The sequence below is a fragment of the Phocaeicola sp. GP0067 genome (assembly GCF_031119655.1).
In the GTDB taxonomy this organism is placed as follows: Bacteria; Bacteroidota; Bacteroidia; order Bacteroidales; family Bacteroidaceae; genus Phocaeicola; species Phocaeicola vulgatus.
In genome coordinates this window covers 1-57,671 of record NZ_JAVHZY010000026.1, presented here as the reverse complement: position 1 = coordinate 57,671, position 57,671 = coordinate 1, and the positions used below count along the sequence as shown (strand labels likewise).

Annotated in this window: 42 protein-coding genes and 1 pseudogene (1 of these 43 running past the window's edge); 22 read left to right on the top strand and 21 right to left on the bottom strand. The window is 43.8% G+C overall.

From position 1 onward, the window contains the following. Nucleotides 1-1,777 carry the 5' portion of an alpha-1,3-galactosidase gene (gene glaB, locus RE317_RS16955; RefSeq protein WP_008671045.1) on the bottom strand. The gene continues 41 nt to the left of window position 1, outside the view, so only the first 1,777 of its 1,818 coding nucleotides appear in the window; it begins with the start codon at nt 1,775-1,777; the stop codon falls past the left edge of the window. 82 nt (nt 1,778-1,859) lie between these two features. On the opposite strand from glaB, the gene RE317_RS16950 reads away from it, so the two are divergent. The 4 genes from RE317_RS16950 to RE317_RS16935 all read left to right on the top strand — a co-directional run bounded on the left by RE317_RS16950 (nt 1,860) and on the right by RE317_RS16935 (nt 9,541). Next, nucleotides 1,860-4,730 carry a xanthan lyase gene (locus tag RE317_RS16950; RefSeq protein ID WP_008671044.1) on the top strand — a complete coding sequence of 957 codons (2,871 nt, stop codon included), beginning with the start codon at nt 1,860-1,862 and terminating at the stop codon, nt 4,728-4,730. A 90-nt stretch (nt 4,731-4,820) separates the two neighbouring features. Next, the gene (locus RE317_RS16945) at nt 4,821-5,138 is read left to right on the top strand and encodes a hypothetical protein (RefSeq protein ID WP_005846128.1); all 318 of its coding nucleotides are present in this window, start codon (nt 4,821-4,823) and stop codon (nt 5,136-5,138) included. A gap of 51 nt (nt 5,139-5,189) precedes the next feature. Next, a complete protein-coding gene (locus tag RE317_RS16940; RefSeq protein ID WP_303266257.1) occupies nt 5,190-7,079 on the top strand; it encodes a YgiQ family radical SAM protein in 1,890 nt (629 codons plus the stop codon). 257 nt (nt 7,080-7,336) lie between these two features. Then, the gene (locus tag RE317_RS16935; protein WP_005846125.1) at nt 7,337-9,541 is read left to right on the top strand and encodes a sodium-translocating pyrophosphatase; all 2,205 of its coding nucleotides are present in this window, start codon (nt 7,337-7,339) and stop codon (nt 9,539-9,541) included. A gap of 69 nt (nt 9,542-9,610) precedes the next feature. Here the strand turns inward: RE317_RS16935 and RE317_RS16930 are convergent, their stop codons facing one another. The 9 genes from RE317_RS16930 to mfd form a co-directional block, all read right to left on the bottom strand. Beyond that, the gene (locus RE317_RS16930) at nt 9,611-11,386 is read right to left on the bottom strand and encodes an SWIM zinc finger domain-containing protein (protein ID WP_008781941.1); all 1,776 of its coding nucleotides are present in this window, start codon (nt 11,384-11,386) and stop codon (nt 9,611-9,613) included. Nucleotides 11,387-11,627: 241 nt separating this feature from the next. Continuing rightward, the gene (locus tag RE317_RS16925; RefSeq protein WP_005846121.1) at nt 11,628-12,044 is read right to left on the bottom strand and encodes an ACT domain-containing protein; all 417 of its coding nucleotides are present in this window, start codon (nt 12,042-12,044) and stop codon (nt 11,628-11,630) included. 13 nt (nt 12,045-12,057) lie between these two features. Then, the gene (locus RE317_RS16920; protein WP_005846118.1) at nt 12,058-13,359 is read right to left on the bottom strand and encodes a phenylacetate--CoA ligase family protein; all 1,302 of its coding nucleotides are present in this window, start codon (nt 13,357-13,359) and stop codon (nt 12,058-12,060) included. A gap of 106 nt (nt 13,360-13,465) precedes the next feature. Next, complete coding sequence (locus RE317_RS16915) at nt 13,466-14,773, bottom strand: pyridoxal phosphate-dependent aminotransferase (protein ID WP_005848625.1); 1,308 nt, start codon at nt 14,771-14,773, stop codon at nt 13,466-13,468. A 4-nt stretch (nt 14,774-14,777) separates the two neighbouring features. Further along, a complete protein-coding gene (locus RE317_RS16910; RefSeq protein WP_005846114.1) occupies nt 14,778-15,359 on the bottom strand; it encodes an indolepyruvate oxidoreductase subunit beta in 582 nt (193 codons plus the stop codon). Then, nucleotides 15,356-16,972, bottom strand: coding sequence for a thiamine pyrophosphate-dependent enzyme (locus RE317_RS16905; protein ID WP_008671037.1), 1,617 nt, complete (start codon nt 16,970-16,972; stop codon nt 15,356-15,358). The genes RE317_RS16910 and RE317_RS16905 overlap by 4 nt, the downstream gene beginning before the upstream one ends. A 23-nt stretch (nt 16,973-16,995) precedes the next feature. Continuing rightward, nucleotides 16,996-17,757, bottom strand: coding sequence for an amidohydrolase (locus tag RE317_RS16900; RefSeq protein WP_008671034.1), 762 nt, complete (start codon nt 17,755-17,757; stop codon nt 16,996-16,998). 191 nt (nt 17,758-17,948) lie between these two features. Then, the gene (locus RE317_RS16895) at nt 17,949-18,635 is read right to left on the bottom strand and encodes a TonB family protein (RefSeq protein ID WP_005848631.1); all 687 of its coding nucleotides are present in this window, start codon (nt 18,633-18,635) and stop codon (nt 17,949-17,951) included. 264 nt (nt 18,636-18,899) lie between these two features. Next, entirely contained in the window at nt 18,900-22,265 is a 3,366-nt protein-coding gene (gene mfd, locus RE317_RS16890) for a transcription-repair coupling factor (RefSeq protein ID WP_005848633.1), read from the bottom strand. Nucleotides 22,266-22,372: 107 nt separating this feature from the next. Between mfd and RE317_RS16885 the strand changes: the two genes are divergently transcribed. Both RE317_RS16885 and RE317_RS16880 read left to right on the top strand, forming a co-directional pair. Beyond that, nucleotides 22,373-23,557, top strand: a complete 1,185-nt coding sequence (locus RE317_RS16885; protein ID WP_008671032.1) for a DUF418 domain-containing protein — start codon at nt 22,373-22,375, stop codon at nt 23,555-23,557. A gap of 61 nt (nt 23,558-23,618) precedes the next feature. Next, a complete protein-coding gene (locus RE317_RS16880; RefSeq protein ID WP_008671029.1) occupies nt 23,619-25,796 on the top strand; it encodes a tetratricopeptide repeat protein in 2,178 nt (725 codons plus the stop codon). Here the strand turns inward: RE317_RS16880 and RE317_RS16875 are convergent. Further along, a complete protein-coding gene (locus tag RE317_RS16875) occupies nt 25,788-26,612 on the bottom strand; it encodes a hypothetical protein (RefSeq protein WP_008671026.1) in 825 nt (274 codons plus the stop codon). The genes RE317_RS16880 and RE317_RS16875 overlap by 9 nt on opposite strands. A 125-nt stretch (nt 26,613-26,737) precedes the next feature. On the opposite strand from RE317_RS16875, the gene aspT reads away from it, so the two are divergent. The 11 genes from aspT to RE317_RS16820 all read left to right on the top strand — a co-directional run bounded on the left by aspT (nt 26,738) and on the right by RE317_RS16820 (nt 38,816). Then, nucleotides 26,738-28,438, top strand: coding sequence for an aspartate-alanine antiporter (gene aspT / locus RE317_RS16870; protein ID WP_008671024.1), 1,701 nt, complete (start codon nt 26,738-26,740; stop codon nt 28,436-28,438). 19 nt (nt 28,439-28,457) lie between these two features. Further along, a complete protein-coding gene (locus RE317_RS16865; RefSeq protein ID WP_008671022.1) occupies nt 28,458-30,098 on the top strand; it encodes a bifunctional aspartate transaminase/aspartate 4-decarboxylase in 1,641 nt (546 codons plus the stop codon). Nucleotides 30,099-30,246: 148 nt separating this feature from the next. Continuing rightward, a complete protein-coding gene (locus RE317_RS16860) occupies nt 30,247-31,644 on the top strand; it encodes a S41 family peptidase (protein WP_008781939.1) in 1,398 nt (465 codons plus the stop codon). A gap of 157 nt (nt 31,645-31,801) precedes the next feature. After that, nucleotides 31,802-32,290, top strand: a complete 489-nt coding sequence (locus RE317_RS16855; protein WP_008671019.1) for a copper resistance protein NlpE N-terminal domain-containing protein — start codon at nt 31,802-31,804, stop codon at nt 32,288-32,290. Between the two features lie 123 nt (nt 32,291-32,413). Next, entirely contained in the window at nt 32,414-33,052 is a 639-nt protein-coding gene (locus tag RE317_RS16850; protein WP_005846090.1) for a DUF4136 domain-containing protein, read from the top strand. A gap of 41 nt (nt 33,053-33,093) precedes the next feature. Then, nucleotides 33,094-33,720, top strand: coding sequence for an outer membrane beta-barrel protein (locus RE317_RS16845; RefSeq protein WP_008671018.1), 627 nt, complete (start codon nt 33,094-33,096; stop codon nt 33,718-33,720). Nucleotides 33,721-33,872: 152 nt separating this feature from the next. Then, the gene (locus RE317_RS16840) at nt 33,873-34,622 is read left to right on the top strand and encodes a polyprenol monophosphomannose synthase (RefSeq protein ID WP_005846085.1); all 750 of its coding nucleotides are present in this window, start codon (nt 33,873-33,875) and stop codon (nt 34,620-34,622) included. Then, nucleotides 34,619-35,959: a dihydroorotase gene (locus tag RE317_RS16835; RefSeq protein ID WP_008671017.1), complete on the top strand. Its 1,341-nt coding sequence runs from the start codon at nt 34,619-34,621 to the stop codon at nt 35,957-35,959. Before RE317_RS16840 ends, RE317_RS16835 begins: the two co-directional genes overlap by 4 nt. After that, nucleotides 35,956-36,843, top strand: coding sequence for a vitamin B12 dependent-methionine synthase activation domain-containing protein (locus RE317_RS16830; protein WP_005848651.1), 888 nt, complete (start codon nt 35,956-35,958; stop codon nt 36,841-36,843). Before RE317_RS16835 ends, RE317_RS16830 begins: the two co-directional genes overlap by 4 nt. Before the next feature lie 14 nt (nt 36,844-36,857). Continuing rightward, the gene (locus tag RE317_RS16825) at nt 36,858-38,018 is read left to right on the top strand and encodes a metallophosphoesterase (protein ID WP_008671014.1); all 1,161 of its coding nucleotides are present in this window, start codon (nt 36,858-36,860) and stop codon (nt 38,016-38,018) included. Nucleotides 38,019-38,057: 39 nt separating this feature from the next. Continuing rightward, a complete protein-coding gene (locus tag RE317_RS16820; protein ID WP_008671012.1) occupies nt 38,058-38,816 on the top strand; it encodes a 1-acyl-sn-glycerol-3-phosphate acyltransferase in 759 nt (252 codons plus the stop codon). 13 nt (nt 38,817-38,829) lie between these two features. Here the strand turns inward: RE317_RS16820 and RE317_RS16815 are convergent, their stop codons facing one another. After that, nucleotides 38,830-39,528 (bottom strand): DUF4369 domain-containing protein, encoded by a 699-nt coding sequence (locus tag RE317_RS16815; RefSeq protein WP_008781938.1) that lies wholly within the window; start codon nt 39,526-39,528, stop codon nt 38,830-38,832. A gap of 193 nt (nt 39,529-39,721) precedes the next feature. Here RE317_RS16815 and RE317_RS16810 point away from each other — a divergent pair, with 193 nt between their 5' ends. Then, a complete protein-coding gene (locus tag RE317_RS16810) occupies nt 39,722-41,887 on the top strand; it encodes a S46 family peptidase (protein WP_008671009.1) in 2,166 nt (721 codons plus the stop codon). After that, nucleotides 41,887-44,073 carry a S46 family peptidase gene (locus RE317_RS16805; RefSeq protein WP_008671008.1) on the top strand — a complete coding sequence of 729 codons (2,187 nt, stop codon included), beginning with the start codon at nt 41,887-41,889 and terminating at the stop codon, nt 44,071-44,073. The genes RE317_RS16810 and RE317_RS16805 overlap by 1 nt, the downstream gene beginning before the upstream one ends. A gap of 117 nt (nt 44,074-44,190) precedes the next feature. Here RE317_RS16805 and RE317_RS16800 read toward each other — a convergent pair whose 3' ends face one another. Next, on the bottom strand, nt 44,191-44,508 hold the full coding sequence (locus RE317_RS16800) for a hypothetical protein (RefSeq protein ID WP_005846069.1): 318 nt from the start codon (nt 44,506-44,508) through the stop codon (nt 44,191-44,193). A gap of 23 nt (nt 44,509-44,531) precedes the next feature. Then, nucleotides 44,532-44,828, bottom strand: coding sequence for a septum formation initiator family protein (locus RE317_RS16795; protein ID WP_005846067.1), 297 nt, complete (start codon nt 44,826-44,828; stop codon nt 44,532-44,534). 118 nt (nt 44,829-44,946) lie between these two features. Between RE317_RS16795 and RE317_RS16790 the strand changes: the two genes are divergently transcribed. From RE317_RS16790 to tnpB, 3 genes and pseudogenes are all read left to right on the top strand, one after another. Further along, nucleotides 44,947-46,758, top strand: coding sequence for a DNA polymerase III subunit gamma/tau (locus tag RE317_RS16790; RefSeq protein WP_008671006.1), 1,812 nt, complete (start codon nt 44,947-44,949; stop codon nt 46,756-46,758). 201 nt (nt 46,759-46,959) lie between these two features. Next, on the top strand, nt 46,960-47,364 hold the full coding sequence (locus RE317_RS16785) for a hypothetical protein (RefSeq protein ID WP_005848661.1): 405 nt from the start codon (nt 46,960-46,962) through the stop codon (nt 47,362-47,364). Then, a pseudogene (gene tnpB, locus RE317_RS16780) lies at nt 47,352-47,688 on the top strand (IS66 family insertion sequence element accessory protein TnpB). Before RE317_RS16785 ends, tnpB begins: the two are co-directional and overlap by 13 nt. 255 nt (nt 47,689-47,943) lie before the next feature. On the opposite strand, the gene RE317_RS16775 reads toward tnpB, so the two are convergent. From RE317_RS16775 to RE317_RS16745, 7 genes are all read right to left on the bottom strand, one after another. Beyond that, a complete protein-coding gene (locus RE317_RS16775; protein WP_005848666.1) occupies nt 47,944-49,080 on the bottom strand; it encodes an OmpA family protein in 1,137 nt (378 codons plus the stop codon). Between the two features lie 142 nt (nt 49,081-49,222). Further along, nucleotides 49,223-49,882 carry a hypothetical protein gene (locus RE317_RS16770; RefSeq protein WP_008781937.1) on the bottom strand — a complete coding sequence of 220 codons (660 nt, stop codon included), beginning with the start codon at nt 49,880-49,882 and terminating at the stop codon, nt 49,223-49,225. Nucleotides 49,883-49,917: 35 nt separating this feature from the next. After that, a complete protein-coding gene (locus RE317_RS16765) occupies nt 49,918-50,766 on the bottom strand; it encodes an AraC family transcriptional regulator (protein WP_008671003.1) in 849 nt (282 codons plus the stop codon). A 399-nt stretch (nt 50,767-51,165) separates the two neighbouring features. After that, nucleotides 51,166-54,288, bottom strand: coding sequence for a hypothetical protein (locus RE317_RS16760; protein ID WP_303266259.1), 3,123 nt, complete (start codon nt 54,286-54,288; stop codon nt 51,166-51,168). Between the two features lie 71 nt (nt 54,289-54,359). Further along, the gene (locus RE317_RS16755) at nt 54,360-55,613 is read right to left on the bottom strand and encodes a hypothetical protein (protein ID WP_008671001.1); all 1,254 of its coding nucleotides are present in this window, start codon (nt 55,611-55,613) and stop codon (nt 54,360-54,362) included. Between the two features lie 81 nt (nt 55,614-55,694). Then, nucleotides 55,695-56,663, bottom strand: a complete 969-nt coding sequence (locus RE317_RS16750; protein WP_008671000.1) for a FimB/Mfa2 family fimbrial subunit — start codon at nt 56,661-56,663, stop codon at nt 55,695-55,697. 145 nt (nt 56,664-56,808) lie between these two features. Continuing rightward, the coding region (locus tag RE317_RS16745) for an Mfa1 family fimbria major subunit (protein ID WP_303266260.1) at nt 56,809-57,671 on the bottom strand (863 nt) is incomplete at its 5' end.

Genomic DNA, 57,671 nt, shown 5'->3' with positions numbered 1-57,671 from the left:
TCTTCTCTATCTTCACATTCCGGGTGTGAAGCAAGCGGAAACGGGACTTGTTATGATGAAAAGCCGGATAATCCGTATTCTGGCGGATCACATTGTTTTTAAAGATCAATCCGTCAATGGATTTTGCAAAAAGGACAGGGCGGTCAAAGGTTTCAAAATAGTTATCTTCAATCACTACCCCTTTTTCTCCTTTTCCACCATGGAAATATTTTTTCTGATGCTCCAAATCGGGAATCTCCGGATAAATAGAGATAACAGCTTCCGTAAACTGGAACATATTAGTCAATGCGTTGATAAAACGATTGTTACGAATCAGCACATTCCGGCAAGCTCCCGTTTCAAACCAGCCGTTACAATCACCGCACAGCAATATGGCTGTTCCTGATGTATGATCAAACAGGTTACGCTCTACCACCGTTTTCAGGGGAGTGCTGAACAGCGTACCGCGTGCACGGTTGTTACGAATGACATTATCCGCAAAATAAACTTCCGGACACCAGGACAGGTTTTCAATGCCGAAACCTTCTTTATCCGTAATCTCCGCATCCAAAGGCTCGGCAAAAGTGATACGATATTCTTTTGCACCTTTCACCGTATCTTTGTCATTGGGCAGGATTTCCTTCACCCGGTTCTTTCCACCGGTCAGTTCCATGGTGGCGGAACGTACAAATTGTACTTCATCGCCATTCACGCCCCATTCGAATCCGTATGCTTGCGGATGCATGTATCGGGCAATCACCGTATGGTCATCAAGGCGTTGCTTGATTTTCAAATAAGTACCATGTACATTAATCGCATCATCCATCATTCCTTCATACAACCCGTTGCGAGAATCAATCTTCCCCCGGCAACTGGAGAAATGGGTAGCATCCGCCTGCGTGGTAAAGTAACGCGGATCCTTATCGCCACGAAGACAAACGCTGAATTCATCCAACGTGATATTTTCACATAACTGGGCCAGCAATCCCATACCTTCGGCATAATGCACTTTCACATTCTGCAAACGGGTGTCTTTATCATTGGACAAGAATATACCCGGAGCAGGACGATAATAAGTACGAAGAGCCACCACTGTCCCCGGTTTCAACCGGGCGTCTTTCCATTGAGGAGCATGGTAGACACGTGGAGAGATTTCCTTCAATCCTTCCATAGGACACCATAAGTCACTGGTGCGGTATACCAGACGCTTTGTCTTTTCTTCAAAAGCAATCCCTCCCTGGGGAGCACTGGACCAGCCTTCACCGTATGCTTCGAAAAAACCTTTCTCATTGATACGGCATTTCACCCATGCGGCAGGTTCAAAAGTAATTCCCTCCTCTCCGCTTTCCAATATCTTGACCTGAGCAATATGAGGAGTCTCAAAATCTATGCTGAAATTACGCAAAGTACAATTCTCTGAACGAAGCAGAGAAAGTGGAAGCATACGCCCATGAAAGATAAAATCAGCGCCCTGTCCGTCCACCGTCAGCCCCTTCCAATCCTCCAAAGGGAAACCTACCGTTTTCGGATTGTCCTGATCATGATTGGAAATATAATACTCACGGACAGCCGCCCCTTCAGGATGGAAATCGTAACGTCCGGATTCAAAAAGCAGGGTGACCTTATCACCCAAAGCAACTTGAGACTTGATGTCTTGTAACGCCTTCTGCAATTTGGGTGAAAGATTCTCGTGTGTGTCCGGTACCAGACCATAATTTCGCATTTCGACTACCTTACTTCCGGCAAAAGCGGAAACAGCCAGCCATACGAAGCAGAAATTAAAGATAATTCGTTTCATTTAGGTTCATTATAGATTAGTTAGAATGACAAAACTAACAAAAATTCCTAACTTCGCAACCATAAATAAAGAAGAAAACAACATGAAAAAGATATTTTTGTCCTTCCTGCTGGTAATGGCAGGAATATCACACACTTTGGCACAAGGGTTAGATGGTAATGTGGAACAACGTCTAAAAGACTTTTTCACCCGGTACGAAACATCTTATGCCAACATAGGTAAGTGTAAATTAGACCGTTATGAAGTAAATCATGACAAAAAAAGACTGAATGTATATGCCAGCCCCAGCTTCGGCTACCAACCGTTTACACCCGAAAAGACAGAAGCTATCTACCGGTTACTTAGACAAAGCCTACCCGGTCCTGTAAATTATTACGATATAACCATCTATGCCGATGGCAAATCAATCGAAGACCTGATTCCCAACTATCTGAGGAAGAAACAGGACAAAAGCCGCTTATGGCAACGGACAGATTATAAAGGTGAACCATGGGTAAAAAATATTTCCCGCCCCTTTACTGCCGGCAAAGGACTGGAAGGCAGACACATCGCCCTTTGGCAAAGCCACGGAAAATATTATAAAAAGGACAAGGGATGTTGGGAATGGCAACGTCCCCGCCTGTTCTGTACCACAGAAGACTTGTTCACCCAATCATTCGTCATACCTTATATTATACCCATGCTGGAAAATGCGGGAGCCATAGTTTATACCCCTCGTGAACGTGACTGGCAACGCAATGAGGTGATTGTGGATAATGATACCCATCCCCAAGGTTGCATCTATCAGGAGATAAAAAGCCGGAAAGGTAAATGGAAAACCGCCCCCACCCCGGCATTCGCTCAAAAACGATTGGTTTACCGGGACGGACAAAATCCTTTTGAAGAAGGTACAGCCCGCTTTGCCTCCACCGAGAAAAAACCGGAAAAAGCCTTTGCACAATGGATTCCCCATATTCCCGAAACAGGAAAATATGCCGTCTATGTGACTTATCAGACTTTACCCGGAAGTGTGAGTGACGCTAAATATCTGGTTTTCCATAAAGGGGGTGTCACCGAATTTCTGGTCAACCAACAAATAGGGGGAGGAACCTGGGTTTATCTGGGCACTTTTGAATTCGACAAAGGAACCAACGATTACGGTATGGTGGTACTAAGTAATGAGAGCAGACAAAAAGGAGTGGTATGCGCCGATGCCGTTCGTTTTGGCGGAGGAATGGGAAACATATCGCGCGGTGGAAAAACCAGCGGCCTGCCCCGTTATCTGGAAGGGGCACGCTATGCCGCACAATGGTCAGGTTTTCCTTATTCGGTTTACAGTCCCAGCGAAGGTAAGAATGACTATACCGATGATATAAACGCCCGCAGCCGGATAATAAACTATCTCAGCGGAAATTCTGTGTACAATCCAAAGGAGAAGGGATTGGGCGTTCCTTTTGAAATGACCTTGGGAGTGCACAGCGATGCAGGTTTTTCCAAAGAAAATGATTTAATAGGCACGCTGGGTATCTATACCACCGATTATAATAATGGTGAACTGAACGCCGGTATCTCCCGTTATGCTTCCCGCGACTTGGCGGACATGGTACTGACCGGTCTGCAACAGGATATCTCCGCCCAATTCGGTATCCGGTGGCAACGCCGCAGCCTGTGGAACCGCAATTACAGCGAAACCCGTCTGCCTGCCGTTCCCTCGATGATTCTGGAACTCCTCTCCCACCAGAACTTCGCCGATTTGAAATTGGGGCACGATCCGCGTTTCAAGTTTACCGTAGGACGTTCTGTTTACAAATCCATACTAAAATACCTGAGTACCATGCATGGGACGGATTACGTAGTCCAACCTTTACCGGTAAATAACTTTGCCATTCACTCCGGAAGTAGGAAAAACACCTTCCAACTAACTTGGCAAGCGGTAGACGACCCGTTGGAACCGACTGCCAAAGCTCAACAATACATAGTCTATACCCGTCTGGGACACGGTGGATTTGACAATGGAACGTTAGTACGCGGTACTGAATATACCTTCGAAGCCGAACCGGGACTGGTATATAGTTTCAAAGTAACCGCAGTCAACAAGGGCGGAGAAAGTTTTCCTTCCGAAATCCTGTCAGCCTATCAGGCAAAGAAAAGTAAAGGAACAATCTTGATAGTCAACGGATTCGACCGTTTAAGCAGACCTGCTACCGTAGAATCTCCTTTCTTGCAAGGCTTTGACTTGAATACGGATCCGGGAATACCTTATATAAATACACCCGCCTTCTGCGGAACGCAACAAAGCTTCGACCGCAGCCGCATAGGACGGGAGACTAAAGACGGGCTGGGATATAGCGGCAGCGAACTGGAAGGAATGTTGATAGCCGGAAATACTTTCGATTATCCGTTCATTCATGGAAAAGCCATCCAGGCAGCCGGAGGATACTCTTTTGTATCGTGTAGTGATGAAGCCGTTGAAAATGGTTTTGTCCGGCTGGCAGATTACCCCATTACAGACCTGATATTCGGAGCCGACAGGCGTCCTTTCTCCCACACATTGCAACAGTTGCTCACAACCTATTGTCAAGGAGGCGGCAACCTGATGCTCAGCGGCTCGTATATAGGAAGCAACATGAACAGTCCCACAGCACTGAACTTCACCGAAAACATATTAAAATATAGTTTCGGAGGCAGCATGATAAATTCCACTTCGGGAGAAATATATGGAGCCAACACCCGTTTCAGTATTCCCCGCACTATCAACGAGCAAACATACGCCGTACCCGCTCCCGACTGTCTGACCCCGATAGCCCCTGCTTACTCCGCTTTTGTATATAATCCGGGCAGTTACAGTGCCGGTGTCGCCTATAAAGGCAAATATCGGACTTTTGTCCTGGGTTTCCCCTTTGAAAGCATTCAGGGAGTGAAGGAAAGAGCACGGATAATGAGTGCCATCCTGGGCTTCTTTGGCAGCAAGTGATATTTTTAAACGAAAATAAAAGGGCAAATAAGAGGTTATTTCATAAAAACGCCTAACTTTGTCCGTATAAACCATTAAAATAAAACGACTATGTACACTATACAGACTAATGCCTCCGGCACACGCAGCATGGAAATCTCAGAAGAGAACCTGCAAACTATTGAGAAATATGCTTTATTCCAGCATCTGATAGACAGCAACGGTATCGTGGACGAGTCGGTGCTGGAGAAACTGAAGTTGAATATCCGTTCACTGATAACCAGCGAGGAAGGAAACAATAAAGAGCTGCTCGACCTTTGTATCGATGTAATTTATCATAATAACATGAAAGCTTTCGGACTTCATCAACTCATTCTGCTTTATATCCAATGGGAGAAAGAGAAAAATAAAGATGAAGAAGAGATATAATAAACAATCTCTGTGTTCTCTGTAGCAAAACAAAAAAAACAGTATTTATCATTGAAAGAATACAAACTTACAGACTGGTTGCCGACAACCAAGAAAGAAGTAGAGATGCGCGGATGGAATGAACTGGACGTAATCTTGTTCAGCGGTGACGCCTACGTAGATCATCCTTCATTTGGTCCGGCAGTAATTGGAAGATTATTAGAGGCGCAAGGTTTGAAAGTGGCCATTGTGCCTCAACCCAACTGGCGTGATGACCTGCGCGATTTTAAGAAGCTGGGACGTCCACGCCTCTTTTTCGGTGTGTCCGCCGGATGTATGGACAGCATGGTAAACAAATACACTGCCAACAAGCGTTTGCGCAGCGAGGATGCTTATACTCCCGACGGCCGCCACGACATGCGTCCCGAATATCCCAGCATCGTTTATACACAGATTTTAAAGAAAATCTATCCCGACGTACCTGTCATTCTGGGAGGTATAGAGGCATCTTTGCGCCGTGTCACCCATTATGACTACTGGCAGGACTGCCTGCGTAAATCAATTCTGATAGATTCCGGAGCCGATTTATTGATCTATGGAATGGGCGAGAAACCGATTACGGAACTTTGCAAGAGAATGAAAGAAAGCAAAGACAGTCAGGACGGAGCCCATCTACCCTTACAAAAGGATATTCCCCACGATATACCACAAACGGCTTACCTTATCCGTAAGAAAGGATCAGTTCCGTCCGAGCACTCTGCAATTGAGTGTGTGAACGAAAAGCCAGATATCATCCTACACTCTCATGAAGCATGCCTGAAAGATAAAAAGAAACAAGCCGAGAACTTCCGCTTCATTGAAGAGGAAAGCAACAAATACGAAGCCTCCCGCATCTTGCAAGATACAGGCAATGAAACAGTAGTAGTCAATCCGCCTTATCCTCCAATGAGCCAAGGCGAACTGGATCATTCTTTTGATTTGCCCTATACGCGTATGCCTCATCCTAAATATAAAGGAAAACGCATTCCCGCATTCGACATGATTAAATTCTCGGTCAATCTGCACCGTGGTTGTTTTGGCGGATGCGCCTTTTGTACCATTTCCGCCCATCAAGGGAAATTTATTGTAAGCCGAAGTAAAGAGAGTATCTTAAGAGAAGTGAGAGCCATAACTGAAATGCCTGATTTCAAAGGCTATCTGAGTGACTTGGGAGGACCTAGCGCCAACATGTATGCCATGCGTGGTAAAGATGAGAAAATTTGCCGGCGATGCAAACGGCCGTCATGTATCCATCCTAAAGTATGTCCCAATTTGAACACGGACCATCGCCCCTTATTGGATATTTATCATTCGGTAGACGCACTTCCCGGTATCAAGAAAAGCTTTATCGGAAGCGGTGTACGCTATGACCTGTTACAATATCAAAGCAAAGATCCGACAGTAAACCGCAGTACGGCTGAATATACCCGCGAACTGATAGCCCATCATGTCAGCGGGCGCTTGAAAGTGGCTCCGGAACATACCAGCGACCAAGTGCTGCAAATCATGAGGAAACCTTCGTTTTCACAATTTTATGACTTCAAAAAGACTTTCGACAAAATAAATAAGGAGTTGAATATGCGGCAGCAGATTATACCTTATTTTATAAGCAGCCATCCCGGATGTACGGAAGAAGATATGGCAGAACTGGCAGTGATCACCAAGAAATTGGATTTCCATCTGGAACAAGTACAGGACTTTACTCCTACTCCGATGACTGTAGCCACTGAAACCTGGTACACAGGTTATCATCCATATACGTTGCAACCGGTATTTTCCGCTAAAACACCAAAAGAAAAACTGGCTCAACGGATGTTCTTTTTCTGGTATAAACCCGAAGAACGACGTGCTATCATCAATGAATTGCGCAAAATAGGACGCGCTGATCTGATAGATAAGCTGTATGGTAAATACAAAGCCTGAGTTTTAAATTCACCACAGATTATACAGATTTGATCTGTGGTGAAACTGTTTTTTAACGTCTTGTTTACCTTTCATCGTGTTTTGACGAAACACAGGAACAGGTACATGTGTTCCAAGTTACAGATATTTATTCCCCCCCTAAACTTAATTAGAAAAGCACCGCAAATATTAATTGATAAAAATACGACCTATCCTATTGAATATCATTTATTTTTTGCTATCTTTGGGCAAAACCAACTTTTAAATCAATACTGCGTATGGAAACGTATCTATTCTGGATTGTGCCCATTGCCTCCCTCTTGGCATTGGTACTTGCATGGTATTTCTACAAACAAATGATGCTTGAAAGCGAAGGAACTCCGACGATGGAGAAAATCGCTTCTTATGTGCGCCAGGGCGCCATGTCCTATCTGAAACAACAATACAAGGTGGTAGGGCTGGTATTTCTGGGATTAGTTATTCTGTTTTCTATCATGGCATACGGCTTCAACTTACAAAATCCGTGGGTGCCCATTGCTTTTCTTACCGGCGGTTTCTTCTCCGGACTGTCCGGCTTTTTAGGAATGAAAACGGCTACATACGCTTCTGCACGTACCGCCAATGCCGCCCAGCACTCCCTGAACAAAGGACTGCGTGTAGCTTTCCGTAGCGGAGCTGTTATGGGGTTGGTCGTTGTCGGCTTGGGACTACTCGATATTTCTTTCTGGTACATATTATTGGACTATTGCATTCCCACAGACGCCTTGAACCCTTCTGCTAAATTATGTGTCATCACAACCACCATGCTTACCTTTGGTATGGGAGCCAGCACACAAGCACTTTTCGCCCGTGTAGGAGGTGGAATCTATACCAAGGCAGCCGATGTAGGTGCCGACCTGGTAGGTAAAGTGGAAGCCGGTATTCCGGAAGATGACCCCCGCAATCCCGCAACCATTGCCGATAATGTGGGAGACAATGTAGGTGACGTAGCCGGAATGGGCGCCGACCTGTACGAATCCTATTGCGGCTCTATTCTGGCTACCGCCGCTTTAGGTGCTGCCGCTTTTATTGGCTCGGATGATACCGTGATGCAGTTTAAAGCGGTTATCGCACCTATGCTGATTGCGGCAGTGGGTATCGTTCTCTCTATCATCGGTATTTTTGCCGTCCGTACTAAAGAAAATGCAGGAATGAAGGAATTACTCGGATCATTGGCCACAGGAACCAATTTAAGTTCGGTACTGATTGTCGTTGCCACTTTCCTTATCCTTTGGGCATTAGGTTTGGAAAATTGGGTAAACATTTCCTTTGCTGTGGTAGTGGGATTAATAGTAGGTATCGTTATCGGCCGTTCCACCGAATATTATACTTCTCAATCGTATAAACCCACACAACGGTTGGCCGAAAGTGGAAAGACCGGTCCGGCCACCGTTATCATTTCCGGTATCGGACTAGGTATGGTTTCCACCACCATCCCTGTACTGGCAGTAGTAACCGGTATCATCTTGTCCTACTGGCTCGCTTCAGGATTTGATTTTGCCAATATTTCCATGGGATTGTATGGCATCGGTATCGCTGCCGTAGGTATGCTTTCGACATTAGGAATCACCTTGGCTACCGATGCTTACGGACCGATTGCAGACAATGCCGGCGGCAACGCTGAAATGAGCGGACTGGGCAAAGAAGTACGCAAACGTACTGACGCCCTCGACTCGTTAGGTAACACGACTGCCGCTACAGGCAAAGGTTTTGCCATCGGCTCCGCAGCTCTGACCGGACTGGCCCTGCTGGCATCCTATGTAGAAGAAATCCGTATCGGATTAACCCGGTTGGGGCAAACCATTCTGGAATTACCAAACGGCATTACCGTAGATGTTCATAACGCCAGTTTCACTGACTACATGCTTTATTACGATGTAACCCTGATGAACCCCAAAGTGCTAAGCGGCATGTTTTTGGGCAGTATGATGGCATTCCTGTTCTGCGGTCTGACCATGAACGCCGTAGGCCGAGCAGCCGCTCACATGGTAGAGGAGGTGCGTCGCCAGTTCCGTGAAATAAAAGGGATTCTGACAGGAGAGGCAGAACCCGACTATGCCCGTTGCGTACAAATATCCACCAAAGGAGCACAACGTGAAATGGTATTCCCCTCTCTACTGGCTATCATTGCCCCTATCGCTACCGGACTGATTTTTGGTGTTCCCGGTGTTATCGGTCTGCTGATAGGTGGTTTGTCCTCGGGCTTCGTTCTTGCCATTTTTATGGCCAATGCGGGAGGCGCATGGGATAATGCGAAAAAATTTATAGAAGAAGGTAATTTCGGAGGTAAAGGAAGCGAAGTACACAAAGCAACGGTTACCGGTGACACAGTAGGTGATCCGTTTAAAGATACATCCGGACCCAGTTTGAACATTCTGATTAAACTGATGAGTATGGTCGCCATTGTAATGGCCGGACTGACAGTTGCTTGGAGTTTGTTCTGATAGAAAAACGGAAAGCCGCTTCGGAGGAGGCGGCTTTCTAATTTTAAAAAAGATTCTGATAAACTATTTTTAAAACGTCCCCAACACTTCCATCATTGCCGGACGACGTTTGTATTTTATCCGGAACTCTGCCACCAAGCTTTTCACAACAGCCTGTCCACCGTTTAGTTTACGTATGCAGGATAATACCCGTGCTATAAATTCATAATGCTCCCGTCCCAGATTCCGTTCAGCATAATCATTCAATAAAGAAGTATATATAGCAATCAATTTCTCAGAATGAGTGTCCTTCAAATAATGGGCATATTTCATCAATGTTTCCAACTGATTGTACCGGACTGACGACAGCAAAGAGAACAAGCTGTCATTATCCTTTTCTTTCACATAAATTTCAGCCTTATCATTTCCGCCAAAAGAAAAATAGTCACTTAACTCGGCTTCTTTCATCATCCTATCCAGAAAACTTTTCCATTGTTCTTTCGGTACCAGAGTTTTAAGTTTGCTGTAATATATCAATTTATCACTACCCACCACAAACAACAGACGACATGTATCAATTACCTCAGAAACCCTATGGGTTATTTCATAAATATCCAATTTCATTTTCAGCCATTCACCCACAGTGCCAGAATGCATTTCTCTTTCCGCTATTTCTATTCCGTCATTCAGCAAACAAATGGCTTCATCATATTGGCAACGGGCAATCAATTTATCAACCTCCATTCTTCGTATTTCAGTCAGATAAAGATATTGACGAATCGTATCATCCGCCTTTTGTTCTTCATTCTGTTCTAACAACAGATTGACCTTACGAAGGACTAACTGATAGATACCACAGGTTCCCTTTCTTACTTCAAGAAGTTCATCAATCAATTCCAACGCTTTTTCTGCCGGTTGAACCGAAAGATTGATCTGCATCATCAATTCGTCTACATCATAAAGATCATATTCACGAAAAATAGATATTTCAGCAATCTCACGCAAGCCCTGAAGTATCTCCATCTTTTGTGCCTGAGTGGTTTTAGGATGTTCAATCACTTTCAGGAGCAAATCTCCTGCCTGTTCACAATAGTCAGAAGAAGAAATACCATCATACAAAAGTTCATCATCATAGTTTTCACCGATGGAACGAAGTACTTGAAGAGCTATGGCAATAGAATTATCCATAGCTTCCAAATTCAAAAAGAAATCCGCTTTCTCCAAAAAAGTGTCCATCTGATTGAAAATAGTTTTCCAGTCACGGTCGTAATTATCATAACGATTGTGATAACGAGACCTTTTATGGTAACCAGATCCTTTAAAAACTTTTTGAATTTCAATTCTGTAATCTTTTCCCTTTGATGACAAAGATAGCTCCTTAGCTATGAAATGATTTGAAAGTGCCGTTTTAAATTCCAGATTCGTTGAAGCATACTCACAGATAAATTTCGAGAGTTCCTGCGGATCAATGAAAGACAACAGTTGCTGTATGTCTACCAAAGACGGACAAGGCTGCTTACCCACTTCTTTTATTTCCTCTAAAACAGGGGCTTCCTCCGCTTTGATTTTCATCTTCGAGAAAATACTATTACCCGCCTTTTTTCTATTGTCGCGAATTGCCAACAATGTCGCTACGACATGTTTGCAGATTTCTCCCTCATACGGACAATCACAGTACCAGGATTCTATCTCGTTTCCATCCATAGATATCTCCACATTATAATCGTCTGTTCCTTCTACAGTCGCAGTCCATTCACCGGGTGAGATTTCTTCCAATTCGGAAACAGCGTCTGTTTCATAATACTCTTCCCCACGCATCCATATTTTATAGGGAACAAAGTCCTCAAAATTATCCAATGTAATCATGTACAATACTTCGGTATTTTTTATCGGTTCGAGTGTCCCATTGTCAAAGAACGCTCATAACATTCTGCATTCTCCAACAAACAGGTTTTGTTATTGATAGACTGTTCCATCAAAACAGCCACAGATTACCCGGATTCGCACAGGTTCAATCTTAAAGTTTTCAGCTTAAACATCCGTGTGAACCCAAGTAACCTGTGGTAAAAAGACTTGTGATGCATTCATACCCACAAAGTCAAATTCATTACAGACTGTTCTTAGTCAAAACATTACAATTGAATTTGTTCAATATCTCCACACATCTCTCCACATTAGACGGACGGATAACCACATGTGCCGTATCTCCCTGAGCAAAAGCATACATATATTCAATAAAGATATTCTCTGCTGCCAGATAGTCCAAAACTTTAGCCAAAGAACCTGCCACATTCGGGCAACTGATACATACCACATCGGTCAGCATCACGGCAAAATTCTCGGCACGAAGTACTTCCACCGCTTTTTCCACATCCGAAACAATCAGGCGAAGTATACCGAAATCAGTAGATTCCGCCATGCTGAACGCATGCATATTGATATCATACTTTGCCAATGTCTTGGTTACGTCATTTATTCTTCCGGTTTTGTTTTCCAGAAAAACAGATAATTGCTTGATTGTCATATCGCATACTTTTTTATTTTAAAATCCGATTGTCTATCACACGTTTACTCTTACCTTCACTACGGGCAATGCTATTAGGTTCCATCAGCTTCACTTCGGCACTGATGGAAAGGACACTTTTCAGTTTGTCGCTCAACGCTTTCTTCATGGCAAGCATACTTCCCATATCATCCGAGAAGAAGTCTTTGCGGACTTCCACTTGTACCTGCAAAGAGTCGAGGTTATTCTTCCTATCCACCACCAGCATATACTGAGGTTCAAACTGAGGCATATCCAAAATAACACTTTCCACCTGAGATGGGAAAACATTGATGCCACGGATAATAAGCATATCGTCACTACGGCCTACAATACCCGACATACGGATATTGGTTCTTCCACACGGACATTCACCCTCCATCAGGGAAGTCAAGTCCTTCGTACGATAACGCAATAACGGCATCCCCTCCTTTGTCAAGGTAGTAAACACCAATTCTCCCACTTCTCCATCCGGAAGACGTTCCAGCGTTTCAGGATTAATGATTTCAGGATAAAAATGATCCTCATTGATATGTGATCCATGTTGCTCCTGACATTCGTAGGAAACACCAGGTCCCATAATCTCACTTAATCCATAAATATTATACCCTTTCAATCCCAGCCGCTCTTCTATCTCCTTACGCATACTTTCCGTCCATGGCTCGGCTCCGAAAGCTCCGATACGGAGATTGATATCATTCTTGGTCAATCCCATACGTTCCACCACTTCTGCCAGATAAAGAGCGTATGAAGGAGTACAGGCAATCCCCGTTATACCCAAGTCGCGAATCAGACGGACATGCTTTTCCGTATTTCCTGTAGAAGCCGGGATAACAGTCGCCCCCAGATTCTCCACCCCATAATGTGCGCCCAACCCGCCTGTAAACAAGCCATAACCATAACTGACAGAAAAGGTATCATTACGGGTAACCCCGTATGCTGAAAGACAACGTGACATCACTTCGGACCATACAGACAAGTCACGACGCGTATATCCCACAATGGTAGGATTCCCAGTTGTCCCCGAAGAAGCGTGTACACGTACAATTTCCGAAGCAGGAGCAGCCTGAAGACCGTATGGATAATTATCACGTAAATCCTGCTTGGTAGTAAAAGGAAGTTTTACGATATCTTCGATAGTCTGGATATCATCCGGAGACAAATCCATCTCCTGCATCTTGTTACGATAAAAAGGAACATTATGATAAACCAGGTTCACCAACTTGTTCAGACGTTTTCCCTGCAGAGCACTCATCTCGTCCCGACTCATGCACTCTTTATTTTTATTCCAAATCATAGCATTAGTGATTAATGATTAATGGTTAGTGGTTAATAGTGAGTGATTAATGGTTAGTGGCGAACCCTCCGCCAGGCATTAACCACTAATCACTAACCATTTACCACTACTTATGGTCTTCGTGAAAGGCTCTCATACGTTCCTCCATCACCGGATAAAGTTCATCGCGCATCCGTGACGTACAGGCGCGGACACCTTCCTGCTCGCTACCGGTAGTAGAAAGCGAGATGCTACTTACCCCATAATATAATAACTCCCGGAGCAATTCACCCCCTGTCATATTTCCGTAACCTATGGTAAAGAAGAAACCATCTCCCACCACCTGGGTAGCATCATAATCATATACGATATGGAAACCATTGTCGGTAAATATTTTCTTCATGCGTTCCGCACGACGGGCATATTCGCGGGTATCTTCCACAAAATTGATTTTACCTTCGGTGGACAGACGAAGCATTTCAGCGTATGCATACTGAGTGGAAGCCGTACATCCCGAAGTAATCATATAAAGAATGGAAGCAATCAGCGTAGGACCGAACACCCCTGCATCTTTATACCGTTCTGCCAAGGCAGGGAACTGGCGGTCGAACAGTTTGTCGCTGATACATGCCAATGCCATACGCTGTCCGGCATAACTGAATATCTTGGAAGAAGAAAGCATCAGGATATAATTATCCGTATATCTTGCCACAGTGGGCGGATAAGGCGGTTCGAAAGGATGCCCCATATCCCGACGGAAGTCCATGCAGAAATAAGCCAGATCTTCCATGACAATCACATCATACCGGGTTGCCAGTTCACCGATTATCTGCAGTTCCTCCTCTTCCAGACAAATCCATGCCGGATTATTCGGATTAGAATAGATAATCGCTGCTATATCGCCTTTACTCAGGAAACTTTCCAATTTCTCACGCAAGAACTGTCCCCGATAATGATAGATATCAAACTCTTCCCACTCCACGCCGATAATGCGAAGCTGGGATTTCTGAATAGGAAATCCGGGATCAATGAACAATACCTTGTCTTTCCCCGGAATACGCTGCGTACAGGCTATGAACGAGCCGAATGAACCCGCCACCGACCCGGTGGTAGGCACACAAGCGCGCGGAGAGATATCCAGATTCAAGAAAGCTTTTACAAAACGGGAAGCCTCCTTTTTCAACTCGGGCACTCCTGCGGCAGCCGGATATTGCGATCCGACTCCTCTGTCCAAAGCAGCTTTCTCCGCTTCAATCCCTATCTGATTAGCGGCAAGACCGGGAGATCCCTGATCCATGCGGATAAAAGGAATCCCCGTTTCCTTTTCCAGATACTGGGCTACCAACAGCACATCACCGATAGTAGCCTGTGCAAGATTGGCGATGTGCAGTTCCTTCACCGCCTTCTCCACTAATTCTTCACTAAATATCTTCATGGCACTACCAGTTCTTTACCGCATTCAAGCCTATATCAAAAGCCTTCTGATTCATTTCAACAATCTTCTCACCTTTTGCGGCAAACACACGCCCTATGCTTTCGCGCAACTGTTCCGGTGATACGATTTCAATATACTTCGCAGCCATGCCCAGCAGAATCACATTCGCGCATTTAGGCATACTGTTTTCTTTTGCCATATCCTCTATTTCCAACTTCACCACATGCGGAAGGCTCTCCAAAGCCCTCATCAGATCCACTTCTTCAGGATAATCAGGAATGTTCTTGAAAGGATTAGCGGAAGTAATCACCCAACCTTCTTCCTGCAAGTAAGGCAGATAACGCAACGCCTCCATCGGTTCCATGGAAATAATCAGATCCGCCTCACCCTGAGCAATCAGATCCGAATAAATCGTTTCGTCGGATAGACGCAGATTGGACTGCACATCTCCTCCGCGCTGGCTCATACCGTGTACCTCGGCCTGCTTCAAATTGATGCCTTCTGCCGTAGCAGCTTCTCCTATAATAGTAGCGATAGTCAGGATACCCTGTCCTCCTACGCCCGAAAGTATGATATCTTTTCTCATGCCTTATCTGCTTTTTTCTGTCTTAGTTTACGATTCAATGTCTGGATACACTCTCTGCGCGGAATAATGACAGACACCCCTTTATATTCTATTTCCTCACGAATGGTACGGGTGATTTCTTCCATATTCTTCGGTAATGGAACCACCACACGCACATGTTCGGGTTCTACCCCTAATCCCAGGCAGATCGCCTCGAATTTGTTCGTACCGGCAGAATCCTGTCCACCGGTCATGGCGGTAGTCAGGTTATCCGAAATCACCACCGTGATATTGGCACGGTCATTCACCGCATCCAGCAGACCGGTCATACCGGAATGAGTGAAGGTAGAGTCACCGATAACAGCAATGGCCGGAAATACCCCCGCATCGGAAGCACCTTTGGCCATGGTTATGGAAGCACCCATATCCACACAACTGTCGATAGCACGGAACGGGGGCAACGCACCTAACGTATAGCAACCGATATCACCGAAAATGCGTGCATCCGGATATTCCGCAGCCACCTTGTTCAATGCATCATACACATCCCGATGACCACATCCCTGACACAATGCAGGCGGACGCGGCATCACCACCTGAGACTTACCAAACGGACGTTTGATTCCCCATCCGATCGCCTCGCCCACATTATCCGGAGTCAATTCACCGGTACGCGGCAAAGTTTCCGTCAGGCGTCCCTTTACCTCATAGTCCGAGGAAAGTATCGCTTTTACCTGCTCTTCCACAAACGGCTGGCCATCTTCCACTACCAGAACATATCCGCAGCGGTCTGCCATCGTCCTGATTTCTTCAGCCGGCAACGGATACTGCGAAACTTTCAATACCGGAATATGGCAACTGTCCGTATCCGCCTCCTTCACATAATTATAACCGATACCACAGGCTATCACTCCGAATTCATAATCATATTCGGGATTCAACCCTTCCAGATAATTATAAGGAGATTTGGAGGAAGCTTCTTCCAGCTTCTCCTGCTTTTTCACTAGATCCAGATATTGTTTACGCGCATTACCCGGCAGCAATACCCAGTGGGCACGTTCATGATCAGGATTCAACTGATTTTCCTCACGGATATCGGCTACTTCCACACCGGCACGCGAATGTGCCAGACGGGTAACCACACGCATCAGCACCGGCAACTTCAGTTTTTCCGAGAGTGTATATGCGTAATCCATCATATCGTATGCTTCTTGTTGGGAAGACGGTTCCAGCATGGGAATCATAGCAAATTTTCCATAAAAACGTGAATCCTGCTCATTCTGTGACGAGTGCATGGAAGGATCATCGGCAGCCAGCACCACCAGACCACCGTTCACGCCGGTTATGGCAGAATTGACAAACGCATCGGCAGCCACGTTCATGCCTACATGTTTCATACATACCAAAGCACGTTTTCCTGCGTATGACATACCCAATGCAGCCTCCATGGCCGTTTTTTCATTGGTACACCAAGTGCTGTGCAATTTTCTTTCCTTTGCCAAAGGATTATTCTGGATAAACTCTGTGATTTCAGTGGACGGTGTACCCGGATAGGCATATACACCCGATATGCCGGCATGTATCGCTCCGAGGGCAATTGCCTCATCGCCCAACAATAATTTCTTTTCAGCCATTATCTATTATTTTGTTAATTGTTTCATATCAATGTAAAGGGGTCTGCATCATCCAATACCGGGAATTTCTTCCTGAAAGCCTGCAATGCCTCCATATCTATATCAGCCGATACCGCACTTTCCCTGCTCCACGGACATTCGGCTATCGTTTTTCCGTAGGGATCGATGATGGCGCTGCCACCCGAATATTCACAGGTAGGATCAGTTCCCATGCGGTTCACTCCGGCCACATAGCACTGGTTCTCAATAGCCCGCGCCCGAAGCAGAGCGCTCCAGGCATCCACACGGGGAGTGGGCCAGCTTGCCACATAAAGTATCATGTCGTAATCCCCCAGGTTGCGTGACCAAACAGGGAAACGGAGGTCATAACATACCTCCAAAAGAATACGTACCCCACGGAAGTTCACCACCACACGCTCTGTGCCGGCAGTGAAACGCTTGTGTTCGCCCCCAAAGGTGAACAAATGTTTCTTATCATAATGCTGCACGGCTCCGTCCGGATGGACAAAGTAAAAACGATTATAATAGTTTCCATTCTCACATACAGCTACACTGCCTGCAATAGCACAATTCCGCTCGGCTGCCTTACGCTTCATCCAGTGCAGGGTTTCACTGTCGGCGCTCTCCGCAATTCCTTCGGGTTGCGTACAAAAACCGGTGGAAAACATTTCGGGTAAAACAAACAGATCAGCATCCGGCAGACAGCTTATCGCTTCGTCCGCCCTTGCTATATTGGCCTGTGGATTGGCCCATTCTATATTTCTCTGTAGAATTGTTATTTTCATTGTTTTTCATATTATAAGACCCACAAAGGTAACAAATATAATAAGATAGCAAGCATTTTATTACTAACTATTTCCTTTCACTCCCTTTTTTCTTACATGTTTTCATAAATATCCCCTATTTATTCCTCGATAAAAAAAGAGGAAGCGTCCTCTTCTGAGATTACGCTTCCTCCATCCATACTAATTAAATCTTAACTTTGCAGTCTGAAGACTACAGGAACAGTGTATTTCACCCTCACTGCTTTTCCTCTTTGCTTGCCGGGCTTCCATTTTGGCATGGAACTGATCACGCGGATTGCTTCCTTATCCAGATACGGATCCACACTCTTCACCACTACCGGATTCAGGATCTCTCCATGAACACCCACAACGAACTGCACCACTACCCTTCCTTGAACTCCCTGCTCGGCACTGACGGTAGGATATTTGATGTTTTCACTCAGATACCTCATCAAATCAGCATTACCGTTACGAAATACCGGCATCTCTTCCACCACCACAAATTCCACATTTTCATCCACTACTTCTTCGGGTACTTCAATAGGGGTCGGTATAATTACCGGAGCATCCGTAGGGTCTGAAGCTGCAATATCGGTTTCTGTTTCCGTCGAGTTATTATCCACTATATTGAGCTCTTCCGGGTTGACGGCAGCCGGTGGAGGCGGTGGCGGCAGAGGTTTATCCTGATTATAGGTTACAGGAACTAATTCTTCAAAGAAATCCGGGTCACTGACTAAATCACTGATCGCGTAAGTTACATTACGTTCAGTCCATTCGAACGAAACAAACATAAACGACAGCGTCACAATGAGACCCATGAACAGCCAACGGGACTTACCCTTTTCAAGGTCGGCTCTTCGTGCTTTTTTCACTTCCATAACAAGTGTTTTTTAAATTAGACAATATGTGAGTAAAAATCTCAGTGTCCGCTTTTAAACTGGAAGTAAGATAGTAAAAATATAGATAAGTTAAAAGAAAAAGAAGTGTCTTATATTATTTTTTAATATAAAACACCCCAAATTCAATTCCGTTAAACAATTAATTAAAAATCAGCTGTTTATTTAGTTAATATTCAATTTTACGTTAACATATCCTGCTTACTCTACGGCAATGTCGGTTTCCGCCAATACAGACATCTTTTATCACAAACTCACCATCTCCTGCAGAATACCTACCGCAGTCTCTACCGTTTCCACATTCTTGACTACCATACTACGCTTGCCGTTCTGCTCACGCAAATTGCAGTAACGCGGATTCTTGCTCATGTAATCAATCACCTTGCCAAAAGCCGCACTTTGATAATAAGGACTTTCCTGATTACTGATAAAGAACAAAGTCATTCGTCCGGCTTTCAAGAATACTTTTTCCACCCCCAACCGTTTAGCCAATCTGCGCAAAGGTACGATACGCAGAAGTTCCAACCCTTCGGGAGGAACCTTTCCGAAACGGTCCTCCAACCGTGCCTTGAAAGCGAGCAGGTCCTTATCCAATTCCAATCCGTCCAGTTCACGATAAAGCAACATACGTTCGCTGCTGCTGGGGATATACTCATTGGGGAAAAGCAATTCCAAATCACTTTCCACCTGACATTCATCCACAAAGTTCTCGCCACTGATTTTCTCTTCTCCCGCTGCCTGCAACTCCTCTGCATAAAGATCGGCAAACTCATCCTCTTTCAACTCTTTCACCGCTTCGGCCAGTATCTTCTGATAAGTTTCATAACCCAAATCGGCAATGAAGCCACTCTGCTCCGCCCCCAGCATATTTCCTGCTCCACGGATATCCAAATCCTGCATGGCTATATGGATACCGCTGCCCAAATCACTGAAATTCTCAATGGCTTGAAGACGGCGCTTTGCCTCGGGAGTCAGTGAAGTCAATGGAGGCGCCAACAAATAACAGAATGCTTTTTTATTGCTTCTTCCCACACGTCCACGCATCTGGTGCAAATCACTCAATCCAAAATTCTGCGCCTGGTTGATGATAATCGTATTGGCATTCGGTATATCAATGCCACTCTCGATAATGGTGGTTGCCAGCAGCACATCATAATCATAGTTCACAAAGTCGAAAATAATCTTCTCCAGCTTTTCGGGCTCCATCTGTCCATGACCTATGCAGACACGGCAATCGGGTATATTCCGCTTGATCATGGCTTCCAATTCTACCAGATTCTGTATGCGGTTATTGACAAAGAACACCTGTCCGTTACGGCTCATTTCAAAATTGATCGCTTCCGTTATGATATCTTCATTAAAGGTATGCACCTCTGTCTGAATGGGATAACGGTTGGGAGGCGGAGTCTGAATGACAGAAAGATCACGGGCGCCCATTAACGAGAACTGCAAAGTACGGGGGATGGGGGTAGCGGTCATAGTAAGTGTATCCACATTCACTTTCATCTGACGCAACTTCTCTTTCACACTAACTCCGAACTTCTGTTCCTCATCAATGATCAGCAATCCTAAATCTTTGAACTTAACACTTTTACCGATGATTTTATGTGTACCGACCAAAATATTTATTTTTCCATCCGCCAGTTCCTTCACTATTCTGGAAACATCTTTCGCACTGCGGGCACGGCTCAAATAATCCACCTTACATGGAAAATCTTTCAACCGTTCGCTGAAAGTCTGAAAGTGCTGATAGGCCAGCACCGTAGTGGGAACCAGCACAGCCACCTGTTTGTTATCAGCCACAGCCTTGAAAGCAGCACGAATAGCCACTTCAGTCTTTCCGAACCCCACATCACCACACACCAGACGGTCCATAGGACGGTCGCTCTCCATATCGGCTTTGGCATCCTGAGTCGCCTTCAACTGGTCGGGGGTATCCTCATAAATAAAGCTCGCCTCTAATTCATGTTGCATAAAACTGTCGGGACTATACGAGAATCCTTTTTCCTGTTTACGTTGCGAATACAGTCTGATCAGGTCACGGGCTATATCTTTGATTTTGCTCTTGGTACGCTCTTTCATTTTTTCCCACGCACCGGTCCCCAATTTGTTCAGGCGGGGAGTTTCTCCCTCCTTCCCTTTATACTTGGATATTTTATGCAGGGAATGAATGGAAACAAATACCACATCCTCATTCTGATAAATAAGTTTAATCACTTCCTGGGTAGTATTTCCATTCGGAATGCGTACCAATCCGCCAAAACGGCCTACACCATGATCTATATGTACCACAAAGTCACCCGGCTCAAACTGGCTCAACTCTTTTAAGGTCAATGCCACCTTACCGCTACGCGCCTTGTCACTACGAAGATTGTATTTATGGAAACGGTCAAAAATCTGATGGTCTGTAAAAAAGCAGCTTTTCAATACATTATCTGTAAAGCCCTCATGTAAAGTCTTGTTGACCGGAATGAACGTGATATGATCACCACGCTCCTCAAAGATATCTTTCAGACGCTTTGCCTGCTTCTCACTATCGGTACATATATATAAGGTGTAACCTCGTTTCTGATAATCAGTGAATGAAGTGCTTACCAAATCAAAATTCTTATGAAAAATAGGCTGGACCGTCGTATCGAAAGCCAACGTTGCCTGTGGAGTTCCTGTAGGTTTGTTACCAAATTCAATCCGTTTGAAATCCAAAGCCCGTACTGTAAATTCCGCCCCGTCTATCAGCTTCAGTTCCAAATTCATCAGTTCCGTCTTCTCTCCCTCGTATGCGGCAAGCGCCTGAGGAGAGAGTGCCTCCTCCCGTACTACCTGTATTCTTTCACGTACCCAAAGAAAGTCTTTCATTGCCAGAACTGTTTCCCGAGGAATGAATTCAAAGAAAGACACCCCGCTCTTGTCGGCGGCATTCGTCAGCTCGGGCACGATGGCAATACTCTGTTTCTTCTCTTTCGAAAGCTGGTTTTCCACTTCAAAAGTACGGATGCTGTCTACCTCGTCACCAAAAAAGTCAATACGGTAAGGATACTCGGAAGCAAAAGAGAAGACGTCAATAATACTACCGCGTACAGCATATTGCCCCGGTTCATAAACATAATCCACATGCTCGAATCCGTAACCGGCCAGCACTTCCGTGATAAACTCTGTGTCCACATGCTCACCCACACCAAGTTTTAACGTCTTGTCCATCAGTACTTCTTGTGATACCACTTTCTCCGCCAACGCTTCGGGATAAGTCACCACACATAGCGGATCGCCTTTCTGTAAACGGCTCAGCACTTCCGTACGCAAGATCTCATTGGCTGCATCTTTCTGCCCATATTTAACAGCCCGACGATACGAGGATGGAAAGAACAAAATATGCTCATCACCGTTCACCTGTGTCAGGTCATGATAAAAGTAACCCGCTTCCTCCAAGTCACCCAGTACAAATACAAATGTCTGTTTATTCTCTCTAAGAAAGGAGGAAACAAATAAAGCTGCCGCAGAAGCATGTAATCCCCCCAGGAAAATAGTCCTCACTGAGGAATCTTCCAATAACGCAGCCAGTCCCTTAGTGTTAGGATGACCGGCATAAATACGTTGCAATTCCGAAATATCCATATCTTTTTTTAAGATGGGGACAAAATTAAAGAAATATCTGATTACTTCCTCCTTTTTTTGCCAACTATTCAAGATTTTCCTATTTTTGTACGCTAATATATAACCCCATGGAAACAAAAGCAATAAACACAAAATTGAAAGGACACGCACGTGTAGATGTAGCTGATGTGCTACGCGGACTGGCAGTGATGGGAATCATCATCCTGCACTCTATCGAACATTTTAATTTCTACTCATTTCCCGATACAGCCGGACAAAGTGCGTGGCTGAACTTCTCGGACAAAGCCATTTGGAACGGGTTATTCTTCATGTTCGGCGGAAAAGCATACGCCATATTCGCTTTACTTTTCGGTTTTAGCTTTTTTATTCAAGATGACAACCAACGCCTACGGGGCAATGATTTCCGTCTACGTTTTTGTTGGCGGTTAATTCTTCTTTTCCTGATAGGTAATATCAATGCCAGTTTTTTCACAGCGGAAGTGCTGGTCCTTTATTCTTTAGTAGGTTTCATCCTGCCACTGACTTGCCGGCTGAAAGACAAATGGATATTTGCATTGGCATGTCTGCTATTGATCCAGCCATTGCCGCTTTATTATGTAATACGTGCCTGTCTCGATCCGGAATTTGTTACTCCGGCCATCCCCACCCGCAGCTTCTGGAATGCAACTTTTGCAGTGCAAAGCAATGGTAATTTTCTGGAAACCATCCGTGTCAATTTATGGGAAGGACAGTTGGCAAGCCTTGCCTGGGCCTGGGATCACGGACGGGTATTCCAAACAGCCGCCCTTTTCCTGCTCGGTATGCTGATAGGGCGCAAGGGACTTTTTTTGAAAGAGCACTTGAAGGTATGGAACAAGGTACTTGCAGGCTCACTCGTCGCATTTTTCCCTTTATATGGGTTGGGCAATATGCTACCGGACTTTATCACAAATAAATCCATTCTGACCCCTCTTTCACTAATCATCACCTCGCTTTCCAATTTTGCATTTATGCTGATTCTGGTATCCGGTGTCGTCTTCGCTTTTTACAAGACAAACTTACACGACGGATTAATGAAAATAACGCCATACGGAAAGATGAGCCTTACCAATTATATTACTCAAAGTATAGTAGGTTCCATGTTATACTACAACTGGGGATTTGCATTGCACAATCAGTTTGGTATCACAGCCAGCTGCCTGGCAGGAATAGTTTTCTTCATCTTGCAATTCTCTTTCTGCCGCTGGTGGATGAATCACCATTCTCACGGCCCGATGGAATATATATGGAAACGGGCAACCTGGCTGAAATAAGCCAAGAACCGAAATCTGCCCGCATTTGTTTATAAAAGACATACAAATAGAACTTTAAAATATGCGCGAAGAAATCATAAAACTATTAGACCAATATCGGTTAAAAGAAGCATTATCCCAAATGACAGGATATGCCACCCATACTTCCGACTGGCAATTAAAGAATGAGCTAGAAGCCCTGCAAACGTCATACGACCTGATGCTGCAATATACTTCAAAAGGGATGAAAGATCCCAATAAGGTGGAAATATACCATAAAATGTTACGCACGGCATACGAACTGGCCGACCGTATCCATATAGCCGTACAGGCAACACAAAATTACGGAGCCTATTATGACACAATGCGCACTTTTGTCCAAAGCCCTCCTCACAGCTATGCCGAATTACAAATGCAACTGGAGGCGTATACAGAAGATATGGCTACAGCACCATTGATATATACCACCGAGGCCAAAATAAATGAAGAAATGGATGCCATGAGAAAACGTCACGAAACAGCCGTAGACGAATTATTTGAAAAAATATGGGTATCCACCCGGTGGAGTGAATCGGAATATGCTGAAGCGCAAACTTTGTTCAACTCACTATTGATCCAAGTCAACGACCTTTCCATAATGGTCAGCGCCGTTACCATGAGCCTGCTGCAAATATTCGACATCCGCAAGTTCATGTTTCTATTGAACGCCTATACCCATCAGGATACCATGCTGAATCAGCGGGCTATTGCAGGGATCGCACTAACATGCTACTATTATGAAAAGCGTATCCTTCAATACCCTGAAGCCGTGTCGCGCATAAATGAACTGAATGAAAATTCCGAGTTCATCAAAAACCTGCATCATATCCAGATTCAATTATTGCAATCTTCCCGTGAAACCCGAAAGATAGACAAGAAAATGCGTGAAGAAATCATTCCCGAAATGATGAAAAATCCCAAACTTAATTTGGAAGGACTGGATGAAGATGCCGAAGATCATAATCCGGAATGGGAAGAATGGATTGACCGTTCAGGCATTACCGATAAATTGCGCGAATTAGGTGAACTGCAAATGTCCGGGGCAGATGTGTATATGAGTACCTTTTCACAGCTGAAACAATTCCCGTTTTTCCGCAAAATTTCTCACTGGTTCTATCCTTTTGATCCCCAATATCAGGATATCGCCAAATTATCTCTCGGAAATGACGAACAAAAAATCTCTCTGCTCAACATTTTGATGAATTCGGATGTATTCTGCAATTCCGACAAATACTCTTTTTGTTTTACCATGTTACAAATGCCGGAAAGCCAAAGGAATCTCATGCAGCAACAATTGAACGGACAACATGAAGCTTCTGAAGAACTGAAAGAACGTTTAAAAGAGATGTCACAATCAAAAGCCCGCGCTGAATTCGTGAGCCGGCAATACATTCATGACCTCTACCGTTTCTTCAAATTATGGTCAAGAAGACATGAAATACATGACATTTTTGAGGACACTCTGGACTTATGGAATAAAGAAGCATTGTCTCAAGCCTTGTTACACAAAGAGTATATCAACAAACTGGCAGATTACCTATTCACACACGACGACTTGGCAGAAGCCGGAATTCTCTATGATAAATCAATTGAATTATACAATCGTAAAAATGCCGAATTATGGCAGAAAGCAGGTTTCATTTATCAGAAAATCGGTTCCTATAAAAAAGCGATAGATTATTACCTGCAATCAGATCTGCTGATCCCTGATAATACATGGAATAACCGCCATTTGGCACAATGTTATAGAAAAGAGGGAAACTACCCAAAAGCTTTGGAATATTATAACAAGGTGGAACAGGCACAGCCCGACAGTCTGAATCTGGCACTACAAATAGGACAATGCCTGATGGCACTGGAACGATACGATGAAGCACTGGCTTATTTCTTCAAAGTGGAGTATCTGGATAAAAAGCCACAGAATGCCCGACGCGCCATCGGATGGTGTTCCTTCATTACCGGCAACCATCAACAAGCCAAGAAATATTACGACTTGCTGATATCCGATCCCAAGCCCATTATGGAAGACTGGATGAATGCAGGACATGTGTATTATATCCTGAATGAAACAGAAAAATCAATAGAATATTATCGCAAAGCCCAGGAACTATGCGACAGTCATGATGAGTTTGTCCGCCTTTACCAAATAGATAAGAAAGACTTGATAAAGCAAGGCGCCAATGAAGTAGACTTGTTTATACTTCCCGATGAATTAATTTAAAGGATGATTATAAGATAAATCTATTCGGGATAGAAGTTTGGTATAATTATATAAAACTTCTATCCTGACCGGATTCTCATCATCCAGACGATAATTGGCATGCACATTATAAGTGCTTAAACCATGATTCATACAATATCCGATATCATTAGGTAAGGCTGTTCTATTCCTCAACTGCCCAAGATTCAATAAAAAATAGAAGAAACTATCCACCCCATCATAATCAATCACATAAGCCTGTAAATTCAGATTCGCCTGATAGTTGATGTTATTATCATAATTATAATAAGTATGACAACTGGACACACTATCATTTGCCTCAGTAAAAACAGTCATCACTTCCTTCAACCGTCCCAACTGATCAAAAACATATTTTCCTTGCACTTTTTTCAAGAAACGATAATCGGAAGTAGCACGATAATCAGAATTGATAAAAATAGTATCTCCTTTATAATCATATACAGTCTGTTTATCAGCTTCATAAACCTCTTCTCCTACCTTCAACATACAACGGGCCCTACTCTCCCTCGCCTTGCCTTTTCCTATTTGAAACGTAACATTGCAAAGCTTATTGCCGGTATTCAAACAATCCATCTGTCCGATGGTTATCTGGTCGCCCTCATACCTTACCGGGGTATCCCCATACTTTATAATTTTACCATCACGATCATATTCCAATTTCAAAACTTGTTCTTCCTCTCCCGTTAAATCGGTGACCTTAGTCACATATGTGTCAGCTTTTTTTTCTTTACAACCATCAGCAACAAACAAGAGAACTAACAAAGAAATATATTTTACAAACAACTTTATTTTCATAAGTCAAGTATCATCTCTATGCAAATAAAATAAAAAATATTAGAACTAAGTACAATTTGGAGCTTTTTAACTCAACTTCTTTACCCCCACTCTGTTTTAAACAGCAATTATAATAAGAAAGAAATATGGAATGGGTTATACATCTTTTGAGACAGCATTCAGAACTGGCGATTTTTCTGACAATCGCCGTAGGCTTCTGGATTGGAAAAATGAAAATAAAACAATTCAGTTTGGGAATCGTCACCAGTGTATTGCTAGTAGGGGTATTAGTGGGACAGCTTAACATTACAATAGAAGAACCGGTGAAATCCGTGTTTTTTCTTTTATTCCTTTTTGCTATCGGATACAAAGTGGGACCACAATTCTTTCGCGGACTGAAAAAAGATGGTTTACCTCAAGTAGGATTCGCCGCGCTCATGTGTGTAGGTTGTTTGATTATCACTTGGTTATTAGCCATCTTAATGGGATATAATGCCGGTGAAGCAGCCGGGTTACTGGCCGGAGCACAAACTATCTCTGCCGTCATAGGAGTAGCAGAAGATACCATAAACGGACTCAACATATCCTCTTCCCAAAAAAGTGATATGATTAATATCATTCCCGTGGCATATGCTGTAACTTACATTTTCGGTACGGCAGGCTCTGCCTGGGTCCTCTCTTCTTTAGGTCCTAAAATGTTGGGAGGATTAGAAAAAGTGAAAGCCGCTTGCAAAGAGTTGGAAACCCGGATGGGTACCAGTGAAGCAGACGAACCCGGGTTTGAACAGGCCCGCCGTCCGGTAGTTTTTCGTGCTTACCGCATAGAGAACGATTGGTTTGGCAACGGCAAGACTGTTGACCAACTAGAATCCTATTTTATTTCACAAGGGAAAAGATTGTTTGTTGAAAGAATGCGACATGGAGCTTCCATTGTCAATGATATTATTCCCGGACAATTATTACAAAAAGGGGACGAAGTGGTACTGAGCGGAAGAAGGGAATTCGCCATTGGTGAAGAAGGCTGGATTGGAGAAGAAATCGTCGATCCGCAACTGCTTGACTTCCCTGTGGAAGTACTCCCTGTCATGATACACAAAAAACCATATTCCAACCAAAAATTGGACTTCATACGCCGTCAAAGCTTTATGCATGGCGTCAGTATACGCCGTATCAAACGGGCAGGCATTGATATCCCTGTTTTCGCACAAACCACTATCGACTGCGGAGATACTTTGGAATTGGTCGGCCTGAAAAAAGAGGTGGAATCTGCTGCAAAAGAACTAGGATACATAGACCGCCCCACCAATGCCACCGATATGATATTTGTAGGACTCGGCATTTTACTGGGAGGTATCATCGGAGCACTTGCAATCCATATCGGCGGAGTACCTATTAGCCTGAGCACTAGTGGAGGGGCCCTGATAGCCGGATTAGTATTTGGCTGGTGGCGCAGCAAACGCCCTACCTTCGGACAAATACCGGAATCCTCTTTATGGGTGCTGAATAATGTAGGCTTGAATATGTTCATCGCCGTAGTCGGCATTTCTGCAGGACCCAGTTTTGTACAAGGACTAAAAGAAGTAGGTCCTATGTTGTTTATCATAGGTGCGTTGGCCACCTCCTTGCCTCTATTATTAGGGCTGATTCTAGCCAGATATGTATTCAAGTTCCATCCCGCCCTCTCTTTGGGGTGCACGGCAGGAGCCCGTACTACCACTGCTGCATTGGGCGCCATACAAGAAGCAGTAGGCAGCGAAACACCTTCTTTAGGATACACCGTGACCTACGCCGTAGGAAATACACTACTCATTATATGGGGAGTGGTCATTGTATTATTAATCAACTAAAAAACTAAACTCATACATTATGGAATATTTAAGTGATAAAAGCAGCGTTGCCCGAATGGACAAGAATTTGGAAAAGATCAGTCCCTTCGAATTAAAAAACCGTTTGATTGAAATGGCAGATGAAAGTGTGAAGAAAATGGCGCACGTCATGCTGAATGCAGGCAGAGGTAATCCCAACTGGATTGCAACGGAGGCTCGTGAAGCATTCTTTGCCTTGGGCGGTTTTGGCATTGAAGAGTGTCGCCGGGTCATGGACATGCCCGAAGGCATTGCCGGTATTCCTCAAAAAACAGGCATAGCCCAACGTTTTGAGGAGTACCTGAAAAAGCATGAAGGAAATGCGGGGACAGATCTATTGAAACGTACCTATAATTATATGCTGATGGAACATGCAGCTGATCCGGACGAACTGGTACACGAATGGACCGAAAGTATTGTAGGCGACCAATACCCCATGCCTGACCGCATCTTGAAATATACAGAAATTCTAGTACAGGATTACCTGAATCAGGAAATGTGCAACGGGCAACCCCCGCAAGGTAAATTCGATTTATTCGCCACCGAAGGCGGAACAGCAGGGATGTGCTATGTATTCGACTCGCTGGAAGAAAATTTCCTGCTACACAAAGGAGATAGTATAGCATTGATGGTTCCTATCTTTACACCCTATATCGAGATACCCGAATTGACACGTTACGATTATGATGTGCTCAATATTCCTGCAAGTACTCTAAATGAAGAAGGACTTCATACCTGGCAATACAAAGTGGAAGATATCAATAAACTGCGAGACACGAAATACAAAGCCTTGTTTATTGTCAATCCAAGCAATCCACCCAGTTATCAGTTGAACAAAGAATGCGTAGATGCCCTGAAAGACGTAGTAACACGCTGGAATCCCAATCTGATGATTATAACAGATGATGTATATGGTACTTTTGTTCCCGGCTTCCGCAGCCTGATGGCTGATTTGCCACAGAACACAATTTGTGTCTACTCTTTTTCCAAATATTTCGGAGCGACCGGTTGGCGCCTTGCTGTAATTGCCTTACATGAGAAAAATGTATTCGACAGAATGATTGCCAATCTGCCCCGCAAACGAAAAAGCGAACTAACCAAACGGTATGGCAGCTTGAGTATGCAAGTAGAAAACATAAAATTCATTGACCGTATGGTAGCAGATAGCCGTCAAGTAGCCTTGAACCATACAGCAGGACTGTCCTTGCCACAACAAATGCAGATGTCACTCTTTGCTTCTTTTTCATTGCTGGACAAAGAAAATACATATCGTCATGCCATGCTTAATTTAATCCATACCCGTCTGAAAGCATTATGGGACAACACAGGATTCATTCTCCCCGACGATCCACTAAGGGCCGGTTATTATTCAGAAATAGACATGCTGGTATGGGCCAAGAAATTTTACGGAGATGAATTCGTACAACATCTGCAGACAACTTATAATCCATTGGACGTAGTATTCCGCCTTGCCAATGAAACAGGCCTGGTCGTATTGAATGGTGGTGGATTCGACGGACCCGAATGGAGTGTACGTGTATCACTTGCCAACCTGAACGAGAAAGATTATATCAAAATCGGACTCAGTATCCGCAGAATTCTGAATGAATATGCTGACAAATGGAAATCTGAAAAGAAATAAAAAATTAAGAACGTCCGCCGTGAAGTCTGCTTGACCTAACCGGCGGATTTCTTTTTTATATAAAGGTTTTTTGGATTATTTATTCCAAACCTTATCCCTACTTTAAAATAAAATCCCTAGCTTTGCAGATTGAAAAAGGAATTAGATTATGAAGCATATACGGAGCACTTTTTTTCTTCTAACCACTTTATTTATAATGGCTTCATGTGGCGAAGACCGCAGTGGGGAATACTATGCATTAATTGGAGAGAATGTATGGATAGAACAAATAATGAAAGAGCATTATTTGTGGTATGACAGTATTCCGGCAATAAAGGAAACGGACTATTTTGCCGAACCGGAAGACTTCCTGCAAAAATTGGTTTATACCAAGGCACAAAACGGAAAAGGAGACCCGTATTCGTATATAGAAATAAAGGACGCTTCCGATGCGGCACGTTCCTACCTGCAACGTACTTCTACTTACGGATTTGATTTTGAATTAATGACCGATCCCACCGGAATCTCATCACACGTATTTGCCCGTATTTTATTCGTACTGCCCAATTCACCGGCCTCAGAAGCCGGATTGGAACGAGGGAACTGGATATCAGCCATTGGCAAAGAAGAACTGACCAACAATAATTACGGATATCTGATGGAAGGCGGCAATACAACTTTCGCCAGAGAAAGCTTGGTTTTTGATGAGGAAGGCAATTCCAGCTGGATTGCAACAGATACAGTCAAAGTAGCGGCATCACGCCTCGTAGAATTGAATCCGTTCTATATAGATACAGTATATGAAGTATCCGGAAAAAAAATAGCCTATATGGTCTACAATGAATTCAGTACAGGCCCCAATAACCAGGCAACAGATACAGAATACAGGGAACAGATGAAACAGATATTCGCCCGGTTCAAGGGACAGTCACCCGATGCTTTTATTCTGGACTTACGCTACAATCCCGGTGGTTATTTGAGTTGTGCCACAGATTTAGGAAGTTATCTGGCACCTGCGGCAGATCTAGGGAAAGTATTTTGCACAACTTTGTATAATGACATCAGTGACCCGCAAAAAATTGATTTCCCTCTCAATACAGGACTTGCTTCCGAAAACTTGAACTTAAGCAAGCTCTACGTACTGACAAGCAAATTTACTGCATCGGCCTCAGAAGCAGTCATAAATTGTCTCCGTCCATATATAGGTACAGAAAATGTAGTGGTAATAGGTGAAACGACTGTTGGCAAAAATGTAGCCATGGAACCATACCAAGATGAGCGTTACAACTTTATTTTATGGCCGGTTGTGGCATACGTTCTCAACTCGGCAGGACAAGCCAACTATGTAAATGGAATCACCCCCGATTTCACATTGAGCGAACGTAACCTCATCTCCCCTCTCTACCCACTGGGAGATACCAAAGAGTATTTATTGAAGAACACTATAGCTTATATTACGACAGGAAATATGCCCGACCTGCCACAAACAGAAGAACAAGTATCAAAAGGAAAAATTATCTATAACTCACTGATTCGAAGAAGTATGAACGGCATACGGCTACGGTAGTCCGATTTATCCAGATACAACGCCCTATTTATTAAAGACCGTGTTTAATGCATTTTAAACATGGTCTTGTTTTTTTCTGAAAAGAGAACTTATTAAAAACAAAACGGGCATAACAAATGTTATGTACCCAAATAACCATTAAAAACCTGACTTAACAATGAAAAAAGTATTTATTGCAACAGCTTTGGCTGCCATGATTGTTTCCTGTGGCTCTAAAGGAAACAAAAGTGCTGAGATAATAGCCGAAAGTGAAAGTGACTCTATTTTCGCTGTGAACGACAGCACACTGAGTGAATTACAAACATATAGCTATGAAGGTATTCTGCCAGCTGCCGATGCCGAAGGTATCAACTATCAACTGACACTTCAGGAGGCAGGCCAAGACTCATTGGGCACGTACAATCTGATGACCACTTATTTAGGAACAAAAGATGGTAACCAGGCATTTACCGACAGTGGTACAGTTGTAACTATTATTGGAATTCCTAATGACAGCACCGCTATCGTTTATCAATTAATTTCCGCTACTCCGGGACACGAAAAGACAAACTTTCTGGCAGAGGGTGACAGTGCACTGACAATGATTGGCAAGGACTTCAAGAAAGCTGTTTCTAAACTAAATTACACTTTAAAAAAGAAACTCTAATTAACCTGGCTGCAAAAAAATTCACTAAAGAACAGACTGTTAGTGAACAAAAACATAAGCCGGCCGTTGTATGAGAGAAACTAGACGAAAAACAATTAGTATTAACTTAAACAAAAACTTGACATGAAAAAATTAATTCCTATCCTACTGGCGGTCTTTGCCTTGGTATCTTGCGAGAAAGACCCGGACATGGACAAATTGGACAATGAGTATCTGGTATTCACCAGTCATGACACTAGTACTAAGTTCAATGACTTCAGTACTTATTATATCCCCGACAGCATCCTGATCATCGGTGACAAGAAAGACCCTGAATACTGGAAGGACGAGAATGCACAGATCATCATCAATGCATTCAAGACTAAGATGAACGCTGCCGGCTACACCGCAGCTAATAAAGACGAAGCCGACCTCGGCCTACAGGTAAGCTACGTAGCAAGTACTTATTATTTCCACGGTTACTATAATGACGGCCCCTGGTGGGGCTATTATCCCGGTTATTGGTATCCCGGCTACTGGGGCGGCAATTGGGGAGGTGGATGGTACTATCCCTATCCTATCACTTACAGCTATAGCACCGGTTCATTGCTGGCCGACATGATTAATTTAAAAAATGCTCCGGAAGGACAAAAAGAAAAATTAACTGTTGTCTGGAATGCATACATCAGCGGGTTGCTGGGCGGAAGTGGCAGTTTGAATGTAAACCGTACAACTACTGCCATCAACCAGGCATTCACTCAGAGTCCTTATCTGAAAAAATAAACGTAAGTGAAACAAGTATTCATTTAAAATAAAAAGGAAATATGAAAACTATAAAATATTTAACTCTCAGACTGATGGCGGTATCCGCTATCGCCATAGCCTTTGCCCTGCCGGCAAAAGCACAGGTAACTCCGTTTACCTATTTCAATGTAGACTGGCAGTTCAACGCTCCTATCAGCAATAACTTTGCAAACAAAGCAAGCGGTTGGGGTATGAACTTCGAAGGTGGATATTATGTACTGCCGGATTTGTCAATCGGTGCCTTTATCAATTATCATACCAATAATGAGTATATTTCACGTCAGACACTACCAATCAGCAACTCGGCAGCCCTGACAACCGACCAGCAACATTCCGTATTTCAGTTGCCTTTCGGTTTCGCAACACACTATCGCTTCAGTGACGGTGCATGCCAACCTTATATCGGATTGAAGCTGGGTGCCAACTATACCAAAATGTCCAGTGACTTTTACATTTACGAAGTGAAAGACAACACTTGGGGTTTCTATGTATCACCAGAAGTCGGTGTGAATATCTACCCCTGGACAAACAGTATCGGCTTCCATCTGGCAGCATTCTACAGCTACTCTACCAACAAGGGAACCGTATTTAACTATGATATGGATAAATTAAACAATTTCGGTTTCCGCCTTGGTGTGGCATTCTAAAGATTTCTAAACTATTCTGTTAAATAGGGGGATTATCCGTGCGCCAGGCAGGGGTAATCCTCTTTTTTTAATTAATAAAATTAAATTCTGACGGGAGTGTTAATATAATAGTTACTTTTGTATGATATTTATTCAGCTAATACAAAAAATGTATGGAGAAATCCGATAGTATTATTATTATACCCACCTATAACGAAAAGGAAAATATAGAGAACATTATCCGGGCTGTATTCGGACTGGAAAAGTTCTTCCACATATTGATTATTGAAGATAACTCACCAGACGGCACGGCAACCATTGTCCGTAAACTGCAAACAGAATTCCCCGACCGTCTTTTCATGATTGAGCGTAAAGGTAAATTAGGACTGGGTACTGCTTACATTGCCGGATTCAAATGGGCGATAGAGCATCAATATGATTTTGTATTTGAAATGGATGCTGACTTCAGTCATAATCCGAATGACCTGCCAAGGCTGTATAACAAATGTGCCGTTGAAGGCTATGATGTAGCTATCGGTTCACGCTATGTCAGTGGTGTGAATGTAGTGAACTGGCCGATGGGGCGTGTGCTGATGTCCTACTTCGCCTCCAAATATGTACGGATTATCACAGGGTTACCCATACATGATACTACCGCCGGATTTAAATGCTATCGCCGTGAAGTCTTGGAAACAATCGGTCTGGATGGCATCCGTTTTAAAGGATATGCATTCCAGATTGAGATGAAGTTCACTGCTTACAAGTGCGGATTCAAGATAGCCGAAGTTCCTGTGATTTTTGTCAATCGCGAATTAGGTACTTCAAAAATGAACGGAAGTATCTTCGGTGAAGCTGTATTAGGAGTCATTCAATTAAAACTGGGTAGCTGGTTCCGCAAATACCCGCAAAAGAAAACAGTATGAAACGTACATGGATAAAGAATGCACGGATTGTGAATGAAGACAAGATTTTTCACGGTTCGATAGTGATTGAGAATGAAGTAATAGCTGAAGTGCTGGCAGAAGAAACAGTTCCCTCCCAGCCTTGTGGAGAAACAATAGATGCGAAAGGCTATTATCTGATGCCGGGAGTAATAGACGATCATGTACACTTCCGTGACCCGGGACTGACTCATAAAGCCGACATACATACTGAAAGCACAGCGGCGGCGGCAGGTGGCGTCACCAGTTTTATGGACATGCCCAACACCACTCCGCAAACTACGACCCTGGAAGCTTTGAATGCCAAGTTTGCGGATGCGGCAACCAAAAGCATCGTAAACTATTCATTCTATTTCGGAGCAACCAATACGAATGCGGATGTACTCCCCACACTAGATAAAAGCCGGGTATGCGGTGTTAAATTATTTATGGGAGCCAGCACGGGAAATATGTTGGTAGACCGCATGGAAGTACTTAGAAAAGTATTTGCCAATGCAGGTATGCTGATTGCAGCACATTGTGAAGAACAATCTATAATCAGTGCCAATACAACAGCCTTCAAAGAAAAATATGGAGAAGATCCTGATATAAAATACCATCCGCAGATACGTAGTGCGGAAGCATGTGCATATTCTTCCTCACTGGCCATCCGGCTGGCAAAAGAAAACAATGCCCGCCTGCACATCCTGCACATCAGCACCGCACAAGAACTGGATTTGCTTGAAGACAAACCCCTGAGTGAAAAAAAGATTACGGCGGAAGCTTGCGTGTCACATCTATACTTCTATGACAAAGATTATGAGACATTGAAAGGACGTATCAAGTGCAATCCGTCCATCAAAACTTCAGAAGACCGGAATGCTTTACGCAAAGCATTGTCTACCAATCTGATAGATGTAATAGGTACCGACCATGCCCCTCACTTACTGAAAGAAAAGGAAGGGGGAGCATTGAAAGCCGTATCGGGTATGCCGATGATACAGTTTTCATTAGTAGCTATCATGGAATTAGTACGCGAAGGCATATTAAGCATAGAGCAACTGGTTCAGAAAATGTGCCATGCACCGGCCGAACTTTATCATATTGAAAGACGAGGCTACATCCGCCCCGGTTATCAAGCCGACCTCGTATTGGTAAATCCGGATCATGAATGGACTGTAACTGCCGACTGCGTTTTAAGCAAATGCGGATGGACTCCGATGGAAGGACAGAAATTCCACACACGGGTAGAAAAAACATTCGTCAATGGTGATCTGGTTTACAGTGACAACAAGGTAGACCAAAGTCATCGCGGACAAGAATTAAGGTTTAAAAGATGATTGTAAATTACAAGATTCACGAAGTAAGCGAATACATTAACTGGATTTATTTTTTCCATGCATGGGGCTTTCAACCCAAGTTTGCCGCCATTGCGGACATACATGGATGTGATTCATGCCGGGCCATGTGGCTCACCGGTTTTGCGGAAGAAGACCGTCCGAAAGCCAGTGAAGCCATGCAGCTTTTCAAAGAGGCAAATCGGATGTTGAATGAACTGGATACAGCGTATCAGACCCACGGAGTGGTCAATATCATGGATGCCAATGCCGACGGAGATGATCTGCTGCTGAACAGCAAGCGTTTTCCGCTTTTGCGTCAACAAACAGCAAAATTGAAAGAAGATGACCCGTTTTTATGTCTGAGTGACTTTGTGCGTCCATTATCATCGGGTATCACAGACAAAGTAGGAGCATTCGCCACTACGGTAGATGCAGAAATGGAGCGGCTCTATGCAGAAGACGATTACAAACGTATGTTAGTGCAAACATTGTCCGACAGACTGGCGGAAGCTACTGCCGAAAAACTGCACGAAGATGTACGCAAAAAACTTTGGGGATATGCACCTGATGAAAACCTAAGCGTAAAAGACCTGCATAATGAAAAATATCAAGGGATACGTCCTGCCGTAGGTTATCCTTCCTTGCCCGACCAATCCGTCAATTTCCTATTAGACGAGTTGCTGGATATGAAGCAAATAGGAATTTCATTGACCGAGAATGGTATGATGAAGCCCCATGCCTCTGTATGCGGACTCATGTTTGCCCATCCGGCTTCCCGCTATTTCTCCATCGGAAAAATAGGTGAAGACCAATTGGCAGATTACGCCGCCCGCCGGGGCATGAGTATAGAAGAAACTAAAAAGTTTCTCGCCGCCAATCTATAAAAAACGAATAAATTATGATGCTGATAAAGTTATTTCTGTTTTTTCTACTGCTACTGATATTGCCCGATATGTATATATACAAGGCATATATACGCCGTGTTTACCAAAAATGGACACATTGGGCTTATTGGCTTCCCAGTCTGTTTCTTTTATTGGGAATGACATTAGTCTTTTCTATACATGAGCCACGTCCGGATTCCATGCAGCGACTTAGCAATTTCTTATTGATTTTTCTTTGTTTCTCCGTACCCAAGGCACTTTTCGTCATTGTTATCCTGTTTATGAAGCTCCTATATATCATCTCCGGCAAAAAACTGTATGGAGGATATGTAGCAGGAGGATTGGCTTTAGCCTCGTTAATATATGTAATATATGGAGCAACCGAAGGAAAACAGCATTTTCAAATCAGGGAGGTAACCATCAGTTCCGATGAACTTCCCAGCGGCTTTGACGGCTACCGCATTGTACAAATATCTGATATCCATTCCGGCAGCTGGACTGGCAACGGTGCTGCTTTACAGAAGGCTGTAAATCTTATTAATGCACAACATGCCGACCTGGTACTTTTTACAGGTGACCTGGTCAATAACGTGGCAACGGAATTGGACGAATTTATCCCTATTCTAGAACAGATAAAAGGAAAAGACGGAGTGTATTCCGTTTTAGGCAACCATGACTATTCCCCTTATATAAAATGGGAAACAGAAGAAGCTCAAGAAGCCAACCTGAACAGCTTGAAATCCAAACAGGCTGCCATGGGATGGAAAATACTCAATAACGATCATGTCATTCTACATCATCATGGAGACAGTATAGCCCTGGCAGGTGTAGAGAACAGCGGAAATCCCCCATTTCCCAATTATGGAGATCTGCAAAAAGCATTAAAAGGAACGGAAGGAATGTATAAAATATTAATGAGCCATGACCCCACTCATTGGCACAGAGAAGTCTTGCCGGAAAGTGATGTACAGCTAATGCTTTCAGGCCACACCCATGAAATGCAGTTCAGCCTGTTTGGCTTCTCTCCTGCTAAATTCGTATATCCCGAACACAACGGTTTATACCAGGAAGGAAAACAATCCTTGTTTGTCAATATTGGTTTGGGCTACCTGATGTTCCCTATGCGCCTTGGAGCATGGCCGGAAATTACAGTAATCACGTTACATAAAATATAAAATAGTTTTTCTATCTTTGTACAACTAAAATTCAGACAAATGAAAGTACTATATATTTTATACCAACTATTCATAGCACTTCCCATTTTGCTGGTATTAACCATACTTACAGCAATAGTTACCATTATTGGTTCATGGATAGGCAATCCGCATTTTTGGGGATATTATCCGGGAAAAATATGGTCACAGCTTTTCTGCTATGTATTACTTATTCCTGTCAAGGTAGTAGGACATCCGGAAGTACTTAAAAAAACATCCTACGTGTTTGTAGCCAATCATCAAGGGTCTTTCGATATCTTCCTGATTTATGGTTTTCTGGGACGAAACTTTAAATGGATGATGAAAAAAAGTCTGCGCAAAATGCCTTTCGTCGGCAAAGCCTGTGAAGCTGCCGGACATATATTCGTTGATAAATCCGGTCCCAAGAAGGTAATAGAAACCATAGAACATGCCCGTCACGTACTACAGGATGGAACTTCTCTAGTGGTATTTCCCGAAGGTGCACGTACTTTTACCGGGCACATGGGATATTTTAAGAAAGGTGCTTTCCAACTGGCAGATGATTTGCAACTTCCCGTAGTACCACTCACTATTATCGGCTCCTTTAATATTCTTCCCCGTACCGGCGGTTTTGTATCTTGGCATCCTATGAAATTAGTCGTACATAAGCCCATTTATCCGCAAAGCCAGGGAATGGAAAACATCAAAGCAACCATGGAAGAGGCTTACAGGGAAATAGAGAAAGACTTACCTGAAAAATATCAAGGAAAAATAGACAATCCAGACCAAGACAGATAAAAAAGGCTCCTCATTAATGGGGAGCTTTTAATTTTTCCATATTCGAACGGGCTACTGTCACATAATCCTTTACCAAGGAGTTGTTTTTAAATCGGTCAGGAGCCTCCTCTATAATTTCCTCAATCAAGGGAGTCATGACAGGATAAGGAAAATTGCTGCACAACATAATGAAAACACCCGGTCCCAATACATTATCATAATTCTTCTGGATAAACTCCTTAGCCAATGCATTCATTTCAGCAGCCAGTTTCTCACGTTCTCTCGTTATCTCACGTTGAATTTCATCCGGTGCTTTTCCATCCATAATCATACGGCTCTCCTGACGCTCCAACTCGTATGCTCTGTCATCCAAAGAAGTCTTTTTTCCCACAAAATCATACAGACGATCATTCAACGGAGTTCCGGTAACTACAATACGGGCATTATCAATACTGATGGATATTTTCCCTTTTTCAATGACAAAAGGCATGATGCTCTCATCATCCATATACAAGGATGCCATTGAAGTAGAATCGGTTATACCTTCCATCTTGAACATTCCATGAATTACCTCTGCCGAATCAATACTCAGCATCCGGTCTCCACTAGGAACTTTTACAAATAGCATTTTCCCATCCAGACGAGAAACAGAAGAACTACCTTCTATCTTATACTCACTGGCACATGAAGTAAAAGCCAATAAAGATACCACAGAGAAAAAAAGTTTATTCATGCTTATCTACGCCCCATTACTATTTTTCGCATACAAAGGTACAATCTATAATTTAGTGACAAAAATATTTTATTAAAATTTAAAACTAAATAGAAGATTATTACCGAGAAGGCAATTTATAGTGCAAAGTTCCCTCTTTTTTTCTATTTTTGTAACCGATATAAGGATAAAGAAATAACAATTAGTACACAACATGAAAAAATTCAAACTTTTATTGCTCGCATTGATGTGTGTAGCATTCTTGCCGTCGAAGGCAGACGAAGGTATGTGGCTGTTGCAACTGATGCAAGAGCAGCATTTGGCAGACCGCATGAAAGCACAAGGCTTACTGCTGGAAGCAGACGACATTTATAACCCGAACCGCGTTTCATTAAAAGATGCAGTAGGCATTTTCGGAGGAGGATGTACCGGTGAAATCATCTCACCGGACGGACTGATCCTGACCAACCACCACTGTGGCTACGGAGCGATACAGCAACATAGCTCGGTAGAACATGACTACCTGACTGACGGTTTTTGGGCAAAAAGCCGCAAAGAAGAGCTACCGACTCCGGGATTGAAGTTCAAATTTGTAGAACGCATTGTCGATGTCACAGATAAAGTAAACAATAAAGTAAAATCAGGCGAAGTAAAAGAAGAGGAAACCTTTGAATACGACTTCCTGAAAAAACTGGCCGACGAGGAACTGAAAGCCAGTGACCTGAACGGAAAAGCGGGTATCAGCGCACAAGCTCTGCCTTTCTATGCAGGCAATAAATTCTATCTGATTTATCTGAAAACCTACAGCGACGTACGCATGGTTGCCGCTCCGCCTTCATCCATCGGTAAATTCGGTGGTGAAACAGACAACTGGATGTGGCCCCGCCATACTTGCGACTTTTCCGTCTTCCGCATTTATGCGGATGCCAACGGCGAACCGGCAGAATATAATGAAAACAATGTTCCTCTGAAAGCCAAAAAGCATCTGGCTATCTCACTGAAAGGTATTAACGAGGGTGACTATGCCATGATTATGGGATTCCCCGGAAGCACCAACCGCTATCTGACTCAAAGTGAAGTGAAACAACGGATGCATTCCACCAACGAACCCCGTATCCGCATACGTGGTGTGCGTCAGGATGTACTGAAGAAAGAAATGGCTGCCAGTGACAAGGTACGTATCCAATACGCCAGCAAATATGCAGGTTCCAGCAACTATTGGAAAAACTCTATCGGCATGAATAAAGCCATTATCGACAATAAGGTATTGGAAACAAAAGCAGAACAGGAAGCCAAGTTCGCAGCATTTGCTAAAGCCAAAGGCAACACTGATTATGAAAAAGTAGTCAGCGAAATTGATGCCGCCATCGAAAAGAGTAATCCTATTCTTTATAACTACACCTGTTTCCGTGAAGTCTTTCAAGGAGGTATAGAATTCGGCACTCCTTATCTGATTCTGGACAAGCTGAAAGAAGCAATCAAAAATAAAGATAAAGAAGCGATTAATAAAAATATTGAAACGCTGAAAAAAGTATATGCCGATATACATAACAAAGACTACGATCACGAAGTAGACCGCAAAGTGGCCAAAGCTCTGTTGCCCCTGTATGCCGAAATGGTTCCTGCCAATGCTTTACCTGCCTTCTATACTACCATCCAGAAGGATTTTAAAGGGAATTATGACGCATACGTAGACCATTGTTATGACAATTCCATCTTCTCCAACGAAGCGAATTTCAATAAATTCATCAAGAAACCTACCGTGAAAGCCATAGAAAAAGATCCTATGACTGCATACGTACGGGCTAAATATGACTTGATGGACAAGCTGGGAAACGAACTGGCAGAATCGATGAAAGGCATGGATTTATTACACAAAACTTATGTACGCGGCCTGTGTGAAATGTATTCACCGGAACCCAAAGCTCCGGATGCCAACTTCACCATCCGTCTGACATACGGCAATGTGAAATCATACAATCCCAAAGACGGCGTACACTATAAATACTACACTACGCTGAAAGGTGTCATGGAAAAAGAGGATCCTACCAATCCGGAATTTGTTGTTCCCGCCAAACTGAAAGAATTGTATGAAGCAAAAGATTTCGGACGTTATGCATTGCCCAACGGTGATATGCCTGCTTGTTTCCTGACTACCAATGATATTACCGGCGGTAATTCAGGTTCTCCCGTCATCAACGGTAACGGCGAACTCATCGGTGCCGCTTTTGACGGCAACTGGGAATCACTGAGTGGTGACATTAATTTCGACAACAACTTACAGCGTTGTATCGCAGTGGATATACGTTATGTATTATTCATCATCGACAAATTGGGCGGATGCAAACACCTGATTGACGAAATGACTATTGTTGAATAATGAAAAAGATACTATTACTCTCGCTATTTACTTTCACAACCCTTGCCGGCCATGCCGACGAGGGGATGTGGATGCTGACTGATCTGAAAGAACAGAATGCGGCCACCATGTATGATATGGGACTGGATATCAGCATTGATAAAGTATATTGTCCGGACAGCATCAGCCTGAAGGATGCTGTAGTGCATTTCGGAGGTGGTTGTACCGGTGAAATCATTTCTGCCGAAGGTCTTGTGCTGACCAATCATCATTGCGGTTACAGCTATATCCAGCAACACAGTTCGGTAGAACACGACTATCTGACTGACGGCTTCTGGGCTATGAGCCGCAAAGAAGAACTTCCCTGCAAGGGGCTGACTGTCACCTTCATAGACAGAATTCTGGACGTCACTCCTTATGTAAAGGAACAACTGGCCAAAGATGAGGACCCGGAAGGATTGAACTACCTGTCCCCCTCCTATCTGAGCAAAGTAGCCAAACGTTTTGCCGAACAAGAAAATATAGAGATCACTCCGTTCACCGCTTTGGAACTAAAGCCTTTCTACGGAGCCAACCGCTATTACTTGTTTATAAAGACCATCTATAAAGACGTCCGTATGGTAGGCGCTCCTCCTTCCTCCATCGGAAAGTTCGGAGCTGACACCGATAACTGGATGTGGCCCCGTCACTGTGGCGATTTCTCCATGTTCCGCATTTATGCAACACCCGACGGTAAACCTGCTGACTATAACGAAAGCAATGTACCCTTGAAGGTGAAAAAACATCTGACCATCAACCTAGGAGGAGTCAAAGAGGGAGACTTCACTTTCGTAATGGGATTTCCCGGACGCAACTGGCGATACATGATTTCGGACGAAGTGGAAGAACGTATGCAGACTACCAACTTCATGCGTAAGACCGTCCGCACCGTACGATTGAATAATCTGCTGGAAGAGATGCTGAAAAGTGATAAAGTACGCATCCAGTATGCCAGCAAATACGCCTCGTCAGCCAATTACTGGAAGAATGCTATCGGTATGAACGAAGGACTGGTTCAGCTGAAAGTACTTGATACGAAAAAGAAACAACAGGAAAAGCTTCTGGCTTACGGACGTGAGACGGGTACTGACGCCTACCAGAAAGCCTTCGATGCTATCCGGGAAATCGTGAGCAAACGCCGGGATGCCGTATATCATCAGCAAGCCATTTACGAAGTTTGCAAACTGGGAACGGAATTCTATAAGATTCCTTCCACAGACAAAGTCCTGCAAGCATTGAAAAAAGGATATAAAGTACCTCATGCTACTAAAGAAATCAATCCGCTGGATCATGCATTAAGCACACTGATCAAACAAGCCGATAATTTTTTCAATAAAGACTATAATCCCGAAATAGACCGTAAAGTTTCCAAAGCTTTGCTGAAGACTTACGCAGAATTAATTCCGGCCGAACAGCGCATCAGCATCTTTAAAGTAATAGACAAAGAATTCAAAGGAAACATTGACGCCTTTGTCGATGCTTGTTTTGATACATCCATCTTCCGAAGCCGTGAAGCCTTTGACAACTTTGTGGCAAAGCCGGATGCCAAGACATTGGAAAATGACCTGATGGTGCAATATGCCAAATCAGTAGACCAAGGTTATACAGATACCGATGCAGCCATGAAAGCCGAAACCGATGCTTATAATCTGGCCCATAAAACCTGGGTAGAGGGTATGATGAAGCTGAAACAGCATGAAGGCACTCCTATTTATCCGGATGCCAACTCCACGTTACGTCTCACTTATGGTAAAGTAGGTTCATACAGCCCCAAAGACGGTATGGAATACAACTATTACACCACGTTGAAAGGAGTGATGGAAAAAGAGGATCCGAACAACTATGAATTCGTGGTTCCGGCCAAACTGAAGGACTTGTATAACAAGAAAGACTTCGGGCGCTATGCCATGAAAAATGGTGAAATGCCCATCTGTTTTGTTACAGGAACAGACAATACAGGAGGTAATTCCGGCTCCCCCGTTTTCAATAACAAAGGGGAATTGATCGGTACCGGCTTTGACCGCAACTACGAAGGACTGACCGGTGACATTGCTTACAATCCCCAGTTACAACGTGCAGCCTGTGTGGATATCCGCTATACCTTATTTATTATTGATAAGTTTGCAGGAGCGAAACACTTGGTAGATGAAATGACCATTGTGGAATAACAATACCGGACAACTATTTTTTAGAACGCGGACCACACGTAACAAGTGTCGTCCGCGTTCTCCTATTTTTCACAAGACAAGCCTCTATAAACGCGGACAAGAAATGACACTGGTTTCTTAACGTTTTTCCTTCTCCAACTCCTGCGGAATACGGAAAGCCGTATAAAGTTCCAGGACAGCGGCAATGGAAAGACAAACAATCCATTCGTTACGTTTCATGGTAAACATCAATACTCCTGTAAAGACCAGTGCGACAGCCCCGAAAATCTGCTGTCTACGCAAACGCTTGATGATAAAATTCCTTCCATCATAACGATTCCCCATGACCTGCACATAGCCGAACATCACAGCACCCAGCGTATACAGATAAGGCGCAAGCTCCCACCGGGTGATTTGCAACACCGCACCTGCCAGCAGCAGGACTGCCCCTGCCATCGAAATTATATTATAAGATTTACTCATTCTTCAAACACAAAAATATCCTCGTCAGGCTTCTTCATCAAATACTTCTCGCGTGCTATTTTCTCCAAAGCCTCAGGATTCGTGGTCAGTTCCTTCAGTTTCTCCGTATCTTCCTCATATTGCTTTCTATATTTCTCTATCTCACTATTCAGCGCGCTGATCTCACTGCGATGCTTTACCCGCTGAATCAAGCTGTTCTCATCCAGAAAACCAATAACTACAATAAAGATCAGCACCGTAATCATATACTTATGGCGCCGGATGTAGTTCCAAATAGTCAGCAATTTGCTCATACAAAGAATCCCTTTTTTGATTTTTGCAAAGATAGAAATATTTCAAGCAATCCTACCCATAAAAACGGATAATTTATGTACTTTTGCAGAACTCATATTAGAAAAAAGAACTCCGCTTATGGAAAATTATATCGTATCGGCACGAAAATACCGTCCCGCTACATTCGAATCGGTTGTAGGGCAACACGCGTTGACCATCACCTTAAAAAATGCTATTGCCACCGGCAAGCTGGCACATGCCTACCTGTTCTGCGGACCGCGTGGAGTGGGAAAAACAACGTGTGCACGTATCTTTGCCAAGACCATCAACTGCCAGACCCCCACTGCCGAAGGAGAAGCCTGCAATCAGTGTGAGTCTTGTCTGGCATTCAACGAACAGCGTTCTTACAACATACATGAGCTGGATGCCGCCAGCAACAACTCGGTAGAAGATATCCGTTCGCTGATTGAGCAGGTACGTATCCCGCCACAAATCGGCAAGTACAAGGTATATATCATTGATGAGGTCCATATGTTGTCGCAAGCCGCCTTCAATGCTTTTCTGAAAACATTGGAAGAACCGCCTCATCATGCCATCTTCATCCTTGCCACAACGGAAAAGCATAAGATACTGCCGACTATTCTGAGCCGTTGCCAGATTTATGACTTCAACCGCATCGGCATCAAAGACACTATCGACCATCTGCAATACGTTGCCAAACTGGAACATATCAACGCCGAACCCGAAGCCCTGACTGTCATCGCACAGAAAGCCGACGGTGGTATGCGCGACGCTCTTTCCATCTTCGACCAGGTAGTCAGCTTCACAGGTGGGAACATCACTTACAAAAGTGTGATTGAAAACCTGAATGTCTTGGATTACGAATATTATTTCAAGCTGACCGATTTGTTGCTTGAAAACAAAGTTCCCGAATCCATGCTGCTTTTTAACGACGTATTGAAAAAAGGATTTGACGGCAGTCATTTCATCACCGGACTATCCTCTCATTTCCGGGATTTGCTGGTGAGCAAGGACCCTTCCACCCTGCAATTGCTGGAAGTAGGCGCCGGTATCCGCGACCGCTATAAAGAACAAGCACAAAAATGTGACCAGAAATTCCTGTACCGTGCCATGAAGCTATGCAATGATTGTGACCTGAACTATCGTGCAAGCAAAAACAAACGTCTGCTGGTAGAACTGACACTGATTCAATGCGCCCAACTCACTCTGCCCGATGCCGACGATGCAAGTGGTGGGCGTGGCCCTAAGAAGATATTAAAACCCCTATTTACGCAGCAAGCGGCTTCCACAGCCGCCACGCAGCCACAGCCTCAGGCTAAAACTGCCGCTGCACAGACCGCAGCAACCTCCGCTCCTCAGCCACAGGGTACAAGTACAGCCGGCAGTATGAACGCAAGCCGTCCAAGCCCGCTGCCTCAGACCAGAGAAGAGAAAAAAATCCCGGTGTTCAAGGCGGGCTCACTCGGTATATCCCTGCGCCGTCCTTTGCACGAACAGCAAGCCGCGGAGAAGCAAGAAGCAAAAGCGGCAAGCACCGCTGTCCAAAACGATGCCACATACGAAGATTATATTTTCAATGAAAAAGATCTGGACTATTACTGGCGTGAATTTGCAGCCGCCCTGCCCAAAGAAGAGAAGGCTAACTCCGCACGAATGATGAACATGCATCCGCATTTGTTGAATGACACGACTTTTGAAGTGACAGTAGACAATGATATGGTGGAAAAATATATGGTACAATTAATACCATCGGTTCAGAATCACTTACGCGAACGTCTGCACAACCGGAAAATCACCATGACGGTACGTGTCAGTGCCCCTACCGAGAACATCCGTGCTTACAGCCACGTGGAACGTTTCCAGATGATGAGCAAGAAAAACCCGAATCTGCTGAAATTAAAAGAAGCACTGGGATTGGAGTTATCATAAAACCTATTAAAATAAAAAAACACCGGGAAATCCTTCAAATCCTTCATATTTACACAATACATTGTTTTTCAATGTGTTGTCGTGAAGGATTTTGAAAGGGATCCTTCATAAATGATTCATTGAGCGTAAGCGTTTCCGCGATTCTATCTTGTCGCCCTTTTTTCATTCTTATATTTTTGCCATGTATAAAAATGAATCATTATGGATTTAGCAGAAAATCGATTTGGAAAAACTTGGAAACATTTCCTTGAAGTATTGAAAGTAGACTACAATTGTTCTTTAGCCGATGTTTGCCGCGATCAGCATACCACTTTTGGAAGTATGAGTTCCTGGATGTCCAGACGGGGTTATAGCGTTAAACAAGCCAAGGCAGATGTGGTCCGTGATTATTATGGCGGCGTTGGACCCTCCCGACCGACAACTTCCTCTCCTTCATTCACTCAAATAGCCCCCGTCATGTTGTCGGAAGAAGAGTTTAGTCTTTCCGGGATCACAATCACCTTTAACAGTGGAACGACCATTTCGGTCAAACGGGCCACTCCCGGAGGTATTATTAAAATGTTACGCGATTACGAAAGAAAGGAGGGAGATCCATGTATTCTCTAACATCAGCCAATCGCTACTATCTGTACCAGGGCTTTGTTCGTATGAACCTTGGCATTGACGGTTTATTCAAAATCATACGCTCAGAGATGAAAGATTTGTTTCCCATATCAGGAGATGTCTTTTTGTTCTTTGGCAAGAACCGATAGGGTGTAAAAATACTGCGTGGGAACGGTGACGGCTTTCTTCTTTACTACAAGCGTCTCAAAGGTGGAAGTTTTGAGCTGCCGACATTCAACCCCGATACAGGCAATTACGAGGTTTCCTATCAGATTTTGTCTCTTATCCTAAAGGAGTGTACGGCTGCGAAAACGCTTTAAAATATGATAGAATCGGTTGTCCCTTAATAATTTACATCACAAATATTGTCCGATTTTCATGGCTATCCCGTTGATTAAGAAACAAAAAATAGATAATAAACAAATGGCACAACAAAGAAAGAAGGCATCCTTTTTCAGACACCTCCTTACATTTCAGACCGACTATAATCTGCATTGCAATCCATGATTTATATACAATCTCTAATGCTCATGCACCTTGCAGATATACTATGTGGATTACGAGAACTCATAGTACCGGATACTATTTATTTTCCTGCAAGGTACAGATACTGACCCTGTTCCAGTCAGGTTCAGAGAACATATCCCCTATGCCTTGTCCTTCCGCAGTAATGCGTGAGGCGGCTATCCGGTATTTCTTCATAAGAATGGATTTAACCGACTCCGCACGGGCACAAGCTATTCTTTCGTTCACCTCAATACTTCCTTCCGGTGAAGAGTATCCTTTGATCACAACCTTGGATTCAGGATGCCTGTTCATATAGGAGGCAATCCGTTCCACATTGGGGAGTTGTGAAACGTCAACCTTGGAACTACCCTGGCGGAAAGTTACAATAGACTCTAGTGTCTTGGCTTTTTCAATAACAGTTTCAATGACCGGTTTCTTGCTCTGACATTCAGCCAGCTGCTTCTGGAGCATGCCCGCACGGCCAATTGCTTCCTCTGTTTGTTTCCGGCTGTCCAAAAGTTGGTCGCGCAGTCTGTTTACACTTGTATTCAGGTTGTCCACCTCTGTCTGATTATATTCCTTTACGAGAGTTGCATGGTGCCTGCCGGAACTTCCCTTTATATAATAAACAATCCCTGCGAGCAGTTCAACACGTGCATTATTGGCATTGAAACGACTCTTGTGCCGATTAAAGTCACCTTCCATATCATATACCAATGATGGTTTCAGACTGATTGCCCACGCTTTTTCCTTCCCTATATTAAAGTTGAAGTTCACTCCCAACCGTGTACCCCAGGAATTATCATCCCCCGTACCATTGACGTAGCCATGAAGCCAGCCTACTCCAACTACAGCTTCCATTTCAAATGTCCGGGGGGTTCCAGGATAACCAGCGAAAAGATTCATCATATTGAACTTGCTTAAAAGTTCAACATTCGAAGCATCAAAAGCCGTTTTACTACTGCTTGTATTGATATGTCCCATGACTGAAGTCCCCAGACTCAGAACCGGTGTTATCCGTTTTGATAATTCAATACCCACGGCAGGGCGGGAGTTCTTCCAAAAAGCGCTGTGTGTCATCGGAGTGGTCACTCCACCATTGATTCCGAAAGACCAGTTGTCCGTAAACTTTGTCCCTTTCAATAAGGTCTGTCCATTTGCAGTCAGGGCAGATGCTCCAAGCATACATAAAATCAAGATGTTTTTTTTCATCAATTCCAGTTTTTAATTAAACATAGGGGAATTATCCCATTTTATCAGTATATCTATTCGTTTCAAAAATAAAGACAAGACATCAATCATATCCATAGTCATTGCAAATGTCTGAATGCAGTTCCTGCATTCTTTATGTATTTTACACAAAAAGGTAGCGGAACAGGATACAAGTTTCCTTATTTTCCAAAATATTCCTCTCTTTTAAAGTATGATACAACTGCTCAACAGATTTCATTCCCATACCGGGTATTCGGCACAGCGCATCAAATCCGTTATATTTTATAAAGCGTAAAAGATCCTCAAGCTGATAGATATTGTATTTTCTAAGCGCACGTAACACCCTGAAATTTATATCCAAATTTCCTAAAGGTGTAACTAACAAGTCTACACATTCCGACGGAATATCCTGTTCCCTTACGACTATCACTACATTCTTGAAATTCTGTCCGCCACACTCTTGGGAATGTGTCAGGAGTGCCGCATAATTCCGGCATCTGATATATACACGGTCCAACTCTTGTTTCCATTCAGAATAAGATTTCCATTCCAAACGAACCTGCCTGCTCGCTTTTTTATACATATATGCCAGATTCCTAGGGGTAACACCTGTTTTCTTGGAAACTGCCAGTATATCTATCCCGGTAGAAAGAGAGTAAAAAACATCCCGCATCTGAGAGTCCTTTATCACTTCTGCCATTTCCTTGATAACCTCTCTGTAGACTGGTATACAGATCTTCGGCAACTCCACACAGGAAAACCCTGACTGCTCACAGACCAGACCGGTATTTAAATATTTCATAGTTTCTCCGTTAAAATGCAATTATAAAAATCCGTTTATTTCTTATTTTTTTCTCTCAACTGAGTGGGGGACATCCCGTACATTCTGCGGCAATATGCCGTAAAATGGGAAGGTGAACTGAAACCTAACCTGCCGGATATTTCCTGAAAGGATAGTTCCGGATCACAAATCATTTCCAACATTTGTTCCGCCCTTTTTTTCTGCATCCATTTATAAGGACTTTCCCCGAAACAGGAGTGGAACTTCCGGCTGAAGGAGCGTTCGGAAACATAGTATAAATCAGCGAATTCCTTGACAGAGTTCACTTTCTTATAGTTTTCCATGACAAATTTCTCAAAACGTTGTCTGATGCCGGTCGATGCGGAAAAGAACGCTGTCAGTTCTTTCTTTGTATAAAAGCCCTTCAACACCAAAAGCAGTTCCTGCTGCTTCAACAAATGCATATGTTTACAAAGTAACCTTGCCTCCAAATACATTCCGACAGAATCCAGCACTTCAGCAAGAGGCTTCCTGACGGGAAGAATAAAATTATCAGCCGTTCGGTCCTCCCCCCTGACAGACAACGAGCCCAAAAACAATTTGTCACATACACTCATGTTCCTGTCCCAAAATAAAAGCATACATTTCGAACCGGTTATAGACTTCATCCGAGTTCCTATGTTTTGTGGAATGAACACCATCTGGTTCTGTAAAATTCGTAAACCTTTATATTTACCCAGATCAAAAATCACATCACCTTCAATTATAAAAAGAGTACACGACGACTTGCTATTATCAATCCGGTATACCTCATCCTTCTCCAGTTGCTGACAAGTAAATCCTACATCCGAATTCATCTGGTAATTCAGACAGGATAAATGTTCATTCAGATATAGTAATTTCATGTTTCTTATTTTTTATTACAACAAAAATCAAGACACAGCTGTTTTTGTGAAAACAGACAATTTCTCAACTAAAACAGACAAATTAAATACACAAAACATATACTGGTCAATCAATCGGTCTTTGATAGGTCATTGGAACATAAAGAGTTTTGGAGGTTATAAGACCATGCATTTTTATGACTGACTACCATCCGATAATATACCGACTCCTAAAACAGCATTCATAAGATATATCTCTGAGTTACCAAATGCTCGTGTAAAAGTGATATGAAACAAAGTTCTCACAATATTTATTTCGTGAATATATGACTATAAAAAGACACCTGAATATGATACGCTGCAGAAAAATACAACAAGATTTTTTACTCCGTGCAAGCAAAAGCTCACACGGAGTATGACTTATTCCGGCAAATACTTTTTGTAGTCTTCCTGCACATCCGGGTCAATGACCGGACGTACGGAATAGGTCATGCAACGCCTGTAAACAGCGCTTGTATTAGAAGTAGGCGCCCAACCGGCAGGACCTCCAGTAGAATTAAGCAGATAACGCCCTGCGTGAGTATCGCTTCTGGCTTGTGCCACGGCAAAAATGGCTTCATTACCTCCCGTAGCATTATGTAAAAAAGAACCATCATAAATACTTCCAGGCAGCGGTGTGTTAAGACCGGAATAACTTGCATAATAATATGCAAACCTTAAAGTTACAGCCTCTTTTTGTGACATAATCCGGAATCCGTAAGGAGAAGGGTCAAATACGGTTTTCCCGCCTACATCCTCCGGATTCCCCGCAGAAGGTTTATTCCATGGATACAGGAATACCCAGCGGTCCTTGAAATTGTTAACCAGCCCATGTGGGAAACATTCATACAGCCAGAAACTTTGATGAGAGACGATGGCATTTGGATGTTCGATACTCTGTTTCATCGTAAGAGCAGCCCCTCTCGCCTGCTGAGCATCTGTTTTTCCATAATCCACATCATTTCCTCTCTGTTCCCAAAGGAAATCAAATAGCTTGCCGCTGCCGTCATAAAAGTTTTTATTGACACGAACATCATGTGCCGGAAACGGGTCTTTTCTGCCCCATTGATATTGCATACCAAATTCCCTATATGCATCTGCACTATACTGTGATTGGACCCTTTCGTACGCTCCCAACAGATGCGACATCAAATGAACCGTTTTCGGACCATCACCTCCCTGACTCGCAACATCCAAGACTGTCGGATAGTTGTCAACAATCCAGATATGCCAGGACCAGAGTGTCGGATTCCCCTTGATCTTTCCAGATTTAATTTCTATCAACACATTTCCCGGAGTCTGCCCTGGCTTGACATAAATATATGATCCTAGACCGGAACCTCCCTGTTCGGACAATTCACTGAGTCCCGCTTTTTCTATATCATTATGTCCGCCAGCCTCTTTAATGTCCGTCCACACGATATTGACTCTCCAATCATCATCTGCATCCAACTTATTCAACATAAAATCCTCTTTGCTACCGGGAAGTCCCTGCTTACCACTCAAAACAGCGTCATGGTCCAGAAGCTTTTTGTAATACTCATAGGCAGTATTTACCCGGGAAACAGGAATAAAGATCCCTTGCTTTGCTCCCGCTTTAAGCATATATGTATTCGCTTCAGGCTGCACAATTCCGGAAACCAGCTCCAACTCAAATTCTCTTTCCGGAAAAAGACCATCAGGGGAATAAATCTTGAATTTCGCCTTACCGGAGTAAAGATGGGGAGACGCCATATCGTCAACAGCTATGAAAGGCACAGGTTTTCCCGAAAGGGAAGGATCCTTCTCATAGAAAAGCGTAAAGTCCTCTATCACATTACCAGCATTGTTGTCAGACAAAGCCGAAACCAACTCAATTTTGTATTCGCTGTTGGCTTTGACATAATATTGCTTCTGTTTGCCATCCATCAGATAAATACTGTTATTGGATACCAGCAATGACTGATGCAGGAATTTGTCAAAAAAAGGGATAGCATTATATTCTTTCTGCAAGAGGCTGAGTTTCCCCGACGCACTTCTACCGGTTTCCACATGTGTGACGGTGAAAGTATAAGTGGTATTGAAATTATCGAAATACTCCGTATTTCCTGTAATGTCGGGAGCTGTCACCGTATACTTCCATATTCCCCCGGCAAGTTGACCCGCTTTCTCTATCTTAAACGGATTGGCGGCTTCAGCATGGAATACGGGTTCCAAATCATGCGGTTCTGTCTTTACATAGAAAGTAACCCTGGCACCTGCCTCTTCCGCCGTAAGCGTCCGCCCGTCTTTCGTTACCACTTTGCCCGCCTGCCCATAGCTCTCGCCATACTGATTGACCTCAATAAACTCCAGCGGCCGACTGCAGGCCTCGTCCGCAAAAATCTGTAAAGTGACATTAATATCCTTAGACTGCTCAAAACCAAGGAACCATTTCATACGCCCCGCCTTCACATAAGCGGCTTTCAACGCATTCTGAGCATCTTCCGGCTTTTCCGGCCACATTCGGGATGCATCCACATGCTCTGTGACCGTAAAGGTCACGGTTTTCTCATCCGTCGGTGCGGTCTTATCCGGATCCGAAGGTATTATAGAATAACTGATCCATGCAGGCAGTCCCTCTACCGTAAATCCTTCCGGCCAGGAAGTCTGCACTTTTGCCGTCAGGCTACCTCCCTCCCTATAAAAAGTGAAATGATCGGCACTGACCCCCAGCATATATTGCCCGTCATACAATACATCAGACATAGTGGACTCGTTCCATACTACAACATTGTACATGATGTTGGCGGCCGGTCCTTTCCTAGCATCCTCTTCCGTATCGAATCCCGGACCACCTACAGCCTTGATATTCACCAGATAACGGTGGTTACGCAGCAAGGGAAGGTACTCGTATGTCGCATCAGCCTCGGCTCCAGTACGTTTCAGGTAGTCTATCCGGAAGAAAGTTTCCTTGTCAGGACGGCTTTTATCTGCACCGGTCAGTCCGACAACGATATAAGGACGTTTCAAGTAATTTTCCGTATTATTCTCCGGAAGAGTCTCTCCGTTGCCTCCTTGCGTGGCAGCCGTCGGCACATTGACCGCCTCCGGAACATATACCTCACGTAACAAGATTTTCTCATCCACTATGGAAGATGTTCTATCAATCTTTCCTGTCACAGCCGGAGCCGGATCAGGAATAGAAGGCTGTTTCGCCTTTCTATTGGCCTCATCCCAGTAAATCCCGTTCTCGAACGGAGAGACCCGTCCCGTCGTATTGGTATTATAAAAAAATACTTTAGTCAGCGTTATTCCTTCAATCCCCCCGGCTTTCTCGTCGAATGTAGAAGCCCCTTCCGACGTGTTGCTCAAGTTAAGCCCCACGTCCACACGTGCTACGGCACGGACCAGATAGACAGTTCCAAGTTTGGGAACGGCACCGGCACTGTGTTCCACCCTGACCGGGTCCGAAACACCCCACATCGGCAACTCCCCATCTTTCCATACCCCCTTGTCCGGCATAGAGAAAGTGAAAAGTTGCATGACTTCCTCCCGTGTCTTTCCAGTTCTTTAAACTGTTTTTCTTCGTGATGGCATGACTGACCATACCTTAGTTACCAAGGGATAGCCACCTCCGTATCCTCCCATTCGTCCACAACTATGTCATATTCCATATTTCCGGGTCCTTTCAGTGTGGCGAAGACACGGTAAATAGTATTACGACGAATATTGTAATAATCTTTATCACTTTGATCAAGATCCGGATTATAAAGCTCGATCCTATATACCTTATCGGGGGTTCCCATCCGATAATCGACGGATAAGACCAAGGCCATCGCCCCCTCTTTCCCTTCCCCGTAGACTCCCGGAGCTACATAGATGTAGTTAGGTGTCATACCCGTATATGGAAGCAGTCTTTCTTTGCATTTGGTCACAAAAGCGGATTCTCCGGCCCCCTCGTTGGCACCTTCATGGAAACTGGCTCTTTCCGGCAATAACAGGGGATCTCCCACGTAGTCTACTCCCCTGATATCCGGATTACCCCCACCAGTTGCCGTATATTCCCCGGCAGAAGGCAGGACAGAATAACCGCTGACCTCATTATTCAGAGAGAGTTTCGTCACTTTGGAAAGCGGTAACAAAGGAGACAGATAGTTTCCCCCGTCATCAACCGTTGTAAAGATAAACTCAACACGGGCATGCGTACGTTCCAAAAGTATGCTGGGAGAAAGAGTTATCCTATTATCGCCGTCCATGTTGTCCGGAACGCGGAAGTTGCATTGGCCCACCATGGGAAGATACTTTCGGTTTTCTCCTTTCAGATCGTCAGATGTGAAAATTTCGGTTTTCTCCATCAGCAGTTTCGGATCAGGAATCATATGTTCCTCCCGGATCTTTTTCAGTCCGGATTCACAATTGACCAGTAAGACAAAATTATAATTGCCACCCATCAGTTCCAGATCCAAGGCTATATTGGAGTCCCCCACATTTATTCCACTTATCTCTTTCATCTCGAAATGGTCAATGCCGGTTATACCTGCCAGCGGATTGACCGTTCCCTGGGGATAATAGAAAAGGACTTTTTCCGGAGAGTTCCCGGTATTCCTGTAAGCGAAGAGGAGAACATGTTTGACAGTTTTCTCATATTCCTCTGCACCGATATAGTTCTCTTTCCATTCTCCGGATAAACGTGCAGGAACTCCTACCATCCGGGAAGTACCTCCCCCTCTATTCATTTCCGCCACGATCCGGATAGGAATACCCGGAGCGGCCTCTTCCATCTCTTCCACATCAGACGAGCATCCGGTCAACTGTACAATCGCCAAGCAAGCCACCGTCAACAACCTTATCACAGTTCCGTATTTCATTGTCTATCGTTTTTTGTTAATAATCTCAATTCCTTTCTAATATTACACGAATCATTTATTTTAAACTAGCCTGACATGATATCAGTTTTCCAATTCTATGGGGCGGGAAACGACATTCCAATCCAGAACAGTCGCTTGTATCAGCATCCATGTTTCCTTTTCGTACTTGAGTTTCAAGGTTATGGGAAAATCATGGTCACATTCCAGACTATACGGCGGTTCGCCCGCATCTCCCCGGAACATGAGGATGTCATCAACCAGATTAGCGGTATAAAGAATCTCCCCGGTTGTCTTGTCAATCAGAGATACGAATGCATTTCTTCCCTCTTCCAGTTTCATCAGCGTGAAATCCGCTTTCAATGCCCCTTCAGCGTCACGTACGGCTTCGGTCGCGTATTCAAAACGTTCGCAAAGGGCGATCCGGCCATTGAAATCATACACACCGTTGTCATCTTCTATCCTGATGACGAATTCCTCGTCTATGGGGAAAGGGGAACCTATGGAACTGATTGTGAAGTGTACCCGGTATGTCAATTCCTGCATATTGAAAGCCACCCGTTCATACACGCTTCCCATATTCTTCCGGTTCTCCAGTGATATGGAGGCGAGACCGACATACAAAGGCCCGGGGGCTGAGGAAATCCGTCCGTTTTTCAACCGCAGTGACACTTGCATTTCCTGTCTGGTAGTAACGCCTTCCCGAAAATCTGAAAAATCATAGGCCTCCAGGTCACTGCCACCCCATGCAACAAACGTGAGTTTCCCCGTATACCGCAATGTGGCGGACAAAGAATAATCTGCCGAAAGGACTGCCTTCTTGTCAGAAAATTCGCCCACCAGCAGATCTTCATCATCAAAGACAAATACCCGGACTTCTCTGATATCTGACGGATAGCCAGGAAATTGTTCGCAAGGGGTCTGTCTATAGAACTGGAAATAAACACCTTGCGGACAACTACCCAAGTCATCAAATACCGCAGAATTACATCCTATAAGACAGTAAACCAGCAACATGATAAATGCGATGTAATGTACACTTCTGATTCTCATTTGATATAGTTTATGTTGGGGTTATTTAACAGTTTGAAACCAAACTGTTTGTTGATTGGAGAAAGAAGAGGAAAAAATTCCTCTTCCCTCTCTACAGCTATGTAAGAAATTATAGGCTGAATTTATCAGCAATCTAATACTAAAATTACTCTAGAACGACATCACGTGAAACGAGGTTCCATTGGAGCACTTTAGCCTCGACACGCATATAGGTTTCTTCTTTCTCGATATCCGGATTTTCAGGATTTGTCGGTTCAGTAGGATCTGTCGGTTTCGGCAGATATGGGTCTTTGGGATCGGAAGGATCCCATGGCATACCCAATCCTTGGAAAGCCTTGATTGTCAACAGATAGGTGTTGTTACGGCGTGTGTCAGCGTTCACAATCGATTTTCCATCAGCTGTAACAGTCTGACGGTTCCACAACGCACGGTATGCACATTTTCCGTTCGTATAGGTATAAGCTTTTTGATTTGGGCTCAACTGACTTTTCTGCGCGGCTTCCTTGCTGGCATAGATAAGTCCATCACCTTCTCCCCGATAGAATGTTGTTCCTTTTGTATAGTTATTCATTTTAACCAATGTTTTTCCATCATTATCAAGCTCCCATACTTCATTAGGGATATAAGTTGCATAAACCTTGGCATAAGGTAGACGATAGTAACCGTAATTTTTATTTTCAGCTGTAAGTGCTTCCTTTTTTACAGAATTTTCAAAAAAATAAATACCTGCTACATTTTTAGCGATATTAACATTTTCTGCAACGTTTTTAGCTGCATACATGCCAAGATCTTTCGCTGTTGAAGTCTCTTCCGGCAAGAGATTCCCTAGACGGATCAAATAATCCTTAGCTGAACCTTCCGGTTCTTTGGCCGCCTCAAAATCGGTATATCCATCAATGGCTGATGCAAAGGCCTCGTAAAGACCGTCGGTATCTCCAATTGTACGCTTTCCCGCATGGTTACGGAAAAGATATGTCTTTGCGGCACCGTTGATGGCAGTATACGTGA

Bases quoted from the DNA above. Each gene is read 5' to 3' on its own strand.
- RE317_RS16950 (WP_008671044.1), top strand. From the start codon at position 1,860: ATGAAAAAGATATTTTTGTCCTTCCTGCTGGTAATGGCAGGAATATCA.
- RE317_RS16945 (WP_005846128.1), top strand. From the start codon at position 4,821: ATGTACACTATACAGACTAATGCCTCCGGCACACGCAGCATGGAAATC.
- RE317_RS16935 (WP_005846125.1), top strand. From the start codon at position 7,337: ATGGAAACGTATCTATTCTGGATTGTGCCCATTGCCTCCCTCTTGGCA.
- RE317_RS16930 (WP_008781941.1), bottom strand. From the start codon at position 11,386: ATGATTACATTGGATAATTTTGAGGACTTTGTTCCCTATAAAATATGG.
- RE317_RS16925 (WP_005846121.1), bottom strand. From the start codon at position 12,044: ATGACAATCAAGCAATTATCTGTTTTTCTGGAAAACAAAACCGGAAGA.
- RE317_RS16920 (WP_005846118.1), bottom strand. From the start codon at position 13,359: ATGATTTGGAATAAAAATAAAGAGTGCATGAGTCGGGACGAGATGAGT.
- RE317_RS16915 (WP_005848625.1), bottom strand. From the start codon at position 14,773: ATGAAGATATTTAGTGAAGAATTAGTGGAGAAGGCGGTGAAGGAACTG.
- RE317_RS16910 (WP_005846114.1), bottom strand. From the start codon at position 15,359: ATGAGAAAAGATATCATACTTTCGGGCGTAGGAGGACAGGGTATCCTG.
- RE317_RS16905 (WP_008671037.1), bottom strand. From the start codon at position 16,972: ATGGCTGAAAAGAAATTATTGTTGGGCGATGAGGCAATTGCCCTCGGA.
- RE317_RS16900 (WP_008671034.1), bottom strand. From the start codon at position 17,757: ATGAAAATAACAATTCTACAGAGAAATATAGAATGGGCCAATCCACAG.
- RE317_RS16895 (WP_005848631.1), bottom strand. From the start codon at position 18,635: ATGGAAGTGAAAAAAGCACGAAGAGCCGACCTTGAAAAGGGTAAGTCC.
- mfd (WP_005848633.1), bottom strand. From the start codon at position 22,265: ATGGATATTTCGGAATTGCAACGTATTTATGCCGGTCATCCTAACACT.
- RE317_RS16885 (WP_008671032.1), top strand. From the start codon at position 22,373: ATGGAAACAAAAGCAATAAACACAAAATTGAAAGGACACGCACGTGTA.
- RE317_RS16880 (WP_008671029.1), top strand. From the start codon at position 23,619: ATGCGCGAAGAAATCATAAAACTATTAGACCAATATCGGTTAAAAGAA.
- RE317_RS16875 (WP_008671026.1), bottom strand. From the start codon at position 26,612: ATGAAAATAAAGTTGTTTGTAAAATATATTTCTTTGTTAGTTCTCTTG.
- aspT (WP_008671024.1), top strand. From the start codon at position 26,738: ATGGAATGGGTTATACATCTTTTGAGACAGCATTCAGAACTGGCGATT.
- RE317_RS16865 (WP_008671022.1), top strand. From the start codon at position 28,458: ATGGAATATTTAAGTGATAAAAGCAGCGTTGCCCGAATGGACAAGAAT.
- RE317_RS16860 (WP_008781939.1), top strand. From the start codon at position 30,247: ATGAAGCATATACGGAGCACTTTTTTTCTTCTAACCACTTTATTTATA.
- RE317_RS16855 (WP_008671019.1), top strand. From the start codon at position 31,802: ATGAAAAAAGTATTTATTGCAACAGCTTTGGCTGCCATGATTGTTTCC.
- RE317_RS16850 (WP_005846090.1), top strand. From the start codon at position 32,414: ATGAAAAAATTAATTCCTATCCTACTGGCGGTCTTTGCCTTGGTATCT.
- RE317_RS16845 (WP_008671018.1), top strand. From the start codon at position 33,094: ATGAAAACTATAAAATATTTAACTCTCAGACTGATGGCGGTATCCGCT.
- RE317_RS16840 (WP_005846085.1), top strand. From the start codon at position 33,873: ATGGAGAAATCCGATAGTATTATTATTATACCCACCTATAACGAAAAG.
- RE317_RS16835 (WP_008671017.1), top strand. From the start codon at position 34,619: ATGAAACGTACATGGATAAAGAATGCACGGATTGTGAATGAAGACAAG.
- RE317_RS16830 (WP_005848651.1), top strand. From the start codon at position 35,956: ATGATTGTAAATTACAAGATTCACGAAGTAAGCGAATACATTAACTGG.
- RE317_RS16825 (WP_008671014.1), top strand. From the start codon at position 36,858: ATGATGCTGATAAAGTTATTTCTGTTTTTTCTACTGCTACTGATATTG.
- RE317_RS16820 (WP_008671012.1), top strand. From the start codon at position 38,058: ATGAAAGTACTATATATTTTATACCAACTATTCATAGCACTTCCCATT.
- RE317_RS16815 (WP_008781938.1), bottom strand. From the start codon at position 39,528: ATGAATAAACTTTTTTTCTCTGTGGTATCTTTATTGGCTTTTACTTCA.
- RE317_RS16810 (WP_008671009.1), top strand. From the start codon at position 39,722: ATGAAAAAATTCAAACTTTTATTGCTCGCATTGATGTGTGTAGCATTC.
- RE317_RS16805 (WP_008671008.1), top strand. From the start codon at position 41,887: ATGAAAAAGATACTATTACTCTCGCTATTTACTTTCACAACCCTTGCC.
- RE317_RS16800 (WP_005846069.1), bottom strand. From the start codon at position 44,508: ATGGCAGGGGCAGTCCTGCTGCTGGCAGGTGCGGTGTTGCAAATCACC.
- RE317_RS16795 (WP_005846067.1), bottom strand. From the start codon at position 44,828: ATGAGCAAATTGCTGACTATTTGGAACTACATCCGGCGCCATAAGTAT.
- RE317_RS16790 (WP_008671006.1), top strand. From the start codon at position 44,947: ATGGAAAATTATATCGTATCGGCACGAAAATACCGTCCCGCTACATTC.
- RE317_RS16785 (WP_005848661.1), top strand. From the start codon at position 46,960: ATGGATTTAGCAGAAAATCGATTTGGAAAAACTTGGAAACATTTCCTT.
- RE317_RS16775 (WP_005848666.1), bottom strand. From the start codon at position 49,080: ATGAAAAAAAACATCTTGATTTTATGTATGCTTGGAGCATCTGCCCTG.
- RE317_RS16770 (WP_008781937.1), bottom strand. From the start codon at position 49,882: ATGAAATATTTAAATACCGGTCTGGTCTGTGAGCAGTCAGGGTTTTCC.
- RE317_RS16765 (WP_008671003.1), bottom strand. From the start codon at position 50,766: ATGAAATTACTATATCTGAATGAACATTTATCCTGTCTGAATTACCAG.
- RE317_RS16760 (WP_303266259.1), bottom strand. From the start codon at position 54,288: ATGCAACTTTTCACTTTCTCTATGCCGGACAAGGGGGTATGGAAAGAT.
- RE317_RS16755 (WP_008671001.1), bottom strand. From the start codon at position 55,613: ATGAAATACGGAACTGTGATAAGGTTGTTGACGGTGGCTTGCTTGGCG.
- RE317_RS16750 (WP_008671000.1), bottom strand. From the start codon at position 56,663: ATGAGAATCAGAAGTGTACATTACATCGCATTTATCATGTTGCTGGTT.